We start from the raw sequence: 57,671 nt of genomic DNA, 5'->3' as shown, positions 1-57,671 counted from the left end.
CCAGCCTGTTTTTGAGTTCGATCTCTTTCCGGTGGTACTGATTTTCAGAAATGGCGATTTTGGATTCTGCAGCTCTGGCCAATGCTCTCTGTCCTTTTGTAAACAATGGAATTCCCACACCTACCTGCACTGAATGGAAACGGTTGCTATTAATGTTCTTCATACTCTGGTTGGTATAGCCTATAAGAAGATCAGGAAGCAGTTTGCTTTTTTCAAGCTGCACTTCTGCCTCTCCCACTTTGATCTGTTGCAGCAGGTACTGAAGCTCAGGATGCTGTTTTACCTTATCTTCTGAAATCTGAAGCGCTACATCCATTACCGGTTTATCAGCGACAGGCTGATAAGGCTGTTCAGACTGAAGAAGCAGCTGAAGCTGAAGTTTTGAGATATTCAGGTCATTTTCTAGGCCGTTCAGCTGTACTTTTACTTGTTCCTTCTGAATTTCAGCGGTCGATTCCTCCAGAATATTGGCTTCTCCTTTTTTTAATCTTAAAGCCGCTTTTTCAGCAAAATTATCGTACAGCTGGCTGATATATTCCAACACCTTTTTCTTTTCCTGAAGGACTAAAATTCTATAAAAAACGTCTGTAACCTCTTTGGTAAGCTGAGTTTTTGTAAGATTCTGGGTAATGATACTTGCCGTCCATTCAGCATCCAGCATCTGCTTTCTTTTTGAATATACCGTAGGAAAGCTGAACCGCTGAGAGACCCCAAATGAATTATCCGTTTCTTCTCCCTGAATCTGTCCAAATCCTCCGGTAACTTCCAGCTGGGGAATGTCCAGGTAGCTGGCCTTTAATTTCTCCTGATATTCAGATATTAATTTTGAATTTTTAAGGGTTCCGTTCTGTTGAAAAGCTTTCTCCAAAGCCTGCTCATAAGTAATATTTTCCTGAGCGTGAAGACTGACGAAAGACAGCAATACCAGGAAAACAGACAATTTTTTAGAATTTATTTTTTTTGAGAATTTCATTTTATTTTTATTAATGTGTTCAAATAAGACGTAGAGAATAGGAAGGACAAATAAGGTTAAAAGCGTTGCCAGCATCAGACCGCCGATAACAACTGTTGCCAAAGGCCTTTGAACTTCAGCTCCTGCCCCGTTGCTTAATGCCATCGGTAAGAATCCTAAAGAAGCTACAAAAGCTGTCATTAAAACCGGACGAAGCCTGATTCTTGTTCCCATCAGTACAATTCTGCTGGTGTTGCGTACTCCGTTATTTTTCAAACGGTTAAACTCTGAGATTAAAACAATTCCGTTAAGCACAGCGACTCCAAATAAGGCAATGAATCCGACTCCTGCACTGATGCTGAAAGGCATACCTCTTAATGCAAGAAAATAAACCCCTCCGATGGCGGATAAAGGAATAGCTGTATAGATCAGCAAACTGTGTTTTACAGAACCGAAAGCAAAGAACAGCAGGAGGAAGATCATCACCAGGGAAATCGGAACTGCAACGCCTAATCTGGCTTTGGCTTCATTTAAATTTTCAAATGTTCCGCCATAGGAAATTGTATATCCGGGAGAGAATTTAAGATCTTTACCCACTTTCTGCTGAAGTTCCTGTACAATGGTCTGTACATCTCTACCTCTTGCATTGAACCCGATGATGATCCTTCTTTTGGTATCTTCTCTCTGGATCTGGTTCGGACTGTTTTTAAGCTCCACTTTGGCCAGCTGTGACAATGGAATCTGCTCTCCGGAAGAAGTGGGAACCAAAAGGTTTTGAATACTTGTAATATCTTTTTTGTGCTCATTATCCATCCGGACCACGATGTCAAACTTTTTCTCTCCTTCGTATAAAGCTCCTGCAGTCTGCCCCGCAAAAGCCATATTGATAACCCTGTTGATATCCGCTACGGAAATATTATAGCGTGACAGCTCTGAACGGTTATAATCAATAACCACCTGTGGTGCGCCTACCACCGGTTCAATATAAAGATCCTGGGCTCCTTTTACCGTATTGATGATGCTTCCCAGCTTTTTAGCATAAATGGTAAGACTGTCGAGATCCTCGCCATAAATTTTACAGACCACATCCTGCCTTGCCCCGGTCATCAGTTCGTTGAAACGCATCTGTACAGGAAACTGAAAACTGGTTGTTAATCCGGGAATAACGCTTAAAGCTTTACTCATTTTTTCAGAAAGCTCCGGGAATGATGTTGCAGATGTCCACTCTTTTTTAGGCTTTAAGACAATGATCATATCTCCGGCATCCATAGGCATTGGCTCCGTAGGAATCTCTGCACTTCCGATCTTTACCACAACTTTCTGTATTTCGGGAAATTGTTTTAGCAGAATACCGGAAGCCTGGGTGGTTACTTTTTTCGTTTCATTGATATTGCTTCCCTGAAGGATTCTCATTTCAACTGCAAAGTCACCTTCTTCCAGGGACGGAATAAATTCACCTCCCATTCTGGATAAGGTGAATACAGCCCCTGCAAAAAGGAGCAGCACGCTCAAAATGATTGTTTTTCTAAATTTCAGTGCCTTCATCAGAAGTTTCTGATGGCCTGTTTCTACTTTGGCCATTACCTTGTCTGAAATCGTTTCTTTTTCTTTTTTCTTTCTGCTCAGCACAAGTGAGCTCATCATCGGAATATAGGTCAGGGAAAGGATGAATGCGCCTATCAATGCAAATGCTACGGTCTGTGCCATGGGTTTGAACATCTTACCTTCAATCCCCTGAAGTGTAAAAATAGGAAGATATACGATCAGGATGATGATCTGTCCAAAAACGGCGCTGTTCACCATTTTTGTCGCTGAACCTGAAACCTGCTCATCCATTTCTTTTTTACTGAGCATATTGTCTTTCCCAAAATGCTTTTTATGGGCCAGCTGATGGAGAACGGCTTCCACAATAATAACAGCACCGTCTACAATAAGACCGAAATCCAAAGCTCCGAGGCTCATAAGGTTTCCGCCCACCCCAAAGATATTCATCATAATGATGGCAAAAAGCATAGCCAGAGGAATGACGGAAGCGACCAGTAAACCGGCTCTGAAGTTTCCGAGGAACAGGACCAGAATAAATACAACGATCAGCGCTCCTTCCATAAGGTTTGTCTTTACCGTACTGATGGTATTATTCACCATTTTGGCACGGTCAAGGAAGGGTTCAATGACAACTCCTTCCGGTAAAGATTCCTGGATCTTTTCCAGTCGCTGCTTGATATTGGCGATCACCTTATTGGCATTTTCACCTTTCAGCATCAGAACAATCGCTCCGGAAACTTCTCCCGTATCATTATAGGTCATTGCTCCGTATCTGGTAGCATATCCAATCTTTACAGAAGCTACGTCCTTAATATGAACAGGAATTCCTTCCCGGGTTTCCGCTACCTGAATACTTCCAATATCTTCAGTACTTCCAAGAAGACCTTCACTGCGGATAAAAAGAACGGTTTCTTTTTTCTCTATATAAGCTCCGCCGGTGTTCTGGTTGTTGTTTTCCAAAGCCGTAAAAACATCATTGATATTGATATTAAATGCCTGAAGCTTGTGGGGATTGATCGCTATTTCGTACTGTTTCAGCTTTCCGCCGAAACTGCTGACATCTGCCACTCCCCTGGTTCCCAGTAACTGGCGCCTTACCACCCAATCCTGAATGGTTCTGAGCTCTGTCTCGTCATAGACATTTTCATATCCTTTTTTGGCTCTTACAACATATTGAAAGATCTCTCCCAATCCTGTAGAAATAGGTCCCAGTTCCGGTTTCCCGATACCTGCGGGAATATTATCCTGAACGAGCTGAAGTCTTTCCTGAACCTGCTGACGGGCCCAATAGACATCGGTATCATCATCAAAAACTACAGTCACCAGAGAAAGTCCGAACCGTGAAAGGCTGCGGAGCTCAGTGATACCACTGATATTACTGGTGGCCTGCTCAATAGGAAATGTGACCAGGCGCTCTATGTCTGCTGCTCCATAAGAAGGAGCTGTGGTAATGATCTGAACCTGATTATTGGTAATGTCAGGCTGAGCATCAATGGGAAGCTTGGTGGTCTCGTAGATTCCAAAAAGGACGAGCCCCGCTGTAAACAGAGCGATGATGAGCTTATTCTTTACAGAAAACTCAATAATTTTATTTAACATGAAAAATGGTTAATTGATAATCCGGAATGCTTTATAAAAGCCTTAAGCTTCCATAGTAACTATAATGCATTACGAATTAATTGATAGATAATAAAATGGGTGCTTCATAGAGATTATAAAGCAGTAATTTTCAATTTAAAATCAATTAAGAAAACCGTGGAGGCTGGAAAATACTGGAAAGGTAAAGGTTTGAGAAATCTTTTTCCTTATAGATACTGTTTTTCTGAGAAGCGGTAACTTCTTTAGGCTTTTGTATTTCAAACGAAAGTTCAGGAAGCTGAGCATGTACTGTCAGTACAATAGGCGGATTGATAAATGGCAGTTTCTGATCCGTATCCCAGTCAGCATCTTGTTTGTGATTGTCATAGTGTTCCATGACAAATTCTGAAAGGCTTCCGTGATATTCCATATAATGTTCCACAAACATAGGCACCTTAAGCACTTCCCCCGCATTGGTGGTAGCCAGCACATACATCATTGAACATAATATGGAGAACCATTTTAACATTGTACTGCAAATATAAGGCTTAAATTTTTTCTGAAAAGGCTGTCAGCATTAATTTTTTAAGAATTTATGGATTCTAAAGAATAGGTAAACAGATATTCCGGATCTCTGAAACATTTCAAGTCAACCATAGTGTTATATTAAGCTGCGAAATTATAAAGCAGATTTTTTCAGAACTTTGACTTCCATCAAAAATTTTAGTCAAAATCTAAAAATCCATCGGTCAGCTGCTTCCACTGGATTTTGGCGATACCCATTATTCCCCCTGCAGCTACTATTATATTTCTGATGATGTCTAACCAGTTTGCGTTGAAATTTGGGGTTTCGTTTCGTCCATACACTGCTGCTTTCAGATGAGTGGAGCTTCTGGAGATCATAAAGGTAGAAGTAGCCCTGGAACTGTAAAAGTGGGCAATATGATTGTTTTTTCCATGTTGTGGGTCCCGGGAGGGCCTACAAGTGAGGGCAACACTTTCTGAGTGTGTATCCTGATAATAGCAGATATCTGTAATTTCTACCCAGTCATATCCCTTTGCTTCCGTTTCCCCGGGGCCGGGAATATTGATCCTGATAAAATCTCCTTTCTGTGGTTCACGGTCAACAGGATTACCACTGGAACTGTAAAGCTTAAAGGCTGCAAAAGCTTCTCCACAATAAGATTTCCATTGATGGATAGAGAAAAATCTTTTTTTCAGAATTTCAAATTTCAACGGGATTAGAGCCGGTTCAAAATGTTTGCTGCTTTCAGTATCATGAAAACCACCGGATCTTTGCTGAGGAACTCCTTTTATTTGCTTTGGTTTCATGTGGTAGGTTTTAGTTAGAACAAATAAATAAAATTTTCCGGTCTTTTTTTATGAGTATAGTCACAAATAAAGATTTGAAGTTAAAATGATCATCAACTCTTTTTATTCAAATGAGGATGCTAAATTATAACTGTTTTAATCATTAAATCATTTTAGGTTGAAATATTTTTTTTTGAAAAAATTAAAAAATATCGCGCAGTTTTTTTTAAGAGAATTTGTGTGTACTTAAAAAAGTCTTATTTATAGGCACCTACAGGTAATTATGATGTCGGATTTCAGAATCTTTAAAGAAAACCGAAAACGAATTAAGGATAATTATTTTTACTTAAAATAAATAATATTTAAAAAAAATACACATGCAATGTGCTGCATAATATAAATTTTGCTTATATTTGTGAATCGAAATAATTTTTTTTCATCATTTGTGTTTTTTTAAGGTCTCCATTTGTGGGGACCTTTTTGTTTTTACTGATTGCATAATTGATATTTTACTGTTTATTTGAAAACGTAAAAATGGTGAATTATAGCTGTAAAATAAAGAAATAAAAGCCTTATTTTAGGAGTATGCAGGAATTTTTAGATTGTTATAAATCCCTTTTGGGTTTTCAATCTGTTGATCTCATTTTTAGTATCATTGAATATTTTTTATAAAATCTGTAGGCCGGAAATTCATTACAGACTGAAAGCTTCGGGTGAATGCCTGTACACTCTTATACCCTACTTCATATGCTGTTTCTGAAATCGTAAAATTTCCTGAGCTCAGAAGTTCCAGACTCTTGATCATGCGAAGTATTTGCTGGTATTTGGTTACAGTAAGTCCCGTTTCTTTTTTGAAGATACGTTCCAGGGTACGCAATGATAATAATGCGGTATCGCTAAGCTCTTCTATTCTGATATCTTCACGGTAATGATGATGAAGGTGCTCAATGACTTTACCGAGACGTTTATCTCCGGGCAGGCAGATATGAAGTTTCAGTGAATGCTCTACGAAATGGGGAAGCTCATTAAAAAGGGCTTTCAGGAACAGGGTTTCATTATGATCTTTTGTGAGCAGTTTCGACCATTTTTCGGCATATTTTATCATTTCCTTCAGAACCGGCGGTACGGAAAACACATTTACTTCATGATAAAAAGTATCTTTTTTTTCCGTATCGGCAAACATGATCATCAGTTTGATCTTTTCAGAATGTGAATTGGTTTTATGGAGGGTATTAGGGGGAATCCATACCGCATAGTTTTGTGGAAGAAGATAGATCCGTTCTTCAATCGTAATATACTGGAAGCCGCTCTCTACGTAAACCAGCTGTCCTTTTTGATGCTGATGAAGAACATCATCATGGATCCAGTTTTCTTCGAACCATACGAAATACGGTTTATTCAGTTCATCGACTTCAATACTATTATTGGTGTTCATGTCGTTTTGGGTTAAAACTTTGGCAAAATTAAACAAAATTGCTGTGTTAATTTTGCATAAAAGTTTTTATTATGATGAAGAATGAAGTAAAAAAGAATGCTTCCTATGTTTTACTGATCATTAATGTACTGATCGTTATCCTGATCTCCAGCAATCTTCGTTCTCCCATTGTTGCGGTGGCACCTGTGCTGGGAGATGTAAGAGAAGCCTTGAATCTGGATAATTTTCAGGTCAGTCTGCTGACCTCTATTCCCCTTTTCATGTTTGCAGCCTGTTCTGTTCTGGTGAGCAGATTTTCAAATACATTTGGGATCAGCAAATTGCTGATGTATTCAGTGATTATTTTAAGTGTAGGATTGTTTCTCCGTATTACGGGCTCTCTTTGGCTGTTGTTTTTAGGGTCTATATTCATAGGATTGGGAATATGTATTGGAAATGTGGTAACTCCCGGCTATGTTAAGAATAATTTTCCAAAGCAGATTGGCCTGATGACCGGTATTTTTGCGGTATCGATGAACCTTACGGCTGCTTTGGCTTCAGGCTTCAGTGTGAAGATCGGAGAATGGACGGGCTCCGGATGGCGTGGCTCTCTGGGAATATGGCTGGTAATTGCGGCTTTAGGATTCCTGGTCTTATTATTGGAGCTTATTTTCAGCAAAAAGAATTCAGATCCATCTAAAGTTGCATTAAGTACTTCCGATTTTAATATGTTTAAGTCTTCCCAGGCATGGAATATCAGTGCTTTCATGGGGCTGCAGTCTTTGTTTTACTATTGTATGGTAGCCTGGCTCCCTTCATTCCTTGCGGATTACAATATGCAGGGTGAGAGCTCCGGTTGGGTACTTTTTGTAATTCAGATTACGATGATCCCTGTCACATTCTGTTGTCCGATTATTGCGAATAAAATGAAAGATCAGCGGATCATGATCCTTTTTATCTGTGCTTTGATGTTGGGAAGTACAATGATGTTCGTATTGCTCAAATCTCAATGGATCTATGTGAATGCCGTCATCATAGGGATCTCCAACGGGTTATCCTTTAGCCTGTCTATCCTGTTTTTTTCCACAAGAACGAAAAGCAGTATCAATGCGGTGAAGATCTCCGGAATGGCACAGTCCGTAGGGTATCTGATCGCTGCCTTTGGTCCTCCGGTATTTGGAAAACTGCATGATTGGGATATTTCCTGGAACAGCTCATTTTATTTTCTGGGTGTCGCCGTGTTGTTGATGTTATTTTTCGGAATGAGAGCTGCGAGAAACAAATGTGTAGAGGATTAATACCCTGATCTCGCCTGAAATTTCTTCAATAGCCATATCTGATTAGTTTTTTCAATTAATTGGCAAATATTTTATATTTTAGTGTAAAATAATACAAAGATCTGTATTTAACAGAAATTTTATTCACATAATTTACAAATGAAAAAAATCATTATTTTAATTTCTGGTGTATTTTGCACATCAGCTATTGCTCAGTCTTCACCACCACCAGCCTTTCAAAAGTCTTCAACAGTTTCGACAACTTCCCGTGGGCTAACTATTAACTCAAGAAGAGGAACATTGGTTGAAAAGCAGATCCATAATCTGTCTAAATTTAAAAATTTAAATATTCAGAAGATCGTGACGAAAGATCTGTCAGATCTTTCATCAGAAAGCCTTCTTGGAATCATGTATGAATATGAAACTTACGACGAAATTTCAAAAAGAACGCTGACTATTGATAAAAAGGAACTGACAAAATTAATCCAGTCCCTTCAAACCCTTTACCAAAAGGAAAATGAAAAAATTGCTCAGGAAACGAAATATAAATTTGTTACGATGAGTAATATTGAGTTTGGAGGAATTTATAGTGAAAATCAAAAAGGCTGGAACAATTATATCAGATTTCCTTCAGCAATCTATCAGCAAAGTTTGAATCAGTTCAGCAAAGATGAACTAAAGGAGTTGATAAAGATTTTAAATAATGCTGAACAAGAGCTCTAAAGACACCTTCTGATACTGAATTTATTAAACCTTATAGGTTTTCGAAACCTATAAGGTTTGTTTGTAAAGCAGACATTGGACAATAGATCTAATTTTAATCTAATCTCTGAGCTGATCCAGAACTTCCAGAATATTCTGATACACAAAGTCCAGCTCTTCAGCTGAAATACAATACGGAGGAACCAGATAGATTACATTTCCCAATGGACGCATAATAATTCCTCTTTTTAAAAATTCATTATAAATTTTTTTTCCTATTTCATTAAAATAAGAAGTTCCTTGCCCGGTTTTAAAATCAAAAGCTAAAATAGTCCCTATCTGACGGGCATTTTCTACCTGAGGATGGTTGGCAAGGGTTTTTACAAACTCTGAATGCTGGTGGGTGATACGTTTGATATTCATTTGGGTTTCTTTTTGAAGTAATAATTCCATACTGGCCAGAGCGGCAGCACAGGCCAGAGGATTAGCCGTAAAGGAGTGTCCGTGAAATAAGGTTTTATGATGGTCATCAGACAGAAAAGCATTGTAGATGGCATTGGAGCATGTCGTGATTCCCATAGGCATGGTTCCTCCCGTTAATCCTTTTGAAAAACACATGATATCCGGCTTTTCAGTAAGATAATCTGCTGCGAAAAGTCTTCCTGTTCTCCCAAAGCCGGTAAAAACCTCATCCTGGATCGTGAGAATTTCTTCTTCCCTGCAGACTTTCATCAGGCTGTTCAGGTCTTCTGCCTGATACATCAGCATTCCTGCTGCTCCCTGAACTAAAGGCTCATAAATGATACAGGCTACTTCATCAGCAAGTTCTTTGATTTGAGTCTTTAAATTTTCCAGGTTTTCCGAATTAGGAGTATCAATGAAAATGACTTCAAACAGCATGCTTTCAAAAGGCCGGGTCCAATAGCTTTTCCCGCTTACGGACATTGCTCCGAAAGTATCTCCGTGATAGGCATTTTTAAAAGCGAGGATCCTGGTCTTCTTTTTCCCTTGATTATGAGCGTACTGAATGCACATCTTCAACGCGACTTCCACTGCTGTAGAGCCATTGTCAGAGTAAAAGACTTTCTCCTGACCGGCAGGCAGCAGCTTCAGCAAATTTTCAGAAAGCTGTATAGCCGGTTCATGGGTAAACCCTGCAAAAATAACCTGTTCCAACGTATTCAGTTGCTCAAAAACCCGCTGTGCGATATATGGATGAGAATGCCCATGTAAAGTAACCCACCACGAAGAAACTATATCCAGATATTTTTTTCCTTCTTCATCGTAGAGATAGACTCCTTTTCCTTTTATGACAGGGATAATATTGCTGGCCGTTTTCATTTGCGTGTAGGGATGCCAGTTGACGGCTTTATCTCTTTCCTGAAGGCTGGTTGGTGTTATTGTATTCATGTATTGATGTAAAATGTATTAATGATGGAAGGGGTTGGTAATATGAAGTAAATATGAGATTCTTACTGATTGTTTTATTTTAACGCAGGGCTCGCAAAGTTTTTCTTTATAAACTTATTTTTTCGTTCGCAAGGGCATTACGCTCAGCTATAGGCTGGCTGCGCTTCTTTGCTGAATACAATGCTTTTGCGAACGAAAATACAGGATTCTCTATACTTTCTTAGCGAACCATTGCGTTAAAATTTCTGCTTTGTTGATTATTGCTTTCCTGTTTTTTTAAGTTTAAAGCTGTATAAACTTTTCCAATGAAAACCAAAAAAGCCCAAAAAAGATTAAACACTTCAGTTGTTTTTAAGTCACAAGCCTGCTGCACAATAAGTACACCTGAGCTTTATGAAAATCTTTGATTTTCTTCTTATGTGAACTTTTTATACAGTATCATTTTAAACTAACTTAAGTGGACTAAAGTGTTTAGAATAAAAGCTTTTTCAAGTCAAAAAAACATCTATGATTCTTATGAGATAAAAAGTTTAAACAGATTCTTAATCAGTTTTGCAACAAAGTTCAGAATACCAGTGACCAGGATCCGAATACTGACCTATGTTCTCACTTATAATTGTTTAACAGCAGGTTTCCTTTTTCATCATAGGTTTAAGCCCAAGGGTCTGCAGCATCTGCATATCCTCAGAGACTCCGGGATTCGGTGTTACCAGTAAGGTTTCCCTTTCTCCTGTAAAGATAGAATTGGCTCCGGCCATAAAGCACCATGCCTGCTCTGTTTCGGTCATTTCTATACGTCCGGCGCTTAGTCTTACCATAGAGGAAGGCATAACGATTCTTGCTGTCGCGATCATTCTTATCATTTCCCAGGTATCTACTTTTTCATTGTTCTCCAATGGTGTTCCGGCTACCCTTGCCAGTGCATTAATAGGAACAGATTCCGGATGTTTAGGCATTGTTGCTAAAGTCAGGAGCATTGAAATTCTGTCTCTATGCGTTTCTCCCAATCCGATGATTCCTCCGGAACAAACTGTAATTCCTGCTTTCCGTACATTGTTGATCGTATTGATCCTGTTATCGAATGTTCTTGTTGAAATGATTTCTTCATAATACTGTTCAGAAGTGTCCAGGTTGTGGTTGTATGCATACAATCCGGCTTCCTGAAGCCTTATCGCCTGCTCTTCCGTAAGCATTCCCAGGGTGCAGCATACTTCCAGTCCAAGATCATTCACTCCCTTTACCATATCGATTACCCTGTCAAAGTCCCGGTTGTTCCGAACTTCACGCCATGCGGCAGCCATACAGAATCTTGAAGATCCTGCATCTTTAGCTTTCTGAGCGTGAGCAATTACCGTTTCAGTGGGTAACAAAGCCTGCACTTTAATGTTAGTGTGATAACGGGCTGCCTGTCCGCAATAGGAACAGTCTTCCGGGCATCCTCCGGTTTTGATCGATAATAAAGTTGAGATCTGTACTTCAGAAGGATCATGCCATTCCCGGTGTACGGTAGCGGCTTTATAAATCAATTCCATCAGAGGTAAATGATAAATTTCCTCGATCTCTTCTTTGGTCCAGTTGTTTCTGATTTCTGTTTTCTTATCCATTATCATAATTTTGTTATTGTTAACTGCTTTGCAGCAGCTTTTATATGTTCTTTACCGGGACTGCTGATCTCAGGAATCCGGATTATTTTTGTTTCTTTTTCAATGAAGCTGCAGATCACTCTTTCAGTATCTTCGGGAAAGTCTCCATTAAGAATTACATATTCTAATTTTATGTTTCTTTGCTGTAATACAATGATCGATAGCAAGCTGTGATTGATACATCCCAAATAGTTTCTCACCACCAATGCCACAGGTAGATTGAGGATTTCTATGAGATCAATAATAAACCTGTTGTCTGAAAGAGGAACCATCAAACCTCCTGCTCCCTCTACGATTAAGTCTTTATCTGTTTCCGGTAGCCGGAAATTATCAAGGTCAATGTGTATATTTTCTGCCCGTGCAGACTGATGGGGAGATGCAGGTAATTGAAGCCGGTAGGTTTCCGGATAACAAATGGTATTGTCTGTCCATTCTCCAATTTTATGACTGTCTGTATAATGCAGGTCTCCGGATTGTACGGGTTTCCAGTAATCTGCTTTAAAGTACTGAACCAAAATGGCCGAGCAAACGGTTTTCCCTATTTCGGTTCCTATTCCTGTGATAAATAATTTCATGCCGGTGGTGAAAAGGTAAAAGGGCTAAATGACAAAAAAGACAGATAGCGGCTGATTGATTCTTTTCAGTTTTATTATTGAACTTTTCTTCTTCTGTTTCTATTCTAAGGCAGGTAAGTGTTTAGCCATTTTGCCTTTTCGCTTTAAATAAACTCTCTGATAATCTCAGTCAATCTCATTATTTCTTTCTCCGTATTGAAGGTGTGGAGGCATATTCTAAGCCTTTCGCTTCCTTCTTTCACGGTTGGGCTGTATACGGCATAGGTTAAAAAGCCTTCTTCAGATAAAGCATTTTGTACTGCTTTTAGTTTCTGATTATCAGGAATTACAATTGCCTGAACAGGGCTCGTTTCTGATGATGGAGATTTTATTCCCTGGTCTCTAAAAACTTTAATGTTTTCCTGAAGCTTTTCAGCCAGCTCCTTGTTGGTTTCTAAAAATTCATATCCGATTCTGATGCTCATCCATTGGAAATCCTGCGCTGAAGTGGTATAAATAAATGAAGATGCAAAATTGATGAGATAAGTTCTTGTGACTTCATTGCATAATATTGCCGCTCCATGGGCTCCCAATGCTTTACCATAGGTCATAACCGCTGCTGAAACATAGTTTTGCAATCGGAATTTTTCGATAAGGCCATAACCGAAAACTCCAAAAGCATGGGCTTCATCGACAATTAAGTCTGCTCCGTACCTTTTAGCAAGAGAAGCGATCTCCGGAAGAGGAGCAAAATCTCCTTCCATGGAATAAAGGCTTTCTATAGCGATATAGCAATGTCCGTTCTGCCTTTGTAATATACTTTCCAGATCTTCCAGGTCATTATGCCTGAACTTTATTTTCCTTGCATTTGACATTCTGCAAGCATCATGTACGGAACGATGGATCTGCTCATCTGCAATGATGGTGTCATGGCGGCCGGGAAGTGTGGAAAATAAGGCAAGGTTGGCATTATAGCCGGACGGAAAGAGCAATGCTGCCGGAAAAATATGTTTTTCAGCCACAAAGTCTTCTGTCATAGTAACGATGTCACTGTTGCCGCTGATCAGCCTTGAGCCTGTGCTTCCTGAAAGCAATTGCGGCTTTTCGATGACCTTTTGCAGCAGAATGTCCTGAAGCGCTTTATTTCTCGCGAATCCCAGATAGTCATTAGAATAGAAATCAATTCCTTCAGACTCAGGCTTTAAACTTCTTAATGTCCCCTGCTCTTTTCGTTTGTCAAGTGATTGTTGAAAATATGAGGTATCGTTATGCATAGTTCAATTGTGCTATTTCTTCTGTAATAGCATTGATCCATTGATCGTGTAATTCTTTTTCAATGGTCAGGATATGGTCTGCATGGGCCTTCCAGTCTGCTGAAAATTCATTGAGCTGATTGATCATTTCCTCCAGATGTCCTTCTTCTTCCAGAATAATAGATTTTACCATAATCTTTGAAGATTCTTTAGTCAGAATATCCTGATATACAGGGTATAGTTCATCAGCACGCACTTCAATAGCATAGGTTACAAAAAGATAGGCAGCATATTTTAGATCTTCTTTACTAAGCTGAAACACGTCCTGAAGATACCGGCAGGCTTTGATATCTAAAGAATGAAGATATTGGCGGGTGGCTATTGGTGCCAGAAGCTCTTTATTTTCATAGGTTTTGCAAAACTCAGGATCTATTTTTCCGATCTGCTTTTTCAGATAATATGCATGGCGATGCTCTTCTGCTGCATGCTTCAGCTGAATCTGGGTCACCAGAACCGGATGCTCACATTTTGATATTTTTCTTGCTCCGGCATTTTCCATAAAAGAAAGTGTGTTTAGCCATTTGGCATGAGTGGTGCCTTCCTGTACTATTCTTTTTAAGAGATGATGAAATTCCATAGATTTTTATTTTGATGTCAAAAGTAGTATATTGCCGGATGGTTGTATGGTGCCAGTTTTGATATTATGGATAGTCCGGTTAGAATTCCTTATGAAAGTTTTATAAAAATTGACAGAAGATCAGAGACTTCTATCTATCTGCAGATCGCCAATCAGCTGGTTAATGCGATCCAAAGAGGATTTTTACCCTTTGGAACCAAGCTTCCGGGAACAAGGACCTTCAGTGAAATACTGGAAATTCACAGAAATACGGCAGTAGCCGTATATGATGAATTGTCAGCTCAGGGCTGGACTGAAAGTGTTCCGAATAAAGGTACCTTTATCATTGGAAAGGAACAAGAAAAACCTGTAAAAGTGAACGATTTTGAACAGAATAACCTTCAAAATTATCCTAAAACCACCGGTTTTTCCTTTAAAACGTCAAATATCCTGGATAATCCGTTTGAACATTCGGATTGTGAGTATGTCTTTAATGACGGGGTACCGGATATCAGGCTGACCCAGATCGGACAGCATTCCCGGTTTTACAGTTCTATCCTTAAGCGTAAGTCTCATCAGAAGATATCAGGACACTATAATCATGACGGAAGCGAGTTCTTTAAAGAGCATTTATCCCGCTATCTTAATTTATCCCGTGGACTTCCTATTTCTAAGAATAATTTGCTGATCACACGAAGCACGGAAATGAGTATTTATATTGTCTCTGAAATCCTTCTTTCTGCCGGAGATGTGGTGCTGGTGGGTGCATTGAGTTACTTTTCAGTTAATATGATCTTTATGAAAGCCGGTGTTCAGATGGTATCCATTCCTATAGATGAAGATGGGATTATAGTAGAAAGTGTAAGAGAGGCCTGTAAAAAGCAGAGGATCAGAATGCTTTACCTTACCCCGCATCACCACTATCCTACTACCGTGGCATTGAGTGCGCAGAGAAGGTTTGAGCTTCTGGAGCTGGCCCATGAATACGGATTTATCATTCTTGAAGATGATTATGACTATGAGTTCCATTATGATAAAAGCCCTATTCTCCCTTTAGCCAGCGCAGATACCAACGGAATGGTCATTTATATCGGATCTTTTGGAAAATCTTTGGCTCCGGGATTCCGTACGGGATTTATTGTCGCTCCTGAAAACCTGATGGCAGAAATGAGAAAATACCTTGGGATCATTGACCGTCAGGGAGACATCCTCATGGAAAGAGCTTTGGGTGAAATGATCGCTGAGGGTGAGATCAACCGTTATCTGAAAAAATCGCTGAAAGTGTATCAGGAAAGGAGGGATTATCTCAGTACCCTGCTTCTGGAAAATATGGGAGAACTTATTACCTTTCAAAAGCCGTCAGGAGGTTTAGCGATCTGGCTGGAATGGAATGTTCCGCTCAATCTGATGCAGCTCAGCCGTAATTGTGCCCGGGAAAATCTTTTTGTTCCTAAAACTCTTCTTTATCAGAATAAAAACCTTACTGCCATAAGGCTGGGATTCGGTGATCTGAATTTTGAAGAGATGGAAAAAAGCATTAAAGTACTCTCAAAGAATGCCAAATTATTGATGGGTTCATAGAATCTTTGGACTGTGAGCAGATCATAACTTATTGAACCCTGTTTGATCTGCAAGAAAAATAAAAGCCCCTATACAGAGGCTTTACAGTAATTTGAAGTTGTGGAGAATAATAGTTTATTGAGTAAACTGCGGCCTATCATTAACCCATGACCTTCTTCTTCTTTGGTTTTTTCTTTTTTCTGTTTAAATAGATAATAAAACCGGTAATGGGAAGTGATGCAGCAATGATCGCAGCCAGAAAATAAATAATCCTGCTGGTCATTCCCAGAATACTTCCGGTGTGAAGGTCATAATTTCTTTCCCTTAATGCGGTTCCATATCCAATATTTTTGTTTTTATAAGATTGATGTTTTAAAATTTCCCCTGAATACTGGTCAAAACTATACTGTTCATTTCTATATTGTCTCTCATCGTAGGTCAACTCAGCATAATAGGTACCTTCTTCCGATCTTGGAAAGTTGATAAGGGCTGATTTTTTATCCGGAAGTCCTTGTTCCATTTCTTTTCCAATCCTGTCCAAAATGCTTTTCCGGTCTGAAAATTCTTCGGAAGGAATTGTACTTTTAGCTTTCTGTTCGGTAGGTGTGCTTCCATTCAGAGTCTTTTTTACCCATTGATCTATATCTCCGAAACTCCATATCAAAGCGGAATAAGAAATAAGAAGCAAAGGGATCACGGCATAAAACCCTAAAACATTGTGAACGTCATAGTTGATTCTCTTCCAGTTGGCAGATGTCTTGATGAAGAACATTCCCTTCAGCATGTTTTTGCTCATTTTGCGGGGATACCATATCACAAGCCCCGAAAAAAGGATGACAGCAAATACCAATGTAGAATAGCCTGTAATGGTTTTTCCTATTTTTTCGCCCAGCAGAAGCCTTCTGTGAAGATCCAGTACAATTTCAAAAAAGTCCTGCTTGGCATCTTCCACGTCATGTACTTTTCCTGTGTAAGGATCCATGTAAACCCGGTAATAATAAAGATAAGTTCCCCAATAGGTCAACGCTTCATTATCCATTTTAAGAGTACGGAATACATACGTTCGTGAAGGATCAGAAGGGATTACAACTCTTTTGATCTTTAATCCTTCAGGGAGGGCTTTCTCCGCTTTTCCGGTAAGTTCAGACAATGGCAGTTTTTTTCTTCCAATATTCTCAACGAAATATCTGTTGGGGTGAACAATGTGTTTTAATTCTTCTTCAAAGGCAAGAATACAGCCTGTAGCTGCTATGATAACAACTATAAGCCCGGACGTTAGTCCGAGCCATAGATGTAACTGATATGCAATTTTTCTAAACTTTAGCTTCATCGTTAAAATTTAAGGCTTACCTCAGCAACAAAATTACGAGGCATCTGGGCTACAACAACCCCCTGACCTGCAAAATATTGTGCATTGCCTAAATTGTTCATTTTAAATCCAACTCTATACTTTTCTTTTTCAAGAGAAACAGAAGCATTGATCAACGTATAGGCAGGGAATGCAAACTGTCCGGTAATAGTCTTATTTCCGGTAATCTGTTTTCCTACACGATTCACCCCAAAACCTACTCCCAGTCCCTGAAGCCCGTTAATAGGAAGGATATAACTGATCCATGAATTGAACACATTCGCCGGACCTGCAGACTCCGGACGGCGTCCTTCTACAGTAGGATCCGCTTTTTCAAACCGGCTGTGGTTGTAAGTATATCCTGCTATAATATTGAGTCCCTGAACAGGGTTCATGATGGTTTCTATTTCAATACCTTTACTTCTTTGCTCTCCATCCTGAACAACAATATTGTATTCTTTTCCGTCACGAACTACTCCGATTCCCCGCTGTATATTGTCAACCAGGATATCATAATATCCAACCGTGAAATTAACCTTATTTCTCCAAAGATTTCCTTTTACTCCCACTTCCCACTGATTGGCAGTTTGCGGTTTCATATCTCCGCTATAGTCTGGAAGTTGCTGGATAACCGGTGCTGTATAGCTAAAACCGTTCATATAGTTTCCATAAGCTGACAAATGATCTTTAACGATTTGATATACTAATCCGAACTTTGGAGACCATGCTGTCTGCTTGAATTCTCCGGCACGTTTGTTTTCATTCAGGTTAAGCTGTCCTTTACTTTCATAATGATCCAGGCGTAAACTTAATAAAGTAATCAAACGGTCAGTAATATAGGTTACATTGGATACATAAGCACCATAAAGATTAGCTGAAGAGGTATTCCTTACCAAAGGTGATTTACCAGCTGCTATTGCCGCTTTGGTAACTTCCTGAATTTTCTGAAGTGCCAGATCCTTGGAAATACTTCCATAGCTGCCTGTCAGGTTTTGTCCATCCACGTTGTCGAATACAACGATTGGGGAATGATTATTGTTGATAGACTGATTGAAATAGTCTAGTCCAATCAATATTTTATTTTTGACCTTACCGATATTGAATTCTCCGTTAAAGTTCTGCTGAATGCTTGTAGAAGCAGCTTCTGAATTCTGCCATTGTACGTTACGCTCCAACATGGCATCACTGGTAGTCCCTCTGATAAACTGATATTGATATAAACCTTCAGTTTTTCTGTAGTTTCTTGAAAGCAAAGTCTGAGAACTCCATTTCTCTGAAATCTTATAATTAGCTTCGGCCTTTACATTGATAGACGGAGCCTTCAGGGTCATATCATTGTTTGAATACGATCTTTTCCAGTCGAATCCAAGTTCATCCGGGTTATGAGCGAAATAGGCTCTTGTTCTCGGAAGGAAGATAATCGGAGTATTGGTTCCTTCATAATTATAGATCTGAGCTCCCAGGCTAAACTTCAGTCTGTCATTCACCTGATAGCTTAGTGTAGGAGACACAAAAAATGATTTTCTGAATTCAGAATCCCGGAATCCGTTCTGGTATTGATATGCTGCATTTAAACGGAACAAAGTTTTTCTGGAATCAGTAACCGGTCCGTATACATCAGCGGTCACACGGTTCAGGTTATAGCTTCCCATAAGGTAAGACACTTCCCCACCGAAATAATCTTTAGGTTTTTTGGTCACTACGTTGATGAGTCCCCCGAAAGAAGTTACAGCCCCTCCATACAATGTCCCGGACGGCCCTTTGATAACCTCCAGGCGTTCAATATCTGCAGGATCAATCTCTCCGTTCGTGTTTGCAGGAACGCCATCTACCATAGATACTTTTGTAGGGAAACCTCTGAGGCTGTAGTAGAAACTTCCGTCTCCTGAACCTCTTCCCGGGCTTCCCTGCATTTTTACCATCCCCGGAACATTTTTTAAAACTTCCGAAATATCATAAGTAAGCTGCTCCTTTAATAGCTGCTGGTTGATACTTGTGTACGCTTGTGGGTTTTCTAAAGTTTTCAGCGGCATTTTAGCGACTGAAGTACTGTCTTTGTCCAGAAATTTATTTCTGCTGAAAGCATATACGGTAATTCCTTCAATGACATTGTTGTGCGCCGGAGCATAAATCGCAGGGATTTCATAGACATCTTTCTGAATATGGATTTGCTCACGCATCAGTTCGATATCATTCAAAACCACCTGAAGCGTATATTCCCCAGGTGGCACGTTTTCAAAGTAATATTCTCCTAAATTATTGGTTTTTGCCTGATAAGACGTGTTGACAAGCCTTAAAAGCGCGTTTTTTACAGGTGCCTGCTCAGACAGCATGACCTTGCCATGAATCCGTTCGCCCTGTTGTGCGGAAAGAGAATTTGAAGATAAGGCAAGACCAAGAAATAATATAAGGGTTTTAGATGTTTTCATGCTGTAAGTTTTGTAACAGGGGATAATTTATTTTACCGTTTTGTGATAATGGAAATGATTCTATAAGTTCGGTGCGCACATACTGTGGATTGATGCGCAGTTTATTTTTGATGATTTCAGTGATGACCTGAGGATCTATACTCTGGTTGTCATACAATACAACGATCTTTTTGTCATTGGAATTCAGACATACAAACGTATTTCCTTTCAACTCATTTTTAAGAATAAATTCTACCTCATCCAGATTAAGACGTATGCCGAAAAGCTTCATGATACGCTTGATCCTTCCTGTGATATAATAAATTCCGTTTTCACCTTTTCTGGCTGTATCTCCGGTGTGTAATACCGATGGCTGCTCATAGGAAGCAAGATCCTCCAGCTTATTGGCATACCCGCCGAAAATGCTGGAATGCGAAAAGAGAAGTTCATCCGTTTCAGGATCAATGGTGAAGCTTCCTCTGTCCACCGGAGTTCCGATAGATGTTTCTTCTTCCAGCAATCCCTCTGTGGTAAGGTATGCCATTCTTCCTCCTGCTTCGGTCTGGCCATATTGAGCGAAGAATTCTTTTTTAAATTCGTGGCAATAAGAGAAAATTGTTTTTCTCAGCTCAGCATTGATGACACCCCCGGTATGGGTAAAATACCTCAGGCTTGGAGAATCTTTTCTGAAGAATCCTATTCTGTTCAGGTTTTCATAAAGAAACGGAACGCCTCCCAGAGTACTGTAGCCATACGTTTCCATTTCATCCCAGAATGCTTTCTGCATAATGTCTTTATCTGTACAGACTATTCTTCCGGCACGCATACAGTTGGTGGTGAAAATAGAGAACCCATACACGAAATTGATCGGAACATTCAAAGGAACCACATCAGATTCCAGAATAGGCATATACTGAAGAATGCTTATGGCATTCTGATAAAGGTTTTCATCTGATAGTTTGACCAGCTTGGGAATTCCTGTCGTTCCTGAAGTGCTCAGAAGGATCTTAATTTCCGGATGAATCGATATCTCATGCTGATAATCATCCTTTGCAAAAATTCTGATATGTTCTGAGAATTCTTTTAAGCTGTAACCGGGGATTTCCTCTCTTTGCGGATCAAAGATGTACTTTGGACGGTATTCTGCTTCAATACGGTCTTTAAATTCCGGATGCAGCTTCTGCCCCAATACAGCAATAGTGTGTGCTGTTCCGTAAAAATTGAGGAGTACCTCAATACCGGGCAGCTGATTGTCATTGTACAGAAAGAGCAGCCCTTTTTCTACAGGATTTAAGCCTAAGGACCGGTACAGTGTTCCAACCGGTATCGTTCTACCGGTGGAAGCATCTGTAAACAACAAGTTCTTGTTGGCAATTACATTTTCTAAAATTTTCATATGCTTAGTTTTCTACGAATACATCGTATTTTTTCATTTTTTCACGAATCTTTCCGACAGTTCCCATCTCGAGGATATCATTAAAATCAAATTTGATCTGATAGAATTGCTCAAGCGCTTCTACGATAAGAAGATGAGACATTGAATCCCATTCAGGGATTTCCTGATAGGTAAGTTCTTCGTCTACCATTTCTTTTTTTATTGCAATGGCAGAGGCAATAATTTCATAAAATTCTTCTGTAGTGTTCATTTTAAATTTTTATAGTTTTCCATTTACCGTTTTTAAAGATCATTAGGAATAGTACTGCTAAAACAATTTCCGAAGAAACGATAGCGGTAAATATTCCTCTCAGCTCCCACTGAAATCTTACACCTAAGAGATAAGCCAGAGGAAGCTGAATCACATAAAACATGATAAGATACAGGAGTGTAACCTGCATGATGTTTCCTGCCGCATTCAGAGCACGGCTGATGACCATTGTGAATCCCAATAGCAGATAAGCCATTGATACCACATGGATATACTGAACCGCATACCGTGCTACTTCCGGCTCTGTAGTGAAGAATTGCACAACATACTCTGCTGCAAGCTGCCAGAATAAGGCTACAGCAACCAGATAGGTCATATTGATCGTCCCGGCTCTCCAGACCGTTTTTTCTGCACGTTCCGGCTCTCCGGCTCCCAGGTTTTGTCCTGTAAGAACTCCTGCAGCGTTTCCTATTCCCCAGGCAGGCATAGTGGCAACTGAAGCAATACGCTGGGCTATAATGTATCCTGCAAGAGCTGTTGTACCGAAAGTGGAGATGATCTTCACCATGATCAGCCAGCTGGATGTCGGGATAATATACTGAACCAATCCTCCAAAGGCTATTTTCAGAATTTTTTGCAATAATGGAAGATCAAAGTGAAAAGGTATCCATACGTTGATGCTTGTCTTTCCGGACAGCAGGATAAAAGCCTGATATAAAACGGCCAACAGCCTTGATAAGATCGTGGCATAGGCCAGTCCCATCAATCCGAAAGCCGGAATAAAGCCAAGTCCGAAAACAAGGATCACAGCAAAGACAATATTTGAAATATGGCAGATCCAGAGTGATTTCATTGCAAGATCCGCATCACCTACTCCTCTGAAAAGTCCATTTACGGAAAGACGGAGAATGACAAGGCCTATGCTCAGAAAAACGAGTCTTGAGAAAGACACTCCTCCACTTACCGTATTGGCATTGATTCCCAGGAAGTCAACAATTTCAGTGGCGAAGTAACAGGAAACTCCACCAATAAGCAATGCGAAGGACAGGGCCAGCAGGATGATATAATGAGCGGTTCTGCCCATTCCTTCCTTATCCTTTTCCCCGGCTCTTCTTGCAATAAGTGTCGCTGCCGCGATGCCAAGCCCTACTGCGATAGCATACGCGAAATTGATGTAGTTGTCTGTAATTCCTACAAGACCAAGAACCTTATCTCCTAGTTTTGCAATGATCAGCAGGTTCACACTCACAAAAACAGACTCCATCACAAGTTCCATTACCATGGGAATAGCCAGGCTAAAGATAGAGCGGTTGATACTTCCGGAAGTCAGCTCGACTTTTTTTCCGGCTAAGGCTCCATAGGTAAAAACCGCTCCTTCTCTTAGTATATGCAGGAATTTCCTCATACTGCTGCTACAGAATTTTTATTGGCGATCTGATACAGCGGGTTGGGCAATGCTCCATCCTTTCTTGGAATGGCAAATGCTTTGTTTTCACTGTAGCCGTTATTTTTCAGACGGAGACTGTTGATATAGAACCTTTTAAATGATGGCACATAAAGGTCATATTTTTCATATCGTTCCTGAAGATGCGCATTATCAGCCTTGTAATTTTCTATACAGTTGTGAACCAGTTCCCAGAAGATTTCTTCGTTAAAGTTCGAATACGTATGCAGGGCATTTGACAGATATCTGAAGAAAGCGTCGAAAACGCCAAGGAGAATAAACAATGGAATATTCTCTTTATTGGAAGACTGGATCAGTCCGTCTGCCAGATGTGCAGGAAGCTTTTCCCTCGCTTCTGTGGTAAGCACGATGTCATCTACAAAATCCTTGATCACGATTCTCTGTGGGATGCCATTTTTCAACACCACCATAATGTTTTCACCATGAGGCGTTACGCATAATGAATGGGTGTAATAAATGTGAAGCAATGGGGTAAGATATGCATCCAGATAGCTTTCAATCCATTCTTTGATCTCCACTCCTGCTTTTTCTGCAAAAGCCTGAACCAACGGGATTCCGTTATCATCTACATAAAGCAAGGAAGCCATTGTCACCATCTGCTCATCTTCTTTCAGATAGTTTTCTGCACTCTCCCTCCATAAAGCTCCAAGAAATTCATTATATTGGTAAGGTACACTGGCTATAGCACCATATTGTGGATGCAGATACGCAATAGAAGCCTCTTCACCCAGGAAAATGGTTCCTTTATTTTCCAGATAGGTATCATCTTTTATTAATCCTTTTACCCAATCGGTAATCGCCGGGGCAATTTTCATCTGTTTGGGAGACAGACCTCTGATATTTCCGGTGCTCAGAATAGAAACGGCGGTTTTCAGATATCTTTTTTCAGGATGATCCACATTGAATAAAGTACGGATACTTTGCTGCGGACTGTAGGTATCTTTTCCTTCTCCCAGTTGTATTAAAAGTCCGGATGCGATATCTCCGGCAAAATGGATCTGAAGCTTATGCTCCCATTGCCATGGATGTACCGGGATGAAATGATAATCCTCAGCGATTTTCCCCTCGCTTATCAGCTGCTGCTGAAAATCATTATACAGCAGATCTCCTATTTCTGAACGGTAAAATTCTTCTCTGCTGATATGTTCTAATGACTGGAATACTGATCTGCTTTTATGTGAGGCCAGCCAGATCACTTTTAGGTTTTCATCAGCTTCAGGGGCAAATGTTTTCAGATCACGGGGAGAAAAGCCCAGCCGGCTTTTGTTGACAATAACCCACGGATGCCCTGTCATATTGTGTTCTACGGTCTGATAATCTGCTTCTGCAAGATCTTTTGAAGAAAGTACTCCTTTTGAAAGGATCAGAGCATCACAATATAAGGTATGCAGCAATTCTTCTGTATATCTTGCTATAGTATAGGGATCCAGGTCAAATACGGACTGCATTTCAAGAAAGAAGGCGGCAACATCCACAGCAGATAAGACTTCTCCGTTTTCAGTTTTTGTGATACTGTCTTTATCAATATGCCAGTAGTCCATCATTCTTTCCTGTCCACGGAAACTGTAAACAATATTTTCAAATCCTGTTTCAAGGGTAAAAACAGTATATCCTTCTTTGTCTTCAAACTTTGCTACGGGCTTTAGCAGCTCTTCATGCATCAGTTCTGCAATGGTTTTGGCCATAAGATTTCTGTTGGCCTGTTGCCAGTGTTTCTGGCTTATTGTATTATTTAAGTTGGTGCTCATTTTTATTATTATATTTTGGCAGTTGGCAGGTCAGCATATTTTTCCACATCAAAATCCTGGAAAGCGATTTTTTTCTCGATTTTATAATGTTCTCTTCCAAGAATGTCATTGATGATATAAGAATTACGGTAGGCAGCCATTCCCAGATCTGTGGAAATGTAGCTGTGGGTATGTACTTCAGCATGAAGCACATAGATCTCACCACCGTTATGGTCTATTGAATAATTCCTGTTAACATCAAACAGTCCGCTTGAATCTCTTTTTATTCTGGACTGGATATTTTTAAGGAACTGAGGCTCATGATAGCGATATCCGGTTCCCAGAATCACATAATCCGCCTCCTGGTCATAAGGAACCTCCTGTTCCAGCTGTGTGAATTCCAGATTGATAAAGTCCGGATTGCTGTTGTCTACTTTGTTCAGCTGGCTGTTGGGAATAATCTTAAGCAAAGGATCAGCATTGTCTATGTTCAGATCATAAATAAAATCATAGATGTCATTGATGAGATCATAATTGATTCCTTTGAACTGGCTCTGCTGCTTGCTTAAAATGGTTTTCCTTGCCGATTCGTTTCTATTGTAAAAATAATCTACATAATCAGGAGAAGTAAGCTCCAGTGTCAGTTTGGAATATTCCATAGGAAAGAATCTGTCCGGACGGGAATACCATCCCAGTTCTGTTTTCTCATTCCTGTTCTGAAGCAGGTCGTAAAATACCTCTGCCGCACTTTGGCCGGAACCTATAATCGCTATTTTTTTACCCTCGGATAAAAGCTCTTCTTTCCGGTACAGGTAAGAGCTGGTATGGATAACGCGGGAATCGTCTTTCGGAATGAAGGAAGGAATATGAGGTTGTGTTCCTGTTCCTAAGATCAGTCTTTCCGTTTTAAAAACTTTGGTTTCTTTGGTTTTTGTATGAACCGTAGTGACCAGATATAAGCCATCTTCATAATTGATATCCACTACCTGGGTTGAAAAACGGCACTGTGGAAGCTGTTCAATTACCCATTGACAGTAGCGGTTGTATTCTTTTCTTGGGATAAAGAAATTTTCCCTGATAAAGAATTTATAAAGTCTTCCTGTTTCCTTAAGGTAATTAAGGAGACTCAAAGGGTTTGTAGGATCGGCCATGGATACACAGTCACATAAAAATGGGGTCTGCAGGGTTACATGGTCGATCATCAATCCCGGATGCCAGTCGAAACCATCTCTCTGGTCAAGAAAAAGGGTTTTCAGTTCCGGAATTGGGTTGGATAATGCGGCAAGTCCCAGATTGAAAGGACCTATGCCTATGCCTATTACATTATATACGGCTTCGTTATTCATGTTTTGTGATGTTTGTGGTGATTTGTACCTCTTTGTTTTGCGGGAATTTTTCCCAGTACCATTCTCTGTAGCAGAAGTTGAGATTGGCCTTTTTATGAGGCATTTCAATCACTTTTTCTACCTTGAAACCAACGTGGGCTTTGTTCATCATGGATGCAAGAGAGTCTACAGACCCTTCCCCTACCATTTTGCCTACCTGTGGCTGTGCAAAAACATAGTCCACCATCGATTGTGTGGAAGGTGATACAAATTTTTTTTTAGGATCGATAGGTGCGATGAACTGATGGGTCCCGTAGTCTGTAGGCAATACGTCATAATAATCCCCTACGATATCTCTGCATGCCCAGTAAACTTCAATATTACAGGAAGGCTCATCATTACCGGCTATAATATAACTGTGGGCTTCATCACTCGGAAGCATCAGTCTGTAATATGTTTCAAGTTCATCAATCGGCCAGTTCATCTGCCATATTTTTATGGCATGTTCCCGGTTGAACCATTCATGAAGCATTTCAAGATCATTTTCAAGGTCTATAGGGCGCATACTCATTGTCACGTCTTCCTTCTGAAAATAACGTTTGAAGAAAACCTCTTTTCCCTGTGGATGGATCAGCTGATCTGAGAAGAAGTGTTTATGAAGGAGGTTAGGTACTTTAGCATAGGAAATAGATGATGCATTTATGCCTCCGTCTACATCAGATACTGCTGACTGAAGATTGGATTTTACCGCCCAGTATCGCTGATGTAAAGCATAATCCGTTAAGGATGATGATTCTGACTTATGAAGATGCTCAAACTCCCTGTAAAGAATATGAATCAGCTTTCTCTCTTTTACCAATCCTGTCTTTCCTATCGATGAGATCAGCGCACTCAGGTTGCTCACCAGAAGATGATGGGAAATAATATCCAAAAGACGTTCGTCCCTGATAAAAAGATCTTCAATTTCAGGACAGTCTTTGATCAGATCCTGAAATCTTTCTTTAAAGCTTTCCCTGATCAGATATCCCTGTCCGTCCCTAACATGGATCGACTGAGGAAGAAGCTGATCATCCAATTGAACAAGAAGGTTCTGCTGATGTACTTCCGGAGCCATTCCCCATTGATTCAATAAGCTGTTTAAAGGTGAAAGCAGCAGGTCCACATATTTTTCAAACCAGATGATTGCGGCTTTCTCCGGATCGAGGCCCAGGTGGTCTGCAACATTTTTAAAGAAATAAGTGGTAAAATTGAACCCATCTATAGATTCGTCCTGACACAGCCTGGCCAATAAAAGGACTTTATCTTCTGTTGAAAAAGGATTTTCACGGATCAGTATATTAAAGCTGTCCATGTTTTTCCCTTCATAATGAACGCTTAGTGTGGAGGGTTCCAATAGCAGTTTAAAATTCGGGAAACGGTCTTCAAAAGAAGCTTTTTCATGCTGCCACCATACTGCGGAGGCATATCCTCTGTTGAGATCTTTTAAGCTGTTTGTTCTTACTGATCCGGTCATCAGAACATGCAGAGAAAATTTTAACATCCAGCTGAAATCAGGATTATAAAGAGTCCTTATGGAAGAGGTTGCATAAAATTCTTCTCCTAGCGGACCGATATGAATGATCTGCCCCGATCCGAGCATTTCCGGATATTCTTCCGTTGACAAAAGATACTGTGCTTCCCACGGATGGCAAGGAACTATATAGAAATCATTTGTGTTGTCAAAATCGTAGCTTTCCGGTATGGATACCCATTGTTCGAATATTTCTTTTGCTGAAATCCCGGGAAGTGATTTTTCTGTGATACAGTCTTTATGGATCAAGAAATAATCCAGCTGTAATCCTTTTCCGAATTCAGGACCATACAGAAACTGCTCTTCCTCAGAAAATCCCATTCTTGATTTGGTAAAAGGATGCAGGTTGTGTCCTGCCGGAAGCATCTGTTCAGATTCCAGGAATGAATAAGTCAGGGAATTCTTTTTTTGTGAACAGGTTTCTGTAGTAAGTTCCAGATTTTTCAGACTGCTCTGAATTCTTTTGGTAAACTGCTTCAGCCCTGCATCACTTTCATTATCTGTAAATTCCTGATAGATCAGTTCGGTCAGTTTTTCAGTATTTACTTCAAAAACCTCCTGATTTTGATGGTCTACAGCCCACAGGCCGGAACCATATTCATGAAAGGCAGTTTCTGAACGATAAGAAACGGGAGCGAACAGAAATAGTCCGCTTTTCTTCAGCTCAAACCTGATGTGCAACGGATAGCTGCTTTTCTGAAGTGCTTTGGCTGTAAGAAGATCATATTTTGGAACCCCCTGATAAAATTTTCCATTCCCAAGTTCTCTCAGCATTCCGTTGAGCAGGATCCTGGTGGTAATTTCCCGGGCCTTTTCTCCGGTTTTATTTTTCTGTACTAAAGTCTTTTCCATGTATTTTGATTTTAGTGAGGATCTGATGAATGTCTTCCGTAGTAGTGATAGGATTAAGGAAAGTGAATTTCAGATAGAAGTTTCCGTCCACTTTTGTACTTGCTACCAGAATTTCTCCGCTGTAGAAAAGCTTCATCTTGATATATTGGTTCAAAGCATCCAGGTCACTGATTTCCGGTCTTATATATCTGAAAACAAGAACGCTCAGGTCAGAATCTGAAAGAAGCTCAAAGTCAGGATCTTCGGTGATCATGGCTGCGGCGTCTTTTGTAAGGTCTATTACGGTATCCGTATATTCTGCAAGCTGTTCCTTACCCATCATTCTCAGAGTAAACCACAGCTTCAAAGCATCGAATCTTCGGGTACTCTGTGTAATGGATTTATTGATCTGTGCAGGGATTTCTTCTTCATCCATTTCTTTGGGATTCAGATAATCTGCATGGTGCTTAAGGATTAAAAGCTCTTTTTTATTTTTAACGATGAAAGCACTGCTGCTGATCGGCTGGAAGAAAGATTTATGATAATCTATCGTTACCGAATCTGCTCTTTCAATTCCATTGAGAAGACCACGGTATTTTTCACTTAATAATAAAGCGCAGCCATACGCGGCATCTACATGCATCCAGATATTATACTGTTCCGCGATATTGGCGATGTCGTCCAACGGATCTATATTTCCAAAGTCGGTAGTTCCGGCGGTGGCTACAATACCGATAGGGATATTTCCCAGCTGTTCTTCCCTTTTGATATATTTTTTCAGCAGGGCGATATCCATACGGAATCTGTCATCGGTAGGAACTTTAATGATAGACTTTTCGCCCAGCCCCATAATGGATGCATTTTTAAGATTGCTGAAATGGGATTTATCGGAAACAAAAATTCTGAAACGGGATGCTTCATTAGGCAGCCCATCCATTTTAATATTGTGATTGTATCTTTTCTGGGAAAAGCAGTCACGCATCATGACCAGTCCCATTAAATTGCTTTGAGAACCTCCCGCTGTGAAAACTCCGTCACTTTCGCTGGTGTTGTAACCAATCTGTCCGGCAGTCCAGTCGATCAGTTTTCTTTCCATAAAAGTTCCGCCGGCGCTCTGATCATAAGTATCCTGGGAAGAATTGATGGCGCTTACAAGAATTTCTCCTGCCAATGCCGGGATTACTACCGGACAATTCAGGTGGGCTACATACTGAGGAAGGTGAAAAGCTGTAGCATGCTTTACATAAATATCATCTACTTCGGAAAGAAGTTCATTATAATTTGAAAGTTTTTGATCAAGGTCGATCTGTTGTACCATTCCTTTCATTTCTTTGGCCTCTATGCCGCTGAAAGGCTTGTCATTTCTGTAAAGAAATTCCTGTACAAGGTCTAATGTGCTGTTGACTGCATTACGATAGTGATCATAATTGTCCGGATGAAAAATATTCCCAAAATTCCCCGAAATGTGAGGTGAGGCTACGTTTGAAAGCTCTCCTAGGGATATTATATTGTTGTTCATAAAAGTATTTGTAAGGTGATTTTTAAATCAGTAAGTTCTTTTTAATTTTCAGACGTTTGGATTTATACATCTGATTGTCAAGTTTTTAAATTTGTCATTTTTTTAAGTTTTTATTTGGTGATTGTTTAATTATTCATAAATTTGAATCGGCTATTATTATTTAGAATAATTAAAAACAAAGATAAAGATTATTATTTACTACCAAATTTTTTTTTAATGAATTCTACAGAAATTTTAAATAAAGACAGTATTAAGCAGGTAAAACTGCTTCCTACAGTGATCGAGCTAACCTCTCAGGAAAGAAGAATGATAAAAGATGCAGCGGAGCATCTTCAGAGAAAATATGACAGCTATGAAAACCGTGACTTTATAAAACATGTACATCAATTAGCTTCCTATTTCTTACCGGAAAGAATTTTAAATATAGCTGCTGATTTTGCAAGTGATTTTTCTAAGAACCAGTATGGTGCACTGATCTTTAAAGGATTAATGGAAATAGATCAGGAGAGCATTGGTCATACTCCACCTAACTGGCAGTCTGCCGATTACTCGAAGTTTAATTTATACGGCTTTGCCTGTGCCCTGATCCATGGAGCTCTTCCATCAAAGCCTGTACAATATTACTCTCAGCGTAAAGGTGGCGGATTGATCCATGCGATCATACCCGATGAAAAAATGAAGGAAACACAGACAGGATCAGGATCTTCAACGGATCTTTATGTACATACTGAAGATGCTTTCCTGAAACATCAGGCTGATTTCCTAAGCTTTATGTACGTGCGAAATGAAGAACAGGTTCCTTCAACTCTTTATTCTATCCGTTCTCACGAATCTATCGGGGAAAACTACAGACCTCTTTTTGAACGCATTTATAAAATTCCGAAGGATGCCAATCTGGAAACGGGAACGAATGAGGAAGAAACTTTAGACGCAGTGCTATATGGTAATTATAAGCTTCCATTTATGAGATTTGATGCGGCAGAACAGCTTTTCAATTCCAGCATCAGACAGTCAGAGGAAGCACAAAATACGCTGCAGGAATTCTGGGATGAGGCCAGACATTTGATCTATTCAGGCTTCACTCCACAGGCGGGAGATGTTATTTTGGTTAATAATCATTTATGCGCTCATGGAAGATCCGCCTTCCGTGCAGGAGTAAGAAAAGTAGATGGCGTAGAGCAGCCGTGTGAGAGAAGAATTATGCTTCGTATGATGAGTAAGGTAAGCCTTATTGATATGAGAGCACATACTCTTACCGAGGACCCGTTCTTCGTTATTGAAGAACATTTAGGAAAAAACTTTCAAAATTTTTAGAATGCGCCCGTAGCATTTGAACCTCAATCAATACCAATTCCTTTTTAAGCTTACGCTTAAAAAGGAATTTTTTTATCGGCTTTTGCGGGGGTAATTCTTATTGATAAATTCTACAAGCCCTTGGATAGCTTATATCAGGCTGAATATCGGGTGTGATGATAACCGTTTTGATCTTTTTATATTTGTCTCCCGCAGATAACGCAGATGTTTGCTAAAAAATCTGCTCAATCTGCAAGATCCGCGAGAGGATTATAATCGCTACTAAAGCATGAATAAGCTAAAAGGATTCATGCATTAGTGGCAAAAAAAAGAGTATGCTCTATGAAGTTTTTTTGATTTTGCCGTCTTAAAAACAGCTTTATTGATGATAATGGATGCCATATATTTAATTTTATGAAAACAATATTTTCTTAAATGCTTCAGCGGCCAGATGTACCTGTACACTCCAGTCATCTGCCGCATCGCTTCCCGCATCATCAGAGATGTATTTTAAACACAGGAACGGAATACCCTCCTTTTGGGCGATCAAAGCCAGTGGATAGGCTTCCATATCTACAATATTATAATCTGTTTCAGAGTGATTCATTTCAAAACTGTCACCGCTTCCACAGATGCCTTCTCTCAAAGTATCCATTTTAAGACCGTATTCCAATACAGGAGGAACTCCGGACAATGGAGTTTCATAGAGCTTAAATCCAAGTCCTCTTACATCCATATCTCTCTGAATAAATTTGGTACAGCATACCACTTCTCCTTTATGAAATCCTTTACTTCCTGCTGAACCTAGATTGACAATCAGCTTCGGCTTTCTGTAATGGATTTCTTTTGTCAGCTCTATGGCAGCATTTACTTTCCCAATTCCTGTTATTAATTTATTTTTTCCGTCAAATTCTGTCCCCGCTTCAGAATCCAGTGCAAAAACAAAGAGTGTATCTGCTACGGGATAGTGAAGTTCATTATTAATTTTTATCATTGAAATATTGAATTTATACAGCTATTGGTCTGTATTACAAAGATACGAGAGTTTTTCTGTATCTGATACATATGATGCAGCCTATAGGTGTTGTCTTTTCGAATTAAGAATGATGAAGATAAGATAGCAGATAATAAACACAAAGAAAGGGATTTGAAATAATAAATAGTCAAACTTCTCAACCGGAACCTGTACCATTCTGCTAACAAGAGGCGAAAGCATCATCAGGAAACTTAAAATGGTTATCACCACGTTATTCCTCCATTGTATTACATTCAGAACAATCCCTAACATGCCTAAAATAGCAAAGATCTGATCTATATTTCCAAAATCAAATATCGTGAATAAAAGCCAGAAGATAAATGGAATACCCATTATGTCACCCATTAAAATGATGAGTAAATAAGCAATAATTGAAACCATTCTCAGGATATTGGTTGTGTAATCCATTTTTTATAAATTATATTCTAAACAGCCTGAGTTCGGATAGTAATTCGGAGCTCAGATTAAATATATAAATATTTTCAATTGATTGCAATCAGTTGATATTAAAACCCCCAAAACAACATAAAATTTGTTTTGGGGTTTAGTTTATCAGATACTGCATCCGTCAGCATCACAGGAAGCACCGCTGCCGCCGGAAAGATCTTTAAAAGGACTTACAGTTTCTTTATAAGTCTGCTGAAGAGCATTTTCAAACACTTCTACCGGCTGTGCTCCGGAAACGGCATATTTACCATTCAGAACAAAGAACGGAACTCCGGAAACTCCATTATTTCTGGCATCCACAATATCCTGGTTGACTTCATTATCCAATTGATCTGAAGTGACTGCATGTCGGGCTTCTTCTTTTCCAATTCCTAAGTTTTCCGCAAGTGAAATCAATACTTCAGGATCTGCCACATTCTTACCATCAATAAAGTGAGCGATGAATAAAGCTTCTTCCATCTCATTCGATTGGTTGTGCTTTTTGGCAAGATGAAGCAATCTGTGAGCGCTAAAAGTGTTGGTAATCAACGCTTTTTCAAAATTGAAGTCAATTCCTGCTCCTTTACCCATCTGAGCAACCTGGCTGATCATCTGTGCAGCCTGTGCCTCAGGAAAACCTTTCTTTTCTTTAAAATATTGAATTGTATTCTGAGTTTCTTCTGGGTCTAAGGTGGGATCCAGCTGAAAGCTCTTCCACTCTACTTCCACTTCATCTCTGAATGGCAGCTTTTCCAAAGCCTGCTCAAAATTATTCTTTCCGATATAGCAAAACGGACACATCACATCCGACCAGATTTCTATTTTCATTGTATTTAATTTTAAATCAAATTGATACTGCAAATTTACTATATTTTATTTAATGTAACAAAAATTATTACAGTTTAATTTTGACAGGCTGATAATTCCCTGCTCCGTTTCTCAAGCATGCTTTTTATCATCATCATCGATAATGCGAGAAGTCCAAAAAATAAGCCTATCCATGGCGTATATTCTACACCTTTTGTCATAATGACCCAGCCTCCTATCGTAGTTCCCAGAGTAACTCCCAGATTTCCGAATGATGTTGCCAGACTATTGACAAATTCCAGCGAGTCCGGAGCCGAGGAAATCATATAAGCTGAAGCATTCAGAAAGCTTGGTGAATACAAAAATCCCCATGCCCCTATCACCGCAATGGTTGCCCATAGATTTCCATCAGAAATATATAACAGTATGGGTATTAAAATAGTTCCTGAAAGAAAGAAGGCGGTCGTTCCCGCAATATTTTTATTGAGCATCTTACCTGCTATCCAGTTAGCCAGAACACCTATAATCCCGAAAAGAAACAACATATAGCTGATCATCGGGGTATCCATTCCTTTGGCTTTGTTCAGATAATCTGCAAAATAGCTATAGGTGGAAAACCAGGCGGTAACCATAAAAAAATTAGTCAGTGTACTCAGAATAAACGGTGGCTGCTTCAGTATTCTCACCTGATTTCCATAAGACTTCTTTTCTTTAACAGGCATTGGAGGAAGAAGAAAGTAAATAGAAATTAAAGCAATTAAACTTACTGCTGTTTGTATCATAAATGAATACTCCCAGGACCAAAGGCCTGTAATCCATGTAGCGAAAGGAACGGTGGTGACCATAGCAATGGCAACTCCATTGAAAACGATGCTCATCAGTCCGTTCTTCCTGCGGTCATCTGCCTGAGACACAGCAACGGATAAAGCCGATGCGATATAGACAGGCTGAAGAAATGCAGGAAGGATTCTTACAAGCATCAGTAGCCAGAAAGGAGGTGAAAAGGATGACACCAATCCTGTAATCAAAAACATAAAAATGGCTGTAAGCATTATTTTTTTACGATCTATGCCTGATGTAAACAAAGTCATAAAAGGTCCTGTAAGCGCAATGATCAGGGCGAATGCGCTCAGAAGGTATCCTGCTTTGTCAATACTGATCTTATAGTGTTCTGCAACCTGTGGGAGAATGCCAATCACTCCGAATTCTGTAGTAATAACCGCTATAAACCCCAGACATCCGATATACGCGTATTTTTTCATGATTCTCGTTTTGATAAATTCAGGTTTTGATGGGCAAAAGCTGCCATTTCATTCACGGCTATTTGTACTTCATCCAATACTTCTCCCATGTGCATGAATCCGTGAACCATATCTCTATAAAAGCTTGTATAAACCGGGATTCCAGCTTTTTTCATATTTTCGGAAAGCTGCTTTCCATCATCCAGCAATGGATCATGTTCGGCTAAAATAACCAGGGTTGGCGGGGTATTTTTAAATTTTTCAATTAAAACAGGAATCGCTAAAGGATCATTAGCTTTGTCTTCCGGAAGATACCAGTTCCAGGCTTCTATGCCTCCCTGCTTATTCAGGACAGGTCCGTTTTCATAAGTTTTCCATGATTCCGAATTGAACCGGTTGTCTGCTGCCGGATAGATTAATACCTGAAACTTCAGCTGATCACCGACTTGCGTGGAGGCCGCAGTCGCCAGCGCTCCCCCGGCGCTGTCTCCTATAATTCCTATTTTATCAGGATCAATTCCCAGCTCTTCCACATTTGCTGTTACCCAATTTACGGTATCAACACAATCATTTAAACCTGCCGGAAATGGATGTTCCGGAGCCAGGCGGTAATCTGTAAAAATGATTACTGAACCGGTTTTATTGGCCAATTTACGGACTACAGCGTCATGGGTCTCATATCCTCCGGCAATAAACCAGCCTCCGTGGATATAAATTATAGCCGATGATCTTTGGGTACTTTTCCCTGCAGGGCGGTAAATCCGGATAGGAATCTGATGATCTTCCGTCTGAATATTTAATTCTTCGATCATGGCGACGGATTCTTTTTTTCCGCTAAGCTGGAAAGACATTGTTTCAAGGTACTTACGAGTCCCCTCTAATGGATCTGCCACATTGAATGGCTGTATTTTTTCTAAGTGATTTAAAATCTGAGTTATTTTGGAAGTGAACTGCATTTTATTTTTAATTTAAGTTAATATTGCCTTTGCAGTGAACGTTAGCGCTATTGTTCTTTACTGCCCGCATATTTTCTGATTTGTAGAGCAAAATTAAATCTCAAACCTTAAATTTGCACGGTATACAGCGGATTGTATGGTACTAACAAATTTGTAAGTAATGGGTAAGATAAAGGAGAATTCGACGAATAATATCAACAGACAATATATACACGAATGTGATCTGACCTATGCTGTTTGTAAGATCGGAGGCAGATGGAAACTTCTGATCCTGGATAAATTGAAGGGTGAAAAGCTAAGATTCAGTGAGCTCCGAAGATCGATTTTAGGAATAACAGAAAGAATGCTCACTCTTCAGTTAAGGGAGCTTGAAAAAGAAGGCTTGGTGAAAAGGACCGTTTATGCACAGGTTCCTCCGCGGGTGGATTATGAGCTGACAGATATTGCCCGGGAACTGATTCCTATATGGAAATTGCTGAGCGATTGGGGAGGAAAACACAGGGAGCTGATACAGGGGGCAGACAGAGCCTGAAGAATAGTTTCTTTAATACTTTGCTTTCTTGAATCTGATTATTTTTCAGATCCTCGCAGATCTGGCTGATTGAGCAGATTTTTGCACAAACATCTGCGTAATCTGTGAAATCCGCAGGAGATAAAGTATAATTTAAAGCAGCAATATGAGCACTAAAAGGGTTCATATTATCAAAATATAAAATCATCAAATAATACTCTGACTTTCTTAAATCTGATTGTTTTTCAGACCCTCGCAGATCTGGCTGATTGAGCAGGTTTTTCCACAAACATCTGCGCAATCTGTGAAATCCGCGGGAGATAAAGTATAATGTAAAGCAGCAGCATGAGCACTAAAAGGGTTCATATTATCAAAATATAAAATCATCAAATAATACTTTGACTTTCTTGAATCTGATTATTTTTCAGCCCCTCGCAGATCTGGCTGATTGAGCAGATTTTTGCACAAACATCTGCGTAATCTGTGAAATCCGCAGGAGATAAAGTATAATTTAAAGCAGCAATATGAGCACTAAAAGGGTTCATATTATCAAAATATAAAATCATCAAATAATACTCTGACTTTCTTAAATCTGATTGTTTTTCAGACCCTCGCAGATCTGGCTGATTGAGCAGGTTTTTCCACAAACATCTGCGCAATCTGCGGGAGATAAAGTATAATGTAAAGCAGCAGCATGAGCACTAAAAGGATTCATGCTATTAAAATAATAAGATTATCAAAAGATGGTATCCAAATTTTTTCGAGGCAAAATCCTGAACTCTTTCAACAATATTCAATAAATAGATCCCTAAGCATTATTTACCTTCCTGCTAAATAAAAGGTGAGCAATGAGCGCCAATACCCCAAATGCGGCTCCTACCAAACAGACACCGCTCCATTGCGCTTTCTGCCAGGCAATAGAGGCCAGCCAGGTTCCTAATGAACCACCTATAAAATAAGAAACCATATAAACGGTGTTCAGCCTGTTAACCGCATTGGATTTGATCAGAAAATAATTGGTCTGGTTCATAATATGGCTGGACTGTACACCAAGATCGACTAAAATCACTCCTACAATAAGGCCCCAGTAGGTTTCTCCTGCAAAATAGGTGAATCCCCAGCTTCCTATGACGATCAGTAATGCATACAGGATGATCCTGTTGATATCCAGATATTTCTGCAATTTACCTACTTTCGCTGCTGCCAGCGCTCCTACCGCACCGGCTAATCCAAAACTTCCCACTATGGAAGATCCTGCATGAAAAGGAGGTTTTTCCATATGGAAAACCAATGTTGTAAACAAGGCGCACATGGAACCAAAGGCCATCGCACCACGGAATGAAGCAAGCCGGAGAATAGGCTGTGTTTTGGCAAGGTGCGCTACGGAACGCATCAGTTCTTTGTAGGTTCCTTTGAAGTTGGGGGACAATTCAGGAAGCATTTTATAGACAGCGAGCCAGACTAAAATCATCAGCCCGGCTGCAATTCCGAACATGGCTCTCCATCCCCAGACTTCCCCTACAATTCCTCCCACAAAACGGGAAAGGAGGATTCCCAGCAAAAGACCGGACATCACAAGTCCTATGTTAGCAGATTTTTCCTTATCTGAAGAAAGTTCTGCTGCTATTGGAACAAACAGCTGTGGGATCACAGAGGTTGCTCCGATCAGTAAACTGGCTGCATACAGCATCCATAATTGAGTGGCAAAAGTCATCCATAGCAGAGATCCAAAAACGAGAAAGAGGTCGATCAGGATCAGTTTTTTACGGAAAAATTTGTCTCCAAGCGGAACGATCAGCAATAATCCCAGCGCATAGCCAATCTGTGTGAGTACAGAAATCCTGCCTGCGGCACTTTCAGAAACATTGAGATCCTCAGAAATAAGCGCCAGTAAAGGTTGATTATAATAGTTGTTGGCTACTACCAGCCCGGAAATAATGGCCATCAGCCATATAACTGTCCGGGAAATGCCACTGGAAGAATTCTCCTGCATGTTACAAAATAAAGTTTTAATGAATGGAAAAGCTATTCCGGATAATCAAACATATTACATATTATTTGAAATAATTTTTGATCGGAAATGTATTGCTTTTGAGAACCTAAAGGTAGTTATTTTCATAAAAACTAATGATTAATTTAATCTGTTGCCATTATAGACGATTTTCTGAAAATAACCTTTAATAGAGTATTTTTTTAACTTTTTTACCTTGTTTTATCTTACATTTGTGATAAACACCTATTGTATGAATGATATGGACTCTAAAGAACAGATCATTAGAAAATCTGCAGAAGCAAAAGAAATTTATCTTCCTCACCTTTCAGCCGATCCCGTTGTTTTTGGCTTTGATCAGAATGAACTCAAGGTTTTGCTGGCTAAAATGAATTACAGAAAGCAGTGGCTTCTTCCCGGTGGCTATATCAAAAAGGATGAAGATCTGGATGAGGCGGTCCTTAGAATTCTGGAATCCCGCACCGGAATCACAAATATTTTTCTTGAAGAATTCGGGGTCTTTGGTAAAAAGAACAGAAGTGAATTTTATTTTGAAGATTTTGATGACAGCCTTTTCCAGAAGCAGAGGTTTATTTCTGTAGGATATTACGCCCTGTATAAGTCATCTGAAATCAATCCGGTTCCCGATGAAATGAGTGAAACCTGTGAATGGGTCTATGTGAGCCGGCTTCCGGAAATCGAGCTTGCTATGGATCATAGGGAAATTATTGAAAAAGCGTTGCTTACCCTAAGGGAAAAGATCTCTTACAAGCCTATAGGATATAACCTGCTTCCTGAAAAATTTACTCTTCCGGAATTGCAGAAGCTATATGAGGCTATATTAGGTAAAGTGCTCAACCGTGGTAATTTTTACAGAAAGATCAAAAATTCAGGAATACTAAAAAAGCTGGAGGAACAACGGCGCGGCGGAGCTCATAAGTCTCCTGATCTCTACTCTTTTGATCATGAAAATTATAAAAAGGCTTTGGAAAACGGTCTGAACAATTGGTAGTCTTATCAGTAAAATTGTTTTTGTTGATCATTCAGATTGATGAGAAACTTTTGAAATTTTAGAAATATTGAGGAAATTTGCAGCATGAAAATCATCCCACTCAAAGAAGGCAATTTCTCAACAAGCAAAACCAAAGATTTTACGCTTTTAACATCGGAAAATATTGATTCGGTTAAAGGAATTAAAATGTCCGTACAACCCTTTCTTATCATTACTCCCAATGATCATATCCTTTTGGATGCAGGGATTGGCTGGAAAAATGAGGCCGGAATATCTGTTGTTTCCACTCTTCTTGAAGAAAACAATATCAGTCCTGACCAGATTACCAGACTGTTGCTTTCCCACCTCCATAAAGACCATATTGAAGGAGCTGTAAGACTTACACATAATGGTTTCGAAGCGGTTTTTCCCAATGCGGAAATCTATATTCAGAAACGTGAACTTGATTTTGCAATGGAGAACAGAGGCAACCCTTCTTTCGACTTTGATGTATTGGAAAAACTGATCCAGCTGCCCGGTATCGTCTGGATGAATGATGATAAGGGGCAGATTACCGATGAAATTTCATATGAAGTAGTAGGTGGACATACACCTTATATGCAGGTCTTCTGGATCAGAGAAAATGGAGAAACGGTATTCTATGGTGCGGATGATCTTCCGCAGGCCTCTTATCTGAAATACCACCTGGCTTATAAAAGTGATTTTGATGGAAGAAAAGCAATGGCATTAAGGCTTAAATGGGAAAAAGAAGCTCAGAAGAACCATTGGAAAATACTTCTGTATCATGATCTTGAGAAAACGGTGGTGGAATTTTAAAAGAAAAAATGGTTTAAATTTCATTAAACCATTTATAAATATCGAATTCAGAAGGAATGTTGAGCTTTTTTCTGATCCGGTTTTTCCGGTTTTGTATAGCTTTCGGGGTGACAAAGATGCATGTGGCAATTTCTTTTGTTGTCATATTGAGCTTCAGGTAAATACAAAAGATCAATTCAGAATTTTTAAGAACAGGCTGAATAGCAGATAATTTGTCGAAAAAATCAGGATAGATCAATCTGAATTTATTCAGCAGACGTGGAGAGTTAGCTTTAGCTAATGCCATGATTTCATCTTGTACAAGAATCTTCTGATTCAAATCCTCTAAGTTGGATTCAGTTTTTTTGTTTTTCATAATACGTTCTCGTCTCTACTAATTTCTGATGCTGTATTTTTTGTGCATCAGTACAAACTCATTTTTCTCTCAAACTGTGTATTGATAGTTTAATATGGATAATAAAATAATTTTTATATATTCAGAATTCAATTATTTTTTTTCAATATCACTTAATAATACATGGTATATGATTGGTGTTTGTTGAATGATTATGTTAAAAGAATATGATTTCATTTTTATACAGAGCAAAGAAAGAAAAAATGATTAAAATTTTATGAAAACCGTGTACCACATAAGTACCACGTTATGTTTTCAGACAAAATATCATAACCGCTTTTATCAATACTTTTCAATTGCTTATCTGCCCTGTTTTTAATGGAGGGTAAATGTAAGCGGTTTCATTGATTAGTTTTTATGATCCTGATCAATACTTTTGATATTTATTCGAAGAGAATAAATCTGATTTTTGGAAAATGAAAGGAATTATATTCTTTAAAAGATGGATGGGAGCAACAGATCATATTGATGTTTGGAATGAATAGAAATGGCAAATCTTGTTTCTCCTGGGATAAGAGCAAGAATGGTCTCTTTCTTTAGAGAATAAATTTCCAAACCGTCGTTGTTATAAATTTGGAGCGGGAACCTCTAATTACACCTATCTAAAATAAAAAGCAGCCCACAGACTGCTTTAAAAATACATTTAATGAAAAAAATCACTGAGTGTATTGAAAACTTCACCATATAATAACTAATAAAATAATCTTCTCACCGAATGTATTCTGATAAATTTATAATTTAAAAAAAAATACATGAGTAGGCGAAGCTGACTGTTTTATTTGTAGGCTGTAGACTTGATTTATTGCTTAATAAATTTTGAAGTATTAGTACTTCCGTCAGGATGCTTGGTGGTAATGAAATATATTCCTGATTTTAAATACCCAACAGAAATCTGATTGTCAGAAATGTTTTCTGTTCTGATTATTTTCCCGGAAGTATCATGAATAGTAACCTCTGTTATTTTTTCTTTAGAATTAATATTTAAGATATTGCTTACCGGATTAGGGAATATTCTCATATCAGAAGACTTTAATTTTACTTCTGAAGTTGAAAGAGTTCCTGTATTGACGGTTACATTGTCTACGTTTATAGAACGTCCATATAATGCAACTCCTTCAATGGCTATCTGGTAAGTTGAAGAAGGAGATGGTAATGGTAGTACTCCTGAGCTGGTCCAGTCTTCTACACTGGTGTTATAATTTGAGATTAGAGTCCATGCTCCAGAGGTAGAGGTTCTGTAATATACATTAATCTCATTTTGATCAGAGTCCCAAACCTTATTTCGGAAATAAAATTCTAAAGTAGGACTTGTTGCAGAAGTTAAATCCAATACAGGAGATACATACTTGGTTGTTGATCCGTTGAATGTGGTGATGTCAAACTGTGCCATATAGGAGCCGGCATAAGGCCCTGTGGTATAACCGGTATATGCGGTTTGTACAATAGACCACTGCTTGTTTCCGGACTCGTAGATTTGGGTCCAGGATGTTGCAGTTGGAGAATCTGTTTCGAATGTTTCCGTCCAGGGGAAACTTGTAACCTGGGCATTGATTAGTGCGGAGGTAAACAATAAAGAGTAGAATAATTTTTTCATAAAAATTTTATTTATTTACACCAAGTTATTAATTTATATTGATAAATCTGTAATTATAGCTGAAGAATTTATCGCTTATTAGTGTAAACAGATAATTATTCAATAATGATTAATTATCTATGATTTTTAAATTGTGCAGATAATCAAAACATCCTTCAAAGTCGAAGTATTTCCCTTTTAAGAGTTTTACCTGATATGAAACCGGCAGGTATTTCCCCCATTTTGAAAAACATAAAATCTCAGGATTCTTTTCTAATTCTCTAGCCAAAGCAGTGTCAATTTCTGATTTTTCGACATTGAATTTGAAAATTTCCTGCCCCATTTTTTTGGAGTCTTCAACATTTCCGTTGATTCTGATATGAAATGAGCTGTTGAATTCAAAATACTGGCATTTTATGTCCCTGATATCTAAAAGAAACTTAATCGTTCTGTTGATCCTGGAACTTGTAAAAGAATACAGGATGAGATCATCATTGCTATGTAATAGTGGCCGCTCATTTACAGGGTCTTTGATATTGAATACTGAAAAATCTTTACGGAAAGCATGTATTGCATCTTCTCCATTTTTATTGACAGATTCAGGCTTGTCTTCAATCATTAAAATTTTGAGCATTTCCTCTCTGATTTTATGAGCGGTATCTCCTCCTGCTCCAAAGAACAAAGGCTTTTTCCCATCTTTTGCAGGGATTACTTCTACTTTTTTTGATCTAAAGTCAACAGCAATTATTTTCCAGGTTCTTGCCGCAAGAAAGATATTCTCATTTTCCTTAAGCTGAAAAGATAATGGCAGCTCACCGATCTTACTCCCGTTATGAGAGACTTTTAAAAATGTTTCTGTTGTAAAAACACTATAGAAATCTTTAGTGTTAACGATCTTTTCCCCTTCTATTCCGATAATAAGTTCATTACCCAACTTCTCAATAATTTCATTTTCAATAAGATATATAATGATTTCTTCAACTTCTTCAGATTTAATATTTTTAAAGGTATGGTTTAGCTGAATTTCTTTTAAAATATTACTTACTGTTATACCGGAAGTCCCTTTAATTATTGAAAGGAGCTGATGAGCAAGAATATCATAAGGCTTTTCAACCATAGAAATGGGTTCTATATACTGTTCTTTATAGAGCATCCAGCAAGCCACTGACTGTAGTAAGCTCCATTTATCCGTGGCATATAAAGACAGATTGCTGGTTCTTCCCTCTCTTCTTCCACTCCGCCCCACCCGCTGAATTAAAGAAGCAATGCTGTTGGTAGAATCAATTTGTACTACTTCATCCACATGACCAATATCGATTCCTAATTCTAATGTAGAGGTACAGGCAATACAAAACTTTTGGTTGGTCCGGTCTTCTTTTGCAAACCTTTCAATAGCTTCTCTTACTTCCTTATCAACTGATGAATGATGGGAAAAATAATTTTTATGGCCGTTGTTTCTTTCAGATTCTTTCTTCAGCTTTACAGCAATTTCTTCTACCCTTCCTCTGAAATTCGGGAAAACCAGCACTTTACTGTTTTTCGTTTGTTCATAAAGATCTTCCAACAGATCTCCCGGAAGTTCATTGGTGCTGCTTTTAAAGTATTTGAAAACAGCATTGATCGGTTTGGGGGTGGTATCCCTGATGATCTTTGTCTGTTCGGGGTTTCCAAGAAAATCCTTGAGCTCAATATATTGGTTCGCATCACTTACAGTTGCGGAAAGTCCCACTATACGGATTCTTTTACTATTTACCCTTTGAAGCCGGTTTAATAAAGATTGTAAATGAGTACCCCGGTCAGACCCTAAAAATGAATGAATTTCATCAATGACAATATACTCCAGGTTAGCAAACAGATGCTGTATATGATAAGGCTTATTCGCAAACATGGCCTCTAAAGATTCCGGAGTAATGAGAACGATTCCTTCCGGAACTTTAATCAGTTTGTCTTTGGCACCTTTGGAAGCTTCTCCATGCCATTTGGTAACAGGAACGTCAAGGTATTCACACAGAGCTTCTACCCTTAAGAACTGGTCATTGATCAAAGCGATTAACGGAGAAATATAAAGAACCTTTACTCCGGGCTCCTTAAAATTGACTTTTGATAAGATAGGGAGAAAAGCGGCTTCAGTTTTGCCTGAAGCCGTTCTTGATATTAAAATATAATTATTACCGGTTGATATGATTCTTTGTATGGCTGCTTCCTGAATAGGTCTCAGGCTTTCCCATTTTTTATCCCGGATATATTTTCTGATAGGCTCGGAAAGAAGGTTGTATACTGTCATATTTCCTCAATACTGTCCAGAATAAGATCATTCGGTCTTTCATCTGAAATTTCAATCTCTCCAAAGAGCCTTCTTTTATCTACCTCAGGATTTTGTCTGATGATATTGAGAATATTCAGGAAATCCCTGATCACTTCTCTTGGGGTAAGAAATTCTGAAGCTCCAGGTTTATTGAACATTTCTTCCATAAAAACGGAGATCTCTTCATCTGTAATGTCTGATTCTGTTTTGTAATGGAAATCAAAAATAAGCTTCAGCTTTTTCAGCAAAACAAAAATTTCGTTGTGGTTCAGAGGCATCAGCTTGATGACAGGCTGGGCAAAATCACGCAGCTCCGGTGTTTCAAATTTATTGGTTTCCAGTCTTGATTTTAAAGCCTGATAGCTGAAAAGTCCTCTTCTTTCATTTTCCAGAAAATCTTTTGTTCCTGCAAAATTGATGAACAGATTAGAAACTTTTCCCTGGAAGCAATCATTGTAAATGGATAATATTTTTTCATAATTTTTCTCACGGGATGCCGTAATTGATATTTTATAGAGATTAACGGCTTCATCAAGATTAATCATAAAACCACTGTAGCCCATGCTTACAAAAAGTTTGCAGAAGTTTTTAAGCATATCATAATAGTTGGAGTCGTTGATGATCTCTCTTATTCCAAGGTCCTGCCTGGCTTCCGTTTTGGTTGAATATTCGCCTTTAAGCCATTTCAGTGCATTTCTGCGTAAAAGCTCATCTCCGTTGATATAACCTTCATAATATTTAACAATGGCAGAACCAAAATCGAAGCCACCTACTTCTGTGATTTCATTCACCGTTTTCATAATGGAATTCTGAATCATACTCAGATATTGAGCATTTCTTATCTCTATCAATGAAATATGATTTTCTTCTGCCGTTTTTGCAATCACCTGCTCAATCCATTTTTCAAGTAAGGCCTGCAAAGCACCGCCTTCAGGTTTAGTCTGAATGGCAATATTATCCATAATGGCAGAATACAGGATCACACTTTTCCCGTCATTGGCATAAAGCCTGTTGTCCGGAGTAAAATCGGCATTGGCTACTACAAACTTTTGCTTTAAAGCTACTGTATTTAATACATGAAGCATAAAGGACTTTCCGCTTCCGAAATCCCCGATCCAGAATTTGACAAGGCTGAGCCCGTTTTTTACATCTTCCAACGAACCTATCAAGGCATTGATTTCTTCAGATCTTCCTACCGTAATATGCTGTACCCCTATTTTCGGCACTACGCCGCTTACCAGAGAGTTGATAATGGAAGTCGCTTCTTTGGGTTTAATATTGTCAATCATTGTTTAAAAGTTTTTTGTAATAATTTGTGTTAATAATAAAATATTCATCTTCCTCCTCAATAAGAACATCATCAAGAATCTCAAAGCAGCATTCATTAATGGAATCTATTGTAGAACCTATGAACAGGCCTTTTGTTTTAATAAAATCTCCAAGTTCGCACTGCAGTATATTGAAGCTTTGCTTTTCAAACAGATCAAGAATTTCCTTTTGGATATCCGTTAAATTCAGTTCATTCAGATACTTTGGAACCTGGGATTCCGGCATCTGATGGGCTATTGTAATCGTTAATTCCTGAGTAGTGAAAGTTTCTGCCGTTCTTACGGGCATTTCCCCTTCCTGATCATCACTATTAAGAATCTGTCCTAAAATATCAGCCGTTTCAGAATGTTGTGCCTGAATATTTTTAATAGCTTCCTGGTCAATAGTGATCCTTTTTCTTTTGGTGTGATACAGTTGATCAACCTTTTCAATAGCAGTTTCAAGGTTTCTGTCAGCAAGAAAATCATTCACGATGCTTTCAAAATCCGTGAGCTGTTCTTTTGTGGAAAACAAGTTCTTCTGAATATTTTTATTCAACTGCCTGTGGTCAAACTTCGGCGAATTCAGGTTTCTCTCTAAATAACGGATGTAAAGCCGTAATGCGCAGTTTTTATCATATTCTGCCACAAACTTTGAAGCTTCAAAGAATATAGCATCAACGGACGGATTTTTTACATTGATCTCCGTAAGTCTGAAGATTTCCCTTTCAAAGGCTGAAGGATTGGAATAATCTTCTTTGATCAGATCAAACTTTGTCTTCCAGCGGTTGGTATTATTCTCATTGAGGATAATATTTGTTTTGTAATCGGCATCCAGGATTTGGTGTTGATTTCCTGTCAGAAAGATCTCCAGTTGAGAAACTATTTTTTTATTGTACAGATGAAGAATATCCGGCTCATTATAGTTAAAGTCAGTACCGATCTTTCTTTTGACCCCATAGACTTCACGAACATTATTTTCGCATAATTTCAGAATATGATTAAAAATTTCTGTTTGTACGGAATCATAGGTATAGCTGTAATTCAGACTTTCCTTTTTATAATTGTACCGGAGACATACAATGATCTCCGAGAGTTCATCAATAACCGTGGGATAAGACCTGTTGACCGGAACACAGTTTTGATAAAGAAATTCAACAGCTCTTAAAAACTGTTTTAAAATCTGAATTCTACAGTATTCGATCTCATTAAAAACATTGCCGGAAAAAAACATTTTATCCAGCATCTTAGCCTGATCATCATTCAGATTGAGTTTTCTGCTGTATTTTTTTCCTATTTTCCCTATATCATATTGATAAGAACTGTCAGGATGATTTACCGGCTTGTTATCGGAAACAGAAAGGTCATTTCCAAAGTCAATCGGAGTATCCGTATTTCCTGAAACATCAATAATAGAATCGTTGGTATGCAGTGAAAAGTTATCGTTCGGCATCATGATTTCTGGAATTATCATTATAGAAATTTCTGAAAAGGTTCTCTTTAATTTAAGCAACATCAGAAATATCACATTCATGTGCCGGAATATAGGTAAGAAGCTGTAAATCCGGATTTTCAAAATTGGTCATCTTCATAAAATTGAGGTATTGGTTGATTAGTTTACTGATATCAGTTCAATTCCCTAATATAGTAATATATTGACCAAATTTATTGAATACGGCTCAATATTCCTTACGGTTTCCCGTAAAGTAGATCCGGGAGAAGTTAGAAACTGACTTTTACCCTTGTGTCAAAATGATTCATAAGCGCGCTCTGCCTTTTAGATTCTCAGACTCATTCCAGATCAAGCTGTCTTTGAAATTCCTCCAGATATCTGGCAAGGTGAATTCCGTCTGCCAGACCATGATGCGCCTCAATGGAAACAGGGAGATACTTTCTGCCGTTACGGATATTGAATTTTCCAAAAGCGATCTTTGGAACAGACTCTCCGGTATTAAAATCCGTAGGATGCAGGATAGCACTAAAAGAATTCCACGGAATGGTCGTATGTCTCACATGGTCTTTTCCCAGTCTTTCATTACTCAATCGAAGCCCTGAAGATTCATGCACTTCTTTTATTTCTTTCTGAAGTTCCGCATTGAATACCTCAAAATCTTCCGAAAAATGCGTAAACGAAAACCCAAAAGTTCCGTCCGGCCTGCCAATAGTGCTTCCAGCATGAACGGTATCAAACTGAACGACCTTTCCGTCAAGGATTCTCAGCTTTAGCTCATCAATGGTATTGATCGCTACCATTGATTTATGATAGTAATAGGCAAAGAAAGAATATCCGTTGTTTTTCGCCGTATCGTAGGCTTTCGTGCAGTCTACTTCCGTTGTGAAGCCAAAATACGGACTTGCCATAATAGAAAAAAATTCAAAATGCTCCCTTCTGTTCCATTGTTCCAGATCTACGATCTTCATTGATTTTTTATTTTACTGCAAATTTCAGTAATTTTTATTGTTTTTTAAACCTATCCCAATAGAAATTTCAGCGCGTAACATTAATTTTTTACTGATCCATTCTGATAAGCATAATTATTGCAGTGATATATAATCCTCTCGCGGATTTTGCAGATTGAGCAGATTTTTTACAAAGATCCTCAAGAGACTAATATAAATCATCATCATCATTATGGAAATACAAAACCTTAAAGGGAACAATTGGACAGCAAGAAAAGCTGATCATATTTATATTGTAAGCGTTAAAAATCATTCCAATATCGTAGAAACATTAACGGATTTTGTTCAGAATGAACATATTCAGGCAGGAGAAGTTACAGGAATAGGTGCTGTCAATGAGGCTACGCTTCGATTCTTTAATCCATCTACCAAAAAATATGTAGACAAGACCTTTAAAGAACAGATGGAGGTAACCAATATTTCCGGCAACATTTCTGAAGTAGAAGGAAAAACAATGCTTCATCTGCACATTACTTTGGGAAGGGAAGACTATACTGCTTTGGCAGGACATCTTTTGGAAGCTTCTGTTCAGGGTGCTGCGGAATTTATCTTCTATCCGTTAAATACAAGGGTGGTAAAAGTTAAAGATGAGGAAGTCGGGATTAATTTCTACGATTTTGAACAATAGCATTGAAAGCCTTACTTTTGATGAAATATTTGTATGATGTTTGATGTTCTGCTTTCCCATATTCACCAGCATTAAGATTACGCAAATCTTTGTATAGAATATTTATAATCTCTTTAACTGGCGGAAAAGTTATAATTGCCACAAATTCACGAATTTATTTTTATTCGTGAATTCGTGGCAAAAAAATAAAAAGTGCTTACTGAATTACATTTTCCCATGGTTTAAATTGAAGGCAATACAAAAACGGATAAGCATCTGTACATTAGTATTTTTCAATATTTACCTGTATCGTTACTTTCTTAAAGTTCCTTTATCATACTTCCGATGTAGTGATTCCAAACTTTTTCCTGAAAGAAAAATAAAAATGGGATAAATTCTCAAAACCAAGGTCAAGATAGATATCCGATGGTTTTTTTCCCTTGTTTTTAATTAAATAATACGCCTCCTTTAATCGTCTTTCTTTCAGCCATTGTTTGGGACTCATGTGAAATACCTTATCAAAATCTCTTTTAAAACCAGAAAGGCTTCGCCCTGTAAGCCTTGCAAAAGATTCTATGGGTACATTAAACATAAAGTTTTTATTCATAAACTCTTTCAGGTCGATCTTATGAGGTTCAGAAAAATCAAACAAAAGATTTTTAAGATCTGGATTACTTTGAAGCAGAAGTTCTATAGCTTCTTTTACTTTTAAAGCTGCCAGTCTGGGAGGAACCTCTTTCGTTTGATAGACGTACGGAATGAGTGAGGTGAAATAGCTTTTAAAAAAATCATCAGGCTCAAAAAATAACCGCCGGTCATCAGGAAAAGGTCCGTCAGCACCAATTTTATTTTCGGCAGCATACTGCCTGAGGGTCTCATTATCTAATGTGATGGAAAGAAACTGGTATCTTTCATTTTTTGAAGGATATTTCATCGTTCTGATCAGCTGATTTTTTCTGACCAGAACTACTGTATTTTCCTTAATGACGGTTTTGCCCTGTTCATGAAAAGCATGGGTCTCCCCTGACAGCTGAAATCCTAAAAAATGGTCAGGAATAAACTCCTCATGGCCTTTGTATGACTCAAATGCACATGAATAAACCAGTTTATCAAATATGATCTCAGAAGTTTTTTCCATAGCACAAATATCTGAAAATTACACAAGAGCAGACGCTCCTGCAGCTGCAATTTCTTTATCCTGTTCAGGAGTACCTCCGGATGAACCTATAGCCCCGATTATTTCTCCATCTGCATTCCTGATCACAACACCTCCTGCAATAGTTAGAAGCCCCTCATTGGAATTGAGCATCCCGTAGCTATGAATGCCGGCTCCGGAAATGATATTTCCTATAATCTCACTATCAACTCCAAACATTACGGCAGTTCTAGCCTTCCTGATAGCGAAATCAATCACACCATACACACTGTCTAGTCTTGCAAAAGCGATCAGATATCCTCCTCTGTCTACTACAGCAATGCTTACAGGAAGATTAAGCGACAGAGCCTTTTCTTTGGCTGCATCAAGTATTTTTTCCGCTGATTTATAATTGATTTCCATACGATTAACTTTTTGCGGTCCATGCATCTGCCTGAAGCTGTTTGACAAAACTTTCCGTTTCTTTAGGATGCACATTTCTGAAATTACTGTTGTCATCCAGCGCTACATCTACAATAACTTCTGCCATAGATTGCGGATCAAGCTGATGAGCAAGAGACTCTGCAGCACCATCAAAAGCAGACTCCGGTGTGAAATTGACTTTCGGATCATACCAGTGGAAAATAGAATCCACTCCCCTGTCATTAAATCCTGTTCCGAATACTCCCGGATTGCAGGTTGCAATCTTGATATTAAACGGAGCAAGTTCTGTTTTCAGTCCTTCTGCAATAGATTCCAAAGCATGTTTAGATGCGCAGTAGGCCGCTACATAAGGTACCGTCCACAAACCTCCCATAGACGATGTGAATACGATCTTACCCGCTTTCTTTTCAACAAATTTCCTAATAAATCCCTGTGCCAGTTCCAATGCTCCAAAAACATTGACTTCAAACATCGAACGGATAATATCAACAGGCTGTTCGGCAATAGGCCCGCCTTCCATGATTCCTGCGTTGCTTATTAAGATATCAATATCATATTTCTTTAAAATATATGAAATATCCCTTGGGTTGGTCACATCCAGCTTATCAACTGTAAGAGCAACGCCCTGCTCTTTTGATTCCCGTATTAAATCACTCATTTGAGGGTAAACCTGTGTAGTGGCAATGACTGTATGCCCTTTTTTAGCAAGATCAAAAGCGGCGATCTTTCCGAATCCACTTGCTGCACCTGTAATTAAAATTGTTTTACTCATTGTATTTCTTTTTAATGTTGATACAAATTTCAAAGATTTAAAGCTGCCGTGTGTTGCTGTAAAGTTCAAAATTATATTGCTGTAAAGCTCAATTGCCTAAATCCAATAGAATACAATATTTCTTTAATCAGTAAATATACTTTCAATCTGAAATCAGCGCTGTCTGCCAAATCTTTTGGGGATCAACTGCAATGCAAATCGTACCACACCGACAAATTCCTTATCCGGAATTGAAATAAAATCAGCAGTTTGTTATAATTTGGTTAAGTTTTTGAAGCTTATTCTGTAAACCAGTCACACCATTGAAATTAATCACATTTACAAAAAAAGGGATTTACTGTCCGCAGGGAAAATTCTACATAGACCCGTGGAGACCTGTCGATATGGCGCTCATTACCCATGGACATGCCGATCATGCCCGATGGGGAATGAAGAAATACCTTTGCCATCATTTCACAAAACCTATTCTGCATCAGAGAATTGGAGCGGACATAGAATGTCATAGCGTAGAATATGGCGAAAAGATCAATATCAACGGAGTTCAGGTTTCACTCCATCCTGCCGGGCATATCATCGGTTCTGCACAGATAAGATTGGAATATAAAGGATATATAACCGTCATTTCAGGCGACTATAAAGTTCAGTATGACGGCCTGAGTACGCCTTTTGAACTGGTGAGATGCCATGAATTTGTGACAGAGAGTACTTTTGGGCTCCCAATCTACAATTGGCTTGAAGTTCAGGACCTTAATAAAAAGCTTCAAAATTGGGTGCTGAAAAATCAGGAAAACAGCAAAACTTCCGTATTTATCGGATATTCGTTAGGCAAAGCTCAGCGTATTATGAAAGCGGTTGAAGGATTGGGCAAAATATACGTGCATTATTCCATCGGAAAGCTGAATGAGGCTTTCGAAACGGTAGGAATTGATCTTCCCGAATATACGGTTGCTGATTTCCGGGAACGGCCAAAAGAAATGGAACATGAAATAGTGATCGTACCACCTGCCTTACTGGATAGTAATATCATCAAAAAAATTCCCGACGCCGCAACAGCGATCTGTTCGGGATGGATGCAGGTTCGTGGTGCCAGACGTTGGAGAAGTGCAGATGCAGGATTTGCCATGAGTGACCATGCGGACTGGAAAGGATTGCTGCAGACCGTAAAAGCAACAGAAGCAGAAATTGTACATGTTACCCATGGACAGACTGAAGTATTTTCAAAATACCTTAATGAAATCGGAGTTCGGGCGGATGTTGTGGAAACGCTGTTTGGTGAAGATGAGGAAGAATCAGAAAAAGAAACCATCGAAAATCCGGAACTATGAGACATTTTGCAGAACTGATCAATGCCCTGGAAACTACCAATAAGACCAATGCTAAAATCGATGCCATTATTGATTATCTGGAACGTGCCCCGGATGAGGATAAAGTCTGGTTTATTGCTTTGTTTACGGGAAAACGCCCCAAAAGAAATGTCAATACCAATTATATGAAAGAATGGGCCCTGGAAATTACAGGACTTCCTTTATGGCTGTTCCAGGAAAGCTATTCTTCCGTGGGAGACCTTGGGGAAACACTCTCCTTGATCCTTCCCCCTCCACAGCAAAAGATTGAACGCAGTTTATCACAATGGATGAATGACATTGTTGATTTAAAAGATAAAGCAGAGTCAGAAAAAAAAGACTTTGTATTACATTCATGGAATGGCCTGGATTATACGGAACGGCTGATCTTCAATAAATTAATTGGCGGAAGCTTCCGGATCGGGGTTTCTGATAAAACGCTGATCAATGCTCTGACAAAATTCTCAGGACAGGAATCCAGTACGCTGATGCACAGCCTGATGGGAAAATGGCTGCCTGACGAAGTCTCCTTTCAGGAATTAATTTCTGCGGAGAACATTAATCCGGATAATTCAAAACCATATCCTTTCTGCCTGGCCTATCCTTTGGAAAAAGAGCCGGAAGAGCTGGGAAATCCTGATGAATGGCTGGTAGAATATAAATGGGACGGAATCCGGGGACAGATCATTCGCAGGAATGATGAAGTTTTCATATGGTCAAGAGGAGAAGAGCTCGTTACAGAGCAATTTCCGGAAATTACAGAAACGGTAAAAGCCATGAAAGGCAACTTTGTTATAGATGGAGAAATACTTGCGGTGAAAGATCATAAAGCACTAAATTTTAATGAATTACAGAAAAGACTAAACAGGAAAACTTTAACTAAAAAAATGCTTTCTGAAATTCCTGTGCAGGTCTTTGCCTATGATCTTCTGGAGCTTGAAAATAATGACCTTAGAGAAAAGCCGATGTCAGCAAGAAGAGCCATGCTGGAAGAATTATTGCTCAATGAAGGTCCTGAAAATATTACACTTTCCAAAAGTATAGATTTTGAACAATGGGAAGAGCTGAACCTCGTCAGGGAAAATTCAAGAGCGGTAAACAGTGAAGGACTGATGCTGAAACAAAGAAATTCTCCCTATCATTCCGGTAGAAAAAAAGGTGACTGGTGGAAGTGGAAGATAAACCCTTTCACTATTGATGCGGTGCTGATCTATGCCCAAAAAGGAAGCGGCAGACGAAGCGCTTATTATACCGATTATACTTTTGCCGTGAAAAATGGTGACAGTCTGGTAACGATCGCAAAAGCATATTCAGGGCTGACAGATAAAGAGATCATGGAAGTGAGCAGATTTGTGACTAAAAATGCTATTGAAAAGTTCGGTCCGGTCCGGACTGTAAAGGCGGAACTTGTTTTTGAAATTGCATTTGAAGGAATAGGTTTCAGCAACCGTCATAAAAGTGGCGTGGCACTACGCTTTCCAAGGATTGTAAGATGGAGGAAAGATAAGACCGTGAATGAGATTGATGATTTAGAAGAAATTAAAAAACTGATACAATAATTTGGCTGCCTTTGAACATACCGATGGATTTAAGATCATTCAGCAATGGATGACGGATAAAGGCATGTCTCCTTTTAAATTCCAGACCGATACATGGCGAAGGTTCGGAACCGGCTATAGCGGAATGGTGGTAGCTCCTACAGGATTTGGGAAGACCTTCTCTGTATTTCTGGCCTTGATTTCAGATTTCCTTAATCATCCGGAACGATATAAAAAAGGGCTGAAAATGATCTGGATCACCCCTCTCCGCTCATTGTCCAAAGATATTGCCAAAGCCATGCAGGAGGCCATTGATGAAATTGGACTGGATTGGGGGGTAGGCGTAAGAAATGGAGATACTGATCCAAAAGTGAGGCAGCAACAGATCAAAAAAATGCCTGAAATTCTTGTGGTCACTCCTGAAAGTCTCCATCTTCTTCTGGCTCAGAAAAATCATGAAACTTTTTTTCGTGATATGAAGTGTGTGGTGGTGGATGAATGGCACGAATTACTGGGTTCAAAACGTGGGATCATGGTAGAATTGGGAATCTCACAGCTTAGAAAATATGTACCGAAAATGAAGATCTGGGGAATCACAGCTACGATCGGAAACCTGGATGAAGCTATGGAAGTGCTTATTCCTTATGATATAAAAAAGACAAAGATCACAGCCAAAGAACATAAGAAAATAGATATCATTCCTGTCTTTCCTGATGAAATTGAAATACTGCCCTGGGCAGGACATCTTGGAAACAAACTGGCGGATAAAGTAGTCCCGATCATTCTCAGCTCAAAATCTACCATCGTTTTTACCAATACAAGAAGTCAGAGCGAAATGTGGTATCAGCTCTTACTGGATGCTTATCCCGATTTTGCCGGACAGATTGCCATTCACCACAGCTCTATTGATGCCCATCTAAGGATCTGGATTGAAGAAAATTTAAGCTCGGGAAAATTAAAAGCGGTTGTTTCCACCTCTTCATTGGATCTGGGTATTGATTTTAAGCCTGTTGATACCGTTATTCAGATCGGCTCGGCAAAAGGGGTTGCCAGATTTCTTCAGCGGGCAGGACGAAGCGGACACTCCCCTTTTGAGACTTCCAGAATTTATTGTGTTCCCACCCATTCCCTGGAACTGATCGAGGTTTCAGCGTTAAAGGAAGCTGTAAAACAGAAAGTTGTGGAGCCCAGAGAGCCCCAGGTTCTGTGTTTTGATGTATTGGTTCAGTTTCTGATGACGCTTGCTGTTGGTGACGGTTTTTACCCCGAAGAAGTATATGAACGAATTAAAAAAACATATGCTTTTCAGGAAATTATGGAGGAAGAATGGAAAAGCATCCTTGAATTTCTGACCATTGGCGGCAGTGTTTTAAAAAACTATGAAGAATTTCATAAGATCGTCATTATGGAAGATGGTTTGTATAAAGTCACTTCACGAAAGATCGCCATGCTTCACCGGATGAATATGGGAGTGATTGTCAGTGATGCCATGCTGAAAGTAAAATTTATCTCCGGAGGCTACATTGGAATGATTGAAGAATATTTTATTTCAAAGCTGAAAAAAGAAGAAAAATTTATTCTGGCAGGACGTACCCTGGAAGTCGCTATGATCAAAGATATGACGGTGTATGTAAGAGCTGCAAAAGGTAAAGCGCTGGTACCAAGTTATCTGGGAGGAAGATTGCCTTTAAGTTCAGACTTAGGACATTTTCTCAGAGAAAAGCTTTCACATGCCTTAAGTCCGAAAGCATCAGAAAAAGAACTGAAATTTCTCCATCCCCTGCTGGCTAATCAGGAAGAAAGATCCCATATTCCTAAAGAGAACGAATTTCTGGTTGAAATGATCAGAAACCGTGAGGGGTATCATTTATTCATGTATCCTTTTGAAGGACGGCTGGTACATGAAGTAATGGCTGCTTTGATCGCTTATCGTATCTCAAAGCTGGCTCCCATTTCCTTTTCCATGGCGATGAATGATTATGGATTTGAATTGTTCAGTGATAAGGAAATTCCCCTGAATGAAGAAAATTTGCAGCAGATCTTAACCAGGGATCATCTGATGCAGGACGTGATTGCAAGCATCAATTCCGCAGAAATGGCAAGGAGGAAATTCCGTGATATCGCCGTGATCTCAGGCATGGTGATTCAAAATTACGCGGGTAAGCAGCGATCCAATAAATCTTTGCAGAGCTCTGCCGGACTTATCTTTAAAGTACTGGAAGATTACGATTCCAATCATTTTCTTGTCAGGCAGGCCTATACGGAAGTCTTCAATATGCAGCTTCAGGAACAGCGGCTTGTAGAAGCATTTAAAAGAATTGAAAAATCTGAAGTTATCCTGAAACACTCACGCTCCTTTACCCCGCTAAGCTTCCCGATAAAGGTAGACAGCCTGAGACAGACCCTTTCCAGTGAAGGACTGGATGCAAGGATCAAAAGAATGCTGAAACTGTCAGGTATAAATGACAGACAGTGAGTAATAAAGGGCTGGCAGACCTTACTTTTGATCCGAATTTTCAACCTGAAATTCCTGTCTTTTTTCATGTTAAAACCCTTTGAAAAGTTTAATAATCGCCGTACCTTAGAGTATCTTCTCTGAAGACCAAAATAAAATTACGCAATGACAAAATTATTCTTAGTCCGTCACGGACAGTCACTCTGGAATCTGGAAAACAGATTTACAGGCTGGCATGATATCGATATTACAGAAGAAGGAATTGAAGAAGCAAAAAAAGCGGGGATCGCTTTAAAAAAAGAAAGAATAGATATTGCATTTACTTCCGCATTGATCCGGGCACAGCATACCCTTACCATTATTCTGGAGGAAACAGGAAATACCCAGATACCGGTTATTATGGATAAGGCACTGAATGAACGTTCCTATGGTAATCTTGAAGGGCTCAATAAAGCTGAAACGGCACAGAAATACGGTGATGAGCAGGTTCATACCTGGCGGTGAAAGCCTTAAAGATACTTACAACCGGGTAGTTCCTTATTTCGAAAGCAAAATCGTGCCGCTTCTCAAACAGGAAAAAAATGTATTGATCGTTGCTCATGGAAACAGTCTCCGTGCGCTTATCATGTATCTGGAACATCTGTCTCCGGAAGAAATTCTGGAAAGGGAAATCGCTACCGGATTTCCCCTGACCTATATTTTTGATGAAAACTTCCATGTCAGCAGAAGGGAAAATTGATTATTTGCAAAATGTATTCATAATTTATAATTGTAAAAGGTGTTTATAGCAACGAAAAGCATTCCTATCTGGGACCAGACTTTCATCCTGACCAACCAGCGTGCAGCATTCTGGGTAAAAGAAAAAGCACTGATCCTCTCTGATCTCCATGTCGGAAAGACTGCCCATTTTCGTAAAAACGGAATTGCGCTGGCCAACCATATCATGAAAAGTGATCTGGAAAGGCTCTCCGCCCTGATCGAATATTTTCAGCCTGACAGGTTTATTGTAGTCGGTGACCTGCTCCATGCAGGTGATAACTCTGACGTGGATGAATTTTGTACCTGGAGAAGCCAGTATCCTGACCTGCAGTTTTATCTGATCGAGGGAAATCATGACCGGATTTCAGCATCACTCGAGAAAAAACTTTGCTTGGATTTTAAAGCTGCTTTACTGGAGATTGACGGATTCACATTCATCCATGATTTTGAAAGCACAAGACCGGGATTTCAGATTACGGGACATATTCATCCGGGAATCGTATTGAATTCTGCGGTGAAAAGTATCAGGCTTCCCTGTTTTGTGCTTAGTGAGAATCAGTTATTACTGCCCGCTTTTAGCGAGTTTACCGGCTTGGATACTAAAAACCTTCCCGGGAAAAGTATATTTTTCGCTTTTACAGATTCGGAGATCTACGAAATTTAAGTAGGGAAAGCTTTTAACAGCCACATACATATATCAGAATCAGGTTGTTGAAACTTTGTAATACTATCACAAAACGAGCAAGTTTTTATTTTATAGGCCACGAATGCCTTTAGATTTGCAAAAGGATTTAGTATTAAATTAGATAATAATTAAATTCTGAAGAACCAGAGAAA

General features: G+C 39.1%; 45 protein-coding genes and 1 pseudogene (1 of these 46 running past the window's edge). 13 read left to right on the top strand and 33 right to left on the bottom strand.

From position 1 onward, the window contains the following. From AC4IF5_RS07355 to AC4IF5_RS07340, 4 genes are all read right to left on the bottom strand, one after another. A protein-coding gene (locus tag AC4IF5_RS07355; RefSeq protein ID WP_490733110.1) for a CusA/CzcA family heavy metal efflux RND transporter crosses the window boundary here: on the bottom strand, positions 1-4,096 show its 5' portion. The gene continues 242 nt to the left of window position 1, outside the view; 4,096 of the gene's 4,338 nt are visible here — the first part of the coding sequence; it begins with the start codon at positions 4,094-4,096; the stop codon falls past the left edge of the window. 145 nt (positions 4,097-4,241) lie between these two features. Further along, a complete protein-coding gene (locus AC4IF5_RS07350; protein WP_490733109.1) occupies positions 4,242-4,604 on the bottom strand; it encodes a hypothetical protein in 363 nt (120 codons plus the stop codon). A gap of 194 nt (positions 4,605-4,798) precedes the next feature. Beyond that, entirely contained in the window at positions 4,799-5,407 is a 609-nt protein-coding gene (locus tag AC4IF5_RS07345) for a hypothetical protein (RefSeq protein WP_490733107.1), read from the bottom strand. A 631-nt stretch (positions 5,408-6,038) separates the two neighbouring features. Next, a complete protein-coding gene (locus AC4IF5_RS07340) occupies positions 6,039-6,821 on the bottom strand; it encodes a helix-turn-helix domain-containing protein (protein WP_490733105.1) in 783 nt (260 codons plus the stop codon). 71 nt (positions 6,822-6,892) lie between these two features. On the opposite strand from AC4IF5_RS07340, the gene AC4IF5_RS07335 reads away from it, so the two are divergent. Next, the gene (locus AC4IF5_RS07335; RefSeq protein ID WP_490733103.1) at positions 6,893-8,098 is read left to right on the top strand and encodes a CynX/NimT family MFS transporter; all 1,206 of its coding nucleotides are present in this window, start codon (positions 6,893-6,895) and stop codon (positions 8,096-8,098) included. A gap of 138 nt (positions 8,099-8,236) precedes the next feature. Beyond that, positions 8,237-8,800: a hypothetical protein gene (locus tag AC4IF5_RS07330; protein ID WP_490733101.1), complete on the top strand. Its 564-nt coding sequence runs from the start codon at positions 8,237-8,239 to the stop codon at positions 8,798-8,800. A gap of 99 nt (positions 8,801-8,899) precedes the next feature. Here the strand turns inward: AC4IF5_RS07330 and bioA are convergent, their stop codons facing one another. The 5 genes from bioA to AC4IF5_RS07305 all read right to left on the bottom strand — a co-directional run bounded on the left by bioA (position 8,900) and on the right by AC4IF5_RS07305 (position 14,276). After that, a complete protein-coding gene (bioA, locus tag AC4IF5_RS07325; RefSeq protein WP_490733099.1) occupies positions 8,900-10,189 on the bottom strand; it encodes an adenosylmethionine--8-amino-7-oxononanoate transaminase in 1,290 nt (429 codons plus the stop codon). A 620-nt stretch (positions 10,190-10,809) separates the two neighbouring features. Next, the gene (gene bioB, locus AC4IF5_RS07320; RefSeq protein WP_490733097.1) at positions 10,810-11,793 is read right to left on the bottom strand and encodes a biotin synthase BioB; all 984 of its coding nucleotides are present in this window, start codon (positions 11,791-11,793) and stop codon (positions 10,810-10,812) included. Between the two features lie 2 nt (positions 11,794-11,795). Then, a complete protein-coding gene (gene bioD / locus AC4IF5_RS07315; RefSeq protein WP_490733095.1) occupies positions 11,796-12,407 on the bottom strand; it encodes a dethiobiotin synthase in 612 nt (203 codons plus the stop codon). Positions 12,408-12,550: 143 nt separating this feature from the next. Next, the gene (locus tag AC4IF5_RS07310; RefSeq protein ID WP_490733093.1) at positions 12,551-13,660 is read right to left on the bottom strand and encodes an aminotransferase class I/II-fold pyridoxal phosphate-dependent enzyme; all 1,110 of its coding nucleotides are present in this window, start codon (positions 13,658-13,660) and stop codon (positions 12,551-12,553) included. Further along, positions 13,653-14,276 carry a hypothetical protein gene (locus AC4IF5_RS07305; RefSeq protein ID WP_490733092.1) on the bottom strand — a complete coding sequence of 208 codons (624 nt, stop codon included), beginning with the start codon at positions 14,274-14,276 and terminating at the stop codon, positions 13,653-13,655. Before AC4IF5_RS07305 ends, AC4IF5_RS07310 begins: the two co-directional genes overlap by 8 nt. A 66-nt stretch (positions 14,277-14,342) precedes the next feature. On the opposite strand from AC4IF5_RS07305, the gene AC4IF5_RS07300 reads away from it, so the two are divergent. Beyond that, complete coding sequence (locus tag AC4IF5_RS07300) at positions 14,343-15,836, top strand: aminotransferase-like domain-containing protein (protein WP_490733090.1); 1,494 nt, start codon at positions 14,343-14,345, stop codon at positions 15,834-15,836. A 139-nt stretch (positions 15,837-15,975) separates the two neighbouring features. Here the strand turns inward: AC4IF5_RS07300 and AC4IF5_RS07295 are convergent, their stop codons facing one another. Genes AC4IF5_RS07295 through AC4IF5_RS07255 form a run of 9 tightly spaced genes read right to left on the bottom strand, consistent with a single transcriptional unit; the run spans position 15,976 to position 29,654 of the window. After that, positions 15,976-17,145, bottom strand: a complete 1,170-nt coding sequence (locus AC4IF5_RS07295; RefSeq protein WP_490733089.1) for a PepSY-associated TM helix domain-containing protein — start codon at positions 17,143-17,145, stop codon at positions 15,976-15,978. Positions 17,146-17,147: 2 nt separating this feature from the next. Then, positions 17,148-19,592, bottom strand: a complete 2,445-nt coding sequence (locus AC4IF5_RS07290) for a TonB-dependent siderophore receptor (protein ID WP_490733087.1) — start codon at positions 19,590-19,592, stop codon at positions 17,148-17,150. Beyond that, positions 19,579-20,967 (bottom strand): AMP-binding protein, encoded by a 1,389-nt coding sequence (locus AC4IF5_RS07285; RefSeq protein ID WP_490733085.1) that lies wholly within the window; start codon positions 20,965-20,967, stop codon positions 19,579-19,581. The genes AC4IF5_RS07290 and AC4IF5_RS07285 overlap by 14 nt, the downstream gene beginning before the upstream one ends. 4 nt (positions 20,968-20,971) lie before the next feature. Beyond that, positions 20,972-21,217, bottom strand: a complete 246-nt coding sequence (locus AC4IF5_RS07280) for an acyl carrier protein (RefSeq protein WP_490733083.1) — start codon at positions 21,215-21,217, stop codon at positions 20,972-20,974. Between the two features lies 1 nt (position 21,218). Beyond that, positions 21,219-22,622 (bottom strand): MATE family efflux transporter, encoded by a 1,404-nt coding sequence (locus AC4IF5_RS07275; protein ID WP_490733081.1) that lies wholly within the window; start codon positions 22,620-22,622, stop codon positions 21,219-21,221. Beyond that, positions 22,619-24,430: an IucA/IucC family protein gene (locus tag AC4IF5_RS07270; RefSeq protein ID WP_490733080.1), complete on the bottom strand. Its 1,812-nt coding sequence runs from the start codon at positions 24,428-24,430 to the stop codon at positions 22,619-22,621. The genes AC4IF5_RS07275 and AC4IF5_RS07270 overlap by 4 nt, the downstream gene beginning before the upstream one ends. 8 nt (positions 24,431-24,438) lie before the next feature. Beyond that, complete coding sequence (locus AC4IF5_RS07265) at positions 24,439-25,755, bottom strand: lysine N(6)-hydroxylase/L-ornithine N(5)-oxygenase family protein (protein ID WP_490733078.1); 1,317 nt, start codon at positions 25,753-25,755, stop codon at positions 24,439-24,441. Beyond that, entirely contained in the window at positions 25,748-28,156 is a 2,409-nt protein-coding gene (locus tag AC4IF5_RS07260; protein WP_490733076.1) for a GNAT family N-acetyltransferase, read from the bottom strand. The genes AC4IF5_RS07265 and AC4IF5_RS07260 overlap by 8 nt, the downstream gene beginning before the upstream one ends. Then, a complete protein-coding gene (locus AC4IF5_RS07255; RefSeq protein WP_490733074.1) occupies positions 28,128-29,654 on the bottom strand; it encodes a pyridoxal phosphate-dependent decarboxylase family protein in 1,527 nt (508 codons plus the stop codon). The genes AC4IF5_RS07260 and AC4IF5_RS07255 overlap by 29 nt, the downstream gene beginning before the upstream one ends. 216 nt (positions 29,655-29,870) lie before the next feature. Here AC4IF5_RS07255 and AC4IF5_RS07250 point away from each other — a divergent pair, with 216 nt between their 5' ends. Continuing rightward, on the top strand, positions 29,871-30,968 hold the full coding sequence (locus AC4IF5_RS07250) for a TauD/TfdA family dioxygenase (RefSeq protein WP_490733072.1): 1,098 nt from the start codon (positions 29,871-29,873) through the stop codon (positions 30,966-30,968). A 391-nt stretch (positions 30,969-31,359) separates the two neighbouring features. On the opposite strand, the gene AC4IF5_RS07245 is transcribed toward AC4IF5_RS07250, so the two are convergent. The 5 genes from AC4IF5_RS07245 to AC4IF5_RS07225 form a co-directional block, all read right to left on the bottom strand. Then, positions 31,360-31,941: a 5'-methylthioadenosine/S-adenosylhomocysteine nucleosidase family protein gene (locus AC4IF5_RS07245; RefSeq protein ID WP_490733070.1), complete on the bottom strand. Its 582-nt coding sequence runs from the start codon at positions 31,939-31,941 to the stop codon at positions 31,360-31,362. Positions 31,942-32,022: 81 nt separating this feature from the next. Continuing rightward, on the bottom strand, positions 32,023-32,391 hold the full coding sequence (locus AC4IF5_RS07240) for a hypothetical protein (RefSeq protein ID WP_490733068.1): 369 nt from the start codon (positions 32,389-32,391) through the stop codon (positions 32,023-32,025). Positions 32,392-32,535: 144 nt separating this feature from the next. Next, positions 32,536-33,237, bottom strand: a complete 702-nt coding sequence (locus AC4IF5_RS07235) for a DsbA family oxidoreductase (protein WP_490733066.1) — start codon at positions 33,235-33,237, stop codon at positions 32,536-32,538. A gap of 74 nt (positions 33,238-33,311) precedes the next feature. Continuing rightward, the gene (locus tag AC4IF5_RS07230; protein ID WP_490733064.1) at positions 33,312-34,478 is read right to left on the bottom strand and encodes an MFS transporter; all 1,167 of its coding nucleotides are present in this window, start codon (positions 34,476-34,478) and stop codon (positions 33,312-33,314) included. Then, positions 34,475-35,350, bottom strand: a complete 876-nt coding sequence (locus tag AC4IF5_RS07225) for an alpha/beta hydrolase (RefSeq protein ID WP_490733062.1) — start codon at positions 35,348-35,350, stop codon at positions 34,475-34,477. Before AC4IF5_RS07225 ends, AC4IF5_RS07230 begins: the two co-directional genes overlap by 4 nt. 223 nt (positions 35,351-35,573) lie before the next feature. Here AC4IF5_RS07225 and AC4IF5_RS07220 point away from each other — a divergent pair, with 223 nt between their 5' ends. After that, positions 35,574-35,945 carry a winged helix-turn-helix transcriptional regulator gene (locus AC4IF5_RS07220; protein WP_490733060.1) on the top strand — a complete coding sequence of 124 codons (372 nt, stop codon included), beginning with the start codon at positions 35,574-35,576 and terminating at the stop codon, positions 35,943-35,945. A 787-nt stretch (positions 35,946-36,732) separates the two neighbouring features. Here AC4IF5_RS07220 and AC4IF5_RS07215 read toward each other — a convergent pair. Then, positions 36,733-37,917, bottom strand: coding sequence for an MFS transporter (locus tag AC4IF5_RS07215; RefSeq protein WP_490733059.1), 1,185 nt, complete (start codon positions 37,915-37,917; stop codon positions 36,733-36,735). A 250-nt stretch (positions 37,918-38,167) separates the two neighbouring features. Between AC4IF5_RS07215 and AC4IF5_RS07210 the strand changes: the two genes are divergently transcribed. Both AC4IF5_RS07210 and AC4IF5_RS07205 read left to right on the top strand, forming a co-directional pair. Beyond that, the gene (locus AC4IF5_RS07210) at positions 38,168-38,926 is read left to right on the top strand and encodes an NUDIX hydrolase (RefSeq protein ID WP_490733057.1); all 759 of its coding nucleotides are present in this window, start codon (positions 38,168-38,170) and stop codon (positions 38,924-38,926) included. 84 nt (positions 38,927-39,010) lie between these two features. Then, a complete protein-coding gene (locus AC4IF5_RS07205) occupies positions 39,011-39,742 on the top strand; it encodes an MBL fold metallo-hydrolase (protein ID WP_490733055.1) in 732 nt (243 codons plus the stop codon). A gap of 13 nt (positions 39,743-39,755) precedes the next feature. On the opposite strand, the gene AC4IF5_RS07200 is transcribed toward AC4IF5_RS07205, so the two are convergent. From AC4IF5_RS07200 to AC4IF5_RS07175, 6 genes are all read right to left on the bottom strand, one after another. Continuing rightward, positions 39,756-40,097 (bottom strand): helix-turn-helix transcriptional regulator, encoded by a 342-nt coding sequence (locus tag AC4IF5_RS07200; RefSeq protein ID WP_490733053.1) that lies wholly within the window; start codon positions 40,095-40,097, stop codon positions 39,756-39,758. Positions 40,098-40,935: 838 nt separating this feature from the next. After that, positions 40,936-41,730, bottom strand: a complete 795-nt coding sequence (locus AC4IF5_RS07195; protein WP_490733051.1) for a T9SS type A sorting domain-containing protein — start codon at positions 41,728-41,730, stop codon at positions 40,936-40,938. A 109-nt stretch (positions 41,731-41,839) separates the two neighbouring features. Then, positions 41,840-43,993, bottom strand: a complete 2,154-nt coding sequence (locus AC4IF5_RS07190) for a DEAD/DEAH box helicase (protein WP_490733049.1) — start codon at positions 43,991-43,993, stop codon at positions 41,840-41,842. Beyond that, positions 43,990-45,303, bottom strand: a complete 1,314-nt coding sequence (locus AC4IF5_RS07185) for an ATP-binding protein (RefSeq protein ID WP_490733047.1) — start codon at positions 45,301-45,303, stop codon at positions 43,990-43,992. Before AC4IF5_RS07185 ends, AC4IF5_RS07190 begins: the two co-directional genes overlap by 4 nt. Beyond that, positions 45,296-46,795 carry a tellurite resistance TerB C-terminal domain-containing protein gene (locus tag AC4IF5_RS07180; protein WP_490733045.1) on the bottom strand — a complete coding sequence of 500 codons (1,500 nt, stop codon included), beginning with the start codon at positions 46,793-46,795 and terminating at the stop codon, positions 45,296-45,298. The genes AC4IF5_RS07185 and AC4IF5_RS07180 overlap by 8 nt, the downstream gene beginning before the upstream one ends. 317 nt (positions 46,796-47,112) lie before the next feature. Beyond that, the gene (locus tag AC4IF5_RS07175) at positions 47,113-47,742 is read right to left on the bottom strand and encodes a CatA-like O-acetyltransferase (protein WP_490733043.1); all 630 of its coding nucleotides are present in this window, start codon (positions 47,740-47,742) and stop codon (positions 47,113-47,115) included. 211 nt (positions 47,743-47,953) lie between these two features. Between AC4IF5_RS07175 and AC4IF5_RS07170 the strand changes: the two genes are divergently transcribed. After that, positions 47,954-48,409, top strand: a complete 456-nt coding sequence (locus tag AC4IF5_RS07170) for a PPC domain-containing DNA-binding protein (protein WP_490733041.1) — start codon at positions 47,954-47,956, stop codon at positions 48,407-48,409. Between the two features lie 313 nt (positions 48,410-48,722). On the opposite strand, the gene AC4IF5_RS07165 is transcribed toward AC4IF5_RS07170, so the two are convergent. From AC4IF5_RS07165 to AC4IF5_RS07155, 3 genes are read right to left on the bottom strand one after another with little or no spacing between them, the layout of a single operon-like run. Next, entirely contained in the window at positions 48,723-49,526 is an 804-nt protein-coding gene (locus AC4IF5_RS07165; protein ID WP_490733039.1) for a helix-turn-helix domain-containing protein, read from the bottom strand. A gap of 18 nt (positions 49,527-49,544) precedes the next feature. Further along, on the bottom strand, positions 49,545-49,946 hold the full coding sequence (locus AC4IF5_RS07160; RefSeq protein WP_490733038.1) for a GlcG/HbpS family heme-binding protein: 402 nt from the start codon (positions 49,944-49,946) through the stop codon (positions 49,545-49,547). A 4-nt stretch (positions 49,947-49,950) separates the two neighbouring features. After that, on the bottom strand, positions 49,951-50,739 hold the full coding sequence (locus tag AC4IF5_RS07155) for an SDR family oxidoreductase (protein ID WP_490733036.1): 789 nt from the start codon (positions 50,737-50,739) through the stop codon (positions 49,951-49,953). A gap of 302 nt (positions 50,740-51,041) precedes the next feature. On the opposite strand from AC4IF5_RS07155, the gene AC4IF5_RS07150 reads away from it, so the two are divergent. The 5 genes and pseudogenes from AC4IF5_RS07150 to pdeM all read left to right on the top strand — a co-directional run bounded on the left by AC4IF5_RS07150 (position 51,042) and on the right by pdeM (position 57,498). Next, positions 51,042-52,064 carry a ligase-associated DNA damage response exonuclease gene (locus AC4IF5_RS07150; protein WP_490733034.1) on the top strand — a complete coding sequence of 341 codons (1,023 nt, stop codon included), beginning with the start codon at positions 51,042-51,044 and terminating at the stop codon, positions 52,062-52,064. Beyond that, positions 52,061-53,641, top strand: coding sequence for an ATP-dependent DNA ligase (locus tag AC4IF5_RS07145; protein ID WP_490733032.1), 1,581 nt, complete (start codon positions 52,061-52,063; stop codon positions 53,639-53,641). The genes AC4IF5_RS07150 and AC4IF5_RS07145 overlap by 4 nt, the downstream gene beginning before the upstream one ends. A 1-nt stretch (position 53,642) precedes the next feature. Continuing rightward, the gene (locus AC4IF5_RS07140) at positions 53,643-56,096 is read left to right on the top strand and encodes a ligase-associated DNA damage response DEXH box helicase (protein WP_490733030.1); all 2,454 of its coding nucleotides are present in this window, start codon (positions 53,643-53,645) and stop codon (positions 56,094-56,096) included. Between the two features lie 144 nt (positions 56,097-56,240). Beyond that, positions 56,241-56,814, top strand: a pseudogene (locus AC4IF5_RS07135) (2,3-bisphosphoglycerate-dependent phosphoglycerate mutase). Between the two features lie 39 nt (positions 56,815-56,853). After that, a complete protein-coding gene (gene pdeM / locus AC4IF5_RS07130) occupies positions 56,854-57,498 on the top strand; it encodes a ligase-associated DNA damage response endonuclease PdeM (RefSeq protein WP_490733028.1) in 645 nt (214 codons plus the stop codon). The last annotated feature ends 173 nt before the right edge of the window (positions 57,499-57,671 follow it).

The organism is Chryseobacterium sp. UF-290, assembly GCF_058245615.1.
This window is presented reverse-complemented; position numbering and strand designations above follow the sequence as displayed.

Excerpts from the sequence above, each read along its gene's own strand:
- AC4IF5_RS07350 (WP_490733109.1), bottom strand. The coding sequence starts at position 4,604 with ATGTTAAAATGGTTCTCCATATTATGTTCAATGATGTATGTGCTGGCT.
- AC4IF5_RS07345 (WP_490733107.1), bottom strand. The coding sequence starts at position 5,407 with ATGAAACCAAAGCAAATAAAAGGAGTTCCTCAGCAAAGATCCGGTGGT.
- AC4IF5_RS07340 (WP_490733105.1), bottom strand. The coding sequence starts at position 6,821 with ATGAACACCAATAATAGTATTGAAGTCGATGAACTGAATAAACCGTAT.
- AC4IF5_RS07335 (WP_490733103.1), top strand. The coding sequence starts at position 6,893 with ATGATGAAGAATGAAGTAAAAAAGAATGCTTCCTATGTTTTACTGATC.
- AC4IF5_RS07330 (WP_490733101.1), top strand. The coding sequence starts at position 8,237 with ATGAAAAAAATCATTATTTTAATTTCTGGTGTATTTTGCACATCAGCT.
- bioA (WP_490733099.1), bottom strand. The coding sequence starts at position 10,189 with ATGAATACAATAACACCAACCAGCCTTCAGGAAAGAGATAAAGCCGTC.
- bioB (WP_490733097.1), bottom strand. The coding sequence starts at position 11,793 with ATGGATAAGAAAACAGAAATCAGAAACAACTGGACCAAAGAAGAGATC.
- bioD (WP_490733095.1), bottom strand. The coding sequence starts at position 12,407 with ATGAAATTATTTATCACAGGAATAGGAACCGAAATAGGGAAAACCGTT.
- AC4IF5_RS07310 (WP_490733093.1), bottom strand. The coding sequence starts at position 13,660 with ATGCATAACGATACCTCATATTTTCAACAATCACTTGACAAACGAAAA.
- AC4IF5_RS07305 (WP_490733092.1), bottom strand. The coding sequence starts at position 14,276 with ATGGAATTTCATCATCTCTTAAAAAGAATAGTACAGGAAGGCACCACT.
- AC4IF5_RS07300 (WP_490733090.1), top strand. The coding sequence starts at position 14,343 with ATGGATAGTCCGGTTAGAATTCCTTATGAAAGTTTTATAAAAATTGAC.
- AC4IF5_RS07295 (WP_490733089.1), bottom strand. The coding sequence starts at position 17,145 with ATGAAGCTAAAGTTTAGAAAAATTGCATATCAGTTACATCTATGGCTC.
- AC4IF5_RS07290 (WP_490733087.1), bottom strand. The coding sequence starts at position 19,592 with ATGAAAACATCTAAAACCCTTATATTATTTCTTGGTCTTGCCTTATCT.
- AC4IF5_RS07285 (WP_490733085.1), bottom strand. The coding sequence starts at position 20,967 with ATGAAAATTTTAGAAAATGTAATTGCCAACAAGAACTTGTTGTTTACA.
- AC4IF5_RS07280 (WP_490733083.1), bottom strand. The coding sequence starts at position 21,217 with ATGAACACTACAGAAGAATTTTATGAAATTATTGCCTCTGCCATTGCA.
- AC4IF5_RS07275 (WP_490733081.1), bottom strand. The coding sequence starts at position 22,622 with ATGAGGAAATTCCTGCATATACTAAGAGAAGGAGCGGTTTTTACCTAT.
- AC4IF5_RS07270 (WP_490733080.1), bottom strand. The coding sequence starts at position 24,430 with ATGAGCACCAACTTAAATAATACAATAAGCCAGAAACACTGGCAACAG.
- AC4IF5_RS07265 (WP_490733078.1), bottom strand. The coding sequence starts at position 25,755 with ATGAATAACGAAGCCGTATATAATGTAATAGGCATAGGCATAGGTCCT.
- AC4IF5_RS07260 (WP_490733076.1), bottom strand. The coding sequence starts at position 28,156 with ATGGAAAAGACTTTAGTACAGAAAAATAAAACCGGAGAAAAGGCCCGG.
- AC4IF5_RS07255 (WP_490733074.1), bottom strand. The coding sequence starts at position 29,654 with ATGAACAACAATATAATATCCCTAGGAGAGCTTTCAAACGTAGCCTCA.
- AC4IF5_RS07250 (WP_490733072.1), top strand. The coding sequence starts at position 29,871 with ATGAATTCTACAGAAATTTTAAATAAAGACAGTATTAAGCAGGTAAAA.
- AC4IF5_RS07245 (WP_490733070.1), bottom strand. The coding sequence starts at position 31,941 with ATGATAAAAATTAATAATGAACTTCACTATCCCGTAGCAGATACACTC.
- AC4IF5_RS07240 (WP_490733068.1), bottom strand. The coding sequence starts at position 32,391 with ATGGATTACACAACCAATATCCTGAGAATGGTTTCAATTATTGCTTAT.
- AC4IF5_RS07235 (WP_490733066.1), bottom strand. The coding sequence starts at position 33,237 with ATGAAAATAGAAATCTGGTCGGATGTGATGTGTCCGTTTTGCTATATC.
- AC4IF5_RS07230 (WP_490733064.1), bottom strand. The coding sequence starts at position 34,478 with ATGAAAAAATACGCGTATATCGGATGTCTGGGGTTTATAGCGGTTATT.
- AC4IF5_RS07220 (WP_490733060.1), top strand. The coding sequence starts at position 35,574 with ATGGGTAAGATAAAGGAGAATTCGACGAATAATATCAACAGACAATAT.
- AC4IF5_RS07215 (WP_490733059.1), bottom strand. The coding sequence starts at position 37,917 with ATGCAGGAGAATTCTTCCAGTGGCATTTCCCGGACAGTTATATGGCTG.
- AC4IF5_RS07210 (WP_490733057.1), top strand. The coding sequence starts at position 38,168 with ATGAATGATATGGACTCTAAAGAACAGATCATTAGAAAATCTGCAGAA.
- AC4IF5_RS07205 (WP_490733055.1), top strand. The coding sequence starts at position 39,011 with ATGAAAATCATCCCACTCAAAGAAGGCAATTTCTCAACAAGCAAAACC.
- AC4IF5_RS07200 (WP_490733053.1), bottom strand. The coding sequence starts at position 40,097 with ATGAAAAACAAAAAAACTGAATCCAACTTAGAGGATTTGAATCAGAAG.
- AC4IF5_RS07195 (WP_490733051.1), bottom strand. The coding sequence starts at position 41,730 with ATGAAAAAATTATTCTACTCTTTATTGTTTACCTCCGCACTAATCAAT.
- AC4IF5_RS07190 (WP_490733049.1), bottom strand. The coding sequence starts at position 43,993 with ATGACAGTATACAACCTTCTTTCCGAGCCTATCAGAAAATATATCCGG.
- AC4IF5_RS07185 (WP_490733047.1), bottom strand. The coding sequence starts at position 45,303 with ATGATTGACAATATTAAACCCAAAGAAGCGACTTCCATTATCAACTCT.
- AC4IF5_RS07180 (WP_490733045.1), bottom strand. The coding sequence starts at position 46,795 with ATGATAATTCCAGAAATCATGATGCCGAACGATAACTTTTCACTGCAT.
- AC4IF5_RS07175 (WP_490733043.1), bottom strand. The coding sequence starts at position 47,742 with ATGAAGATCGTAGATCTGGAACAATGGAACAGAAGGGAGCATTTTGAA.
- AC4IF5_RS07170 (WP_490733041.1), top strand. The coding sequence starts at position 47,954 with ATGGAAATACAAAACCTTAAAGGGAACAATTGGACAGCAAGAAAAGCT.
- AC4IF5_RS07165 (WP_490733039.1), bottom strand. The coding sequence starts at position 49,526 with ATGGAAAAAACTTCTGAGATCATATTTGATAAACTGGTTTATTCATGT.
- AC4IF5_RS07160 (WP_490733038.1), bottom strand. The coding sequence starts at position 49,946 with ATGGAAATCAATTATAAATCAGCGGAAAAAATACTTGATGCAGCCAAA.
- AC4IF5_RS07155 (WP_490733036.1), bottom strand. The coding sequence starts at position 50,739 with ATGAGTAAAACAATTTTAATTACAGGTGCAGCAAGTGGATTCGGAAAG.
- AC4IF5_RS07145 (WP_490733032.1), top strand. The coding sequence starts at position 52,061 with ATGAGACATTTTGCAGAACTGATCAATGCCCTGGAAACTACCAATAAG.